At 40.7% G+C, this 57,671-nt stretch carries 55 protein-coding genes and 1 riboswitch (1 of these 56 running past the window's edge); of the genes, 14 read left to right on the forward strand and 41 right to left on the reverse strand.

Features of this window, described 5'->3' with window-relative positions:
- Nucleotides 1-588: 588 nt before the first annotated feature.
- Together QZ574_RS01665 and QZ574_RS01670 are read right to left on the reverse strand one after the other, a co-directional pair.
- Nucleotides 589-2,319, reverse strand: coding sequence for a M14 family metallopeptidase (locus QZ574_RS01665; protein ID WP_297086106.1), 1,731 nt, complete (start codon nucleotides 2,317-2,319; stop codon nucleotides 589-591).
- Nucleotides 2,320-2,321: 2 nt separating this feature from the next.
- A complete protein-coding gene (locus QZ574_RS01670; protein ID WP_297086108.1) occupies nucleotides 2,322-4,157 on the reverse strand; it encodes a M14 family metallopeptidase in 1,836 nt (611 codons plus the stop codon).
- A 322-nt stretch (nucleotides 4,158-4,479) separates the two neighbouring features.
- Here QZ574_RS01670 and QZ574_RS01675 point away from each other — a divergent pair, with 322 nt between their 5' ends.
- Nucleotides 4,480-7,206 carry a glycoside hydrolase family 78 protein gene (locus QZ574_RS01675; RefSeq protein WP_297086110.1) on the forward strand — a complete coding sequence of 909 codons (2,727 nt, stop codon included), beginning with the start codon at nucleotides 4,480-4,482 and terminating at the stop codon, nucleotides 7,204-7,206.
- A gap of 184 nt (nucleotides 7,207-7,390) precedes the next feature.
- Here the strand turns inward: QZ574_RS01675 and ettA are convergent, their stop codons facing one another.
- The 7 genes from ettA to QZ574_RS01710 all read right to left on the reverse strand — a co-directional run bounded on the left by ettA (nucleotide 7,391) and on the right by QZ574_RS01710 (nucleotide 14,605).
- The gene (gene ettA / locus QZ574_RS01680; RefSeq protein WP_297086113.1) at nucleotides 7,391-9,076 is read right to left on the reverse strand and encodes an energy-dependent translational throttle protein EttA; all 1,686 of its coding nucleotides are present in this window, start codon (nucleotides 9,074-9,076) and stop codon (nucleotides 7,391-7,393) included.
- Nucleotides 9,077-9,208: 132 nt separating this feature from the next.
- Nucleotides 9,209-9,721, reverse strand: a complete 513-nt coding sequence (locus QZ574_RS01685) for a hypothetical protein (RefSeq protein ID WP_297086115.1) — start codon at nucleotides 9,719-9,721, stop codon at nucleotides 9,209-9,211.
- Between the two features lie 77 nt (nucleotides 9,722-9,798).
- Nucleotides 9,799-10,725 carry a DUF5050 domain-containing protein gene (locus QZ574_RS01690; RefSeq protein ID WP_297086119.1) on the reverse strand — a complete coding sequence of 309 codons (927 nt, stop codon included), beginning with the start codon at nucleotides 10,723-10,725 and terminating at the stop codon, nucleotides 9,799-9,801.
- A 49-nt stretch (nucleotides 10,726-10,774) separates the two neighbouring features.
- Nucleotides 10,775-11,266 carry a DUF4405 domain-containing protein gene (locus QZ574_RS01695; protein WP_297086121.1) on the reverse strand — a complete coding sequence of 164 codons (492 nt, stop codon included), beginning with the start codon at nucleotides 11,264-11,266 and terminating at the stop codon, nucleotides 10,775-10,777.
- A gap of 51 nt (nucleotides 11,267-11,317) precedes the next feature.
- On the reverse strand, nucleotides 11,318-12,598 hold the full coding sequence (locus QZ574_RS01700) for a deoxyribodipyrimidine photo-lyase (RefSeq protein WP_297086124.1): 1,281 nt from the start codon (nucleotides 12,596-12,598) through the stop codon (nucleotides 11,318-11,320).
- Between the two features lie 26 nt (nucleotides 12,599-12,624).
- Nucleotides 12,625-14,043, reverse strand: a complete 1,419-nt coding sequence (locus QZ574_RS01705; protein ID WP_297086126.1) for an SDR family oxidoreductase — start codon at nucleotides 14,041-14,043, stop codon at nucleotides 12,625-12,627.
- Nucleotides 14,044-14,134: 91 nt separating this feature from the next.
- Nucleotides 14,135-14,605 carry a hypothetical protein gene (locus QZ574_RS01710; RefSeq protein WP_297086128.1) on the reverse strand — a complete coding sequence of 157 codons (471 nt, stop codon included), beginning with the start codon at nucleotides 14,603-14,605 and terminating at the stop codon, nucleotides 14,135-14,137.
- Nucleotides 14,606-14,875: 270 nt separating this feature from the next.
- Between QZ574_RS01710 and QZ574_RS01715 the strand changes: the two genes are divergently transcribed.
- The 4 genes from QZ574_RS01715 (at nucleotide 14,876) to QZ574_RS01730 (ending at nucleotide 18,591) form a co-directional block, all read left to right on the forward strand.
- Nucleotides 14,876-15,373, forward strand: coding sequence for a hypothetical protein (locus QZ574_RS01715; protein ID WP_297086129.1), 498 nt, complete (start codon nucleotides 14,876-14,878; stop codon nucleotides 15,371-15,373).
- Nucleotides 15,374-15,661: 288 nt separating this feature from the next.
- Nucleotides 15,662-16,753 carry a histidine kinase gene (locus QZ574_RS01720; protein ID WP_297086131.1) on the forward strand — a complete coding sequence of 364 codons (1,092 nt, stop codon included), beginning with the start codon at nucleotides 15,662-15,664 and terminating at the stop codon, nucleotides 16,751-16,753.
- 4 nt (nucleotides 16,754-16,757) lie between these two features.
- The gene (locus tag QZ574_RS01725) at nucleotides 16,758-17,762 is read left to right on the forward strand and encodes a histidine kinase (RefSeq protein ID WP_297086133.1); all 1,005 of its coding nucleotides are present in this window, start codon (nucleotides 16,758-16,760) and stop codon (nucleotides 17,760-17,762) included.
- Between the two features lie 106 nt (nucleotides 17,763-17,868).
- Nucleotides 17,869-18,591, forward strand: a complete 723-nt coding sequence (locus tag QZ574_RS01730) for a response regulator transcription factor (protein WP_297086135.1) — start codon at nucleotides 17,869-17,871, stop codon at nucleotides 18,589-18,591.
- Nucleotides 18,592-18,609: 18 nt separating this feature from the next.
- Here QZ574_RS01730 and QZ574_RS01735 read toward each other — a convergent pair whose 3' ends face one another.
- Nucleotides 18,610-19,179 (reverse strand): hypothetical protein, encoded by a 570-nt coding sequence (locus QZ574_RS01735; RefSeq protein WP_297086137.1) that lies wholly within the window; start codon nucleotides 19,177-19,179, stop codon nucleotides 18,610-18,612.
- Between the two features lie 48 nt (nucleotides 19,180-19,227).
- Here QZ574_RS01735 and QZ574_RS01740 point away from each other — a divergent pair, with 48 nt between their 5' ends.
- Entirely contained in the window at nucleotides 19,228-20,049 is an 822-nt protein-coding gene (locus QZ574_RS01740; protein ID WP_297086139.1) for an aminotransferase class IV, read from the forward strand.
- 39 nt (nucleotides 20,050-20,088) lie between these two features.
- Here the strand turns inward: QZ574_RS01740 and QZ574_RS01745 are convergent, their stop codons facing one another.
- The gene (locus tag QZ574_RS01745) at nucleotides 20,089-21,249 is read right to left on the reverse strand and encodes an iron-containing alcohol dehydrogenase (RefSeq protein WP_297086141.1); all 1,161 of its coding nucleotides are present in this window, start codon (nucleotides 21,247-21,249) and stop codon (nucleotides 20,089-20,091) included.
- A 69-nt stretch (nucleotides 21,250-21,318) separates the two neighbouring features.
- Here QZ574_RS01745 and QZ574_RS01750 point away from each other — a divergent pair, with 69 nt between their 5' ends.
- The gene (locus tag QZ574_RS01750; protein ID WP_297086143.1) at nucleotides 21,319-21,906 is read left to right on the forward strand and encodes a hypothetical protein; all 588 of its coding nucleotides are present in this window, start codon (nucleotides 21,319-21,321) and stop codon (nucleotides 21,904-21,906) included.
- Between the two features lie 148 nt (nucleotides 21,907-22,054).
- Nucleotides 22,055-22,747, forward strand: coding sequence for a head GIN domain-containing protein (locus QZ574_RS01755; protein WP_297086145.1), 693 nt, complete (start codon nucleotides 22,055-22,057; stop codon nucleotides 22,745-22,747).
- Nucleotides 22,748-22,900: 153 nt separating this feature from the next.
- On the opposite strand, the gene QZ574_RS01760 is transcribed toward QZ574_RS01755, so the two are convergent.
- Nucleotides 22,901-24,313: a S41 family peptidase gene (locus tag QZ574_RS01760; RefSeq protein ID WP_297086147.1), complete on the reverse strand. Its 1,413-nt coding sequence runs from the start codon at nucleotides 24,311-24,313 to the stop codon at nucleotides 22,901-22,903.
- Nucleotides 24,314-24,519: 206 nt separating this feature from the next.
- Nucleotides 24,520-26,592 (reverse strand): HDIG domain-containing metalloprotein, encoded by a 2,073-nt coding sequence (locus QZ574_RS01765; RefSeq protein ID WP_297086149.1) that lies wholly within the window; start codon nucleotides 26,590-26,592, stop codon nucleotides 24,520-24,522.
- 204 nt (nucleotides 26,593-26,796) lie between these two features.
- Between QZ574_RS01765 and QZ574_RS01770 the strand changes: the two genes are divergently transcribed.
- Both QZ574_RS01770 and QZ574_RS01775 read left to right on the forward strand, forming a co-directional pair.
- Nucleotides 26,797-27,582: a C40 family peptidase gene (locus QZ574_RS01770; protein ID WP_297086151.1), complete on the forward strand. Its 786-nt coding sequence runs from the start codon at nucleotides 26,797-26,799 to the stop codon at nucleotides 27,580-27,582.
- 166 nt (nucleotides 27,583-27,748) lie between these two features.
- Nucleotides 27,749-28,174, forward strand: coding sequence for an NUDIX hydrolase (locus tag QZ574_RS01775; RefSeq protein WP_297086153.1), 426 nt, complete (start codon nucleotides 27,749-27,751; stop codon nucleotides 28,172-28,174).
- Between the two features lie 57 nt (nucleotides 28,175-28,231).
- On the opposite strand, the gene QZ574_RS01780 is transcribed toward QZ574_RS01775, so the two are convergent.
- The 16 genes from QZ574_RS01780 to QZ574_RS01855 form a co-directional block, all read right to left on the reverse strand.
- Nucleotides 28,232-29,167 carry an MOSC domain-containing protein gene (locus QZ574_RS01780; RefSeq protein WP_297086155.1) on the reverse strand — a complete coding sequence of 312 codons (936 nt, stop codon included), beginning with the start codon at nucleotides 29,165-29,167 and terminating at the stop codon, nucleotides 28,232-28,234.
- 7 nt (nucleotides 29,168-29,174) lie between these two features.
- Nucleotides 29,175-29,621, reverse strand: coding sequence for a cyclic pyranopterin monophosphate synthase MoaC (gene moaC, locus QZ574_RS01785; RefSeq protein ID WP_297086157.1), 447 nt, complete (start codon nucleotides 29,619-29,621; stop codon nucleotides 29,175-29,177).
- A gap of 3 nt (nucleotides 29,622-29,624) precedes the next feature.
- A complete protein-coding gene (gene moaA / locus QZ574_RS01790; RefSeq protein ID WP_297086159.1) occupies nucleotides 29,625-30,482 on the reverse strand; it encodes a GTP 3',8-cyclase MoaA in 858 nt (285 codons plus the stop codon).
- Nucleotides 30,409-31,584 carry a molybdopterin molybdotransferase MoeA gene (locus tag QZ574_RS01795; RefSeq protein ID WP_297086162.1) on the reverse strand — a complete coding sequence of 392 codons (1,176 nt, stop codon included), beginning with the start codon at nucleotides 31,582-31,584 and terminating at the stop codon, nucleotides 30,409-30,411. The genes moaA and QZ574_RS01795 overlap by 74 nt, the downstream gene beginning before the upstream one ends.
- Complete coding sequence (locus QZ574_RS01800; protein ID WP_297086164.1) at nucleotides 31,581-32,129, reverse strand: hypothetical protein; 549 nt, start codon at nucleotides 32,127-32,129, stop codon at nucleotides 31,581-31,583. The genes QZ574_RS01795 and QZ574_RS01800 overlap by 4 nt, the downstream gene beginning before the upstream one ends.
- 44 nt (nucleotides 32,130-32,173) lie before the next feature.
- Nucleotides 32,174-32,311: riboswitch (molybdenum cofactor riboswitch) on the reverse strand.
- Nucleotides 32,312-32,416: 105 nt separating this feature from the next.
- A complete protein-coding gene (gene argB / locus QZ574_RS01805; RefSeq protein WP_297086166.1) occupies nucleotides 32,417-33,184 on the reverse strand; it encodes an acetylglutamate kinase in 768 nt (255 codons plus the stop codon).
- A gap of 63 nt (nucleotides 33,185-33,247) precedes the next feature.
- The gene (hisH, locus tag QZ574_RS01810) at nucleotides 33,248-33,847 is read right to left on the reverse strand and encodes an imidazole glycerol phosphate synthase subunit HisH (RefSeq protein WP_297086168.1); all 600 of its coding nucleotides are present in this window, start codon (nucleotides 33,845-33,847) and stop codon (nucleotides 33,248-33,250) included.
- A gap of 12 nt (nucleotides 33,848-33,859) precedes the next feature.
- Complete coding sequence (locus QZ574_RS01815) at nucleotides 33,860-34,417, reverse strand: TlpA disulfide reductase family protein (protein ID WP_297086170.1); 558 nt, start codon at nucleotides 34,415-34,417, stop codon at nucleotides 33,860-33,862.
- A 27-nt stretch (nucleotides 34,418-34,444) separates the two neighbouring features.
- Nucleotides 34,445-35,329: a formyltetrahydrofolate deformylase gene (gene purU, locus QZ574_RS01820; protein ID WP_297086172.1), complete on the reverse strand. Its 885-nt coding sequence runs from the start codon at nucleotides 35,327-35,329 to the stop codon at nucleotides 34,445-34,447.
- 39 nt (nucleotides 35,330-35,368) lie between these two features.
- Nucleotides 35,369-36,490: a bifunctional histidinol-phosphatase/imidazoleglycerol-phosphate dehydratase HisB gene (hisB, locus tag QZ574_RS01825; RefSeq protein WP_297086174.1), complete on the reverse strand. Its 1,122-nt coding sequence runs from the start codon at nucleotides 36,488-36,490 to the stop codon at nucleotides 35,369-35,371.
- 34 nt (nucleotides 36,491-36,524) lie between these two features.
- Complete coding sequence (hisC, locus tag QZ574_RS01830; protein ID WP_297086176.1) at nucleotides 36,525-37,556, reverse strand: histidinol-phosphate transaminase; 1,032 nt, start codon at nucleotides 37,554-37,556, stop codon at nucleotides 36,525-36,527.
- Entirely contained in the window at nucleotides 37,543-38,841 is a 1,299-nt protein-coding gene (gene hisD, locus QZ574_RS01835) for a histidinol dehydrogenase (protein ID WP_297086179.1), read from the reverse strand. The genes hisC and hisD overlap by 14 nt, the downstream gene beginning before the upstream one ends.
- A complete protein-coding gene (locus QZ574_RS01840; protein ID WP_297086181.1) occupies nucleotides 38,838-39,731 on the reverse strand; it encodes an EamA family transporter in 894 nt (297 codons plus the stop codon). The genes hisD and QZ574_RS01840 overlap by 4 nt, the downstream gene beginning before the upstream one ends.
- 90 nt (nucleotides 39,732-39,821) lie before the next feature.
- Nucleotides 39,822-40,682 (reverse strand): ATP phosphoribosyltransferase, encoded by an 861-nt coding sequence (gene hisG, locus QZ574_RS01845; protein WP_297086183.1) that lies wholly within the window; start codon nucleotides 40,680-40,682, stop codon nucleotides 39,822-39,824.
- 372 nt (nucleotides 40,683-41,054) lie between these two features.
- The gene (locus QZ574_RS01850) at nucleotides 41,055-41,426 is read right to left on the reverse strand and encodes a hypothetical protein (protein ID WP_297086185.1); all 372 of its coding nucleotides are present in this window, start codon (nucleotides 41,424-41,426) and stop codon (nucleotides 41,055-41,057) included.
- 140 nt (nucleotides 41,427-41,566) lie between these two features.
- Entirely contained in the window at nucleotides 41,567-42,379 is an 813-nt protein-coding gene (locus tag QZ574_RS01855) for a LytTR family DNA-binding domain-containing protein (RefSeq protein WP_297086187.1), read from the reverse strand.
- Nucleotides 42,380-42,629: 250 nt separating this feature from the next.
- Between QZ574_RS01855 and QZ574_RS01860 the strand changes: the two genes are divergently transcribed.
- Nucleotides 42,630-43,745: a 6-bladed beta-propeller gene (locus QZ574_RS01860; RefSeq protein WP_297086190.1), complete on the forward strand. Its 1,116-nt coding sequence runs from the start codon at nucleotides 42,630-42,632 to the stop codon at nucleotides 43,743-43,745.
- 20 nt (nucleotides 43,746-43,765) lie between these two features.
- Here QZ574_RS01860 and QZ574_RS01865 read toward each other — a convergent pair whose 3' ends face one another.
- Both QZ574_RS01865 and QZ574_RS01870 read right to left on the reverse strand, forming a co-directional pair.
- Nucleotides 43,766-44,386, reverse strand: a complete 621-nt coding sequence (locus tag QZ574_RS01865) for an NUDIX hydrolase (protein WP_297086192.1) — start codon at nucleotides 44,384-44,386, stop codon at nucleotides 43,766-43,768.
- A 105-nt stretch (nucleotides 44,387-44,491) separates the two neighbouring features.
- Entirely contained in the window at nucleotides 44,492-44,848 is a 357-nt protein-coding gene (locus tag QZ574_RS01870; RefSeq protein ID WP_297086195.1) for a hypothetical protein, read from the reverse strand.
- Between the two features lie 202 nt (nucleotides 44,849-45,050).
- Here QZ574_RS01870 and ssb point away from each other — a divergent pair, with 202 nt between their 5' ends.
- Complete coding sequence (ssb, locus tag QZ574_RS01875; protein WP_297086197.1) at nucleotides 45,051-45,392, forward strand: single-stranded DNA-binding protein; 342 nt, start codon at nucleotides 45,051-45,053, stop codon at nucleotides 45,390-45,392.
- Nucleotides 45,393-45,691: 299 nt separating this feature from the next.
- Complete coding sequence (locus tag QZ574_RS01880; RefSeq protein ID WP_297086199.1) at nucleotides 45,692-46,129, forward strand: hypothetical protein; 438 nt, start codon at nucleotides 45,692-45,694, stop codon at nucleotides 46,127-46,129.
- A gap of 130 nt (nucleotides 46,130-46,259) precedes the next feature.
- Here QZ574_RS01880 and QZ574_RS01885 read toward each other — a convergent pair whose 3' ends face one another.
- From QZ574_RS01885 to QZ574_RS01920, 8 genes are all read right to left on the reverse strand, one after another.
- The gene (locus QZ574_RS01885) at nucleotides 46,260-47,435 is read right to left on the reverse strand and encodes a hypothetical protein (protein ID WP_297086202.1); all 1,176 of its coding nucleotides are present in this window, start codon (nucleotides 47,433-47,435) and stop codon (nucleotides 46,260-46,262) included.
- Between the two features lie 15 nt (nucleotides 47,436-47,450).
- Nucleotides 47,451-48,107, reverse strand: coding sequence for a CAP domain-containing protein (locus QZ574_RS01890; RefSeq protein ID WP_297086204.1), 657 nt, complete (start codon nucleotides 48,105-48,107; stop codon nucleotides 47,451-47,453).
- Between the two features lie 52 nt (nucleotides 48,108-48,159).
- A complete protein-coding gene (locus QZ574_RS01895) occupies nucleotides 48,160-48,843 on the reverse strand; it encodes an ABC transporter ATP-binding protein (RefSeq protein WP_297086206.1) in 684 nt (227 codons plus the stop codon).
- Nucleotides 48,844-48,964: 121 nt separating this feature from the next.
- Complete coding sequence (locus QZ574_RS01900) at nucleotides 48,965-50,185, reverse strand: FtsX-like permease family protein (protein ID WP_297086208.1); 1,221 nt, start codon at nucleotides 50,183-50,185, stop codon at nucleotides 48,965-48,967.
- Nucleotides 50,186-50,206: 21 nt separating this feature from the next.
- Complete coding sequence (locus tag QZ574_RS01905; RefSeq protein WP_297086210.1) at nucleotides 50,207-51,427, reverse strand: FtsX-like permease family protein; 1,221 nt, start codon at nucleotides 51,425-51,427, stop codon at nucleotides 50,207-50,209.
- A 109-nt stretch (nucleotides 51,428-51,536) separates the two neighbouring features.
- On the reverse strand, nucleotides 51,537-51,914 hold the full coding sequence (locus tag QZ574_RS01910) for a four helix bundle protein (RefSeq protein ID WP_297086212.1): 378 nt from the start codon (nucleotides 51,912-51,914) through the stop codon (nucleotides 51,537-51,539).
- 86 nt (nucleotides 51,915-52,000) lie between these two features.
- The gene (locus QZ574_RS01915) at nucleotides 52,001-52,744 is read right to left on the reverse strand and encodes an outer membrane lipoprotein-sorting protein (protein ID WP_297086215.1); all 744 of its coding nucleotides are present in this window, start codon (nucleotides 52,742-52,744) and stop codon (nucleotides 52,001-52,003) included.
- Nucleotides 52,745-52,751: 7 nt separating this feature from the next.
- Nucleotides 52,752-53,342, reverse strand: a complete 591-nt coding sequence (locus tag QZ574_RS01920; protein ID WP_297086217.1) for a TetR/AcrR family transcriptional regulator — start codon at nucleotides 53,340-53,342, stop codon at nucleotides 52,752-52,754.
- Between the two features lie 443 nt (nucleotides 53,343-53,785).
- Here QZ574_RS01920 and QZ574_RS01925 point away from each other — a divergent pair, with 443 nt between their 5' ends.
- On the forward strand, nucleotides 53,786-55,558 hold the full coding sequence (locus QZ574_RS01925; RefSeq protein WP_297086219.1) for a hypothetical protein: 1,773 nt from the start codon (nucleotides 53,786-53,788) through the stop codon (nucleotides 55,556-55,558).
- A 269-nt stretch (nucleotides 55,559-55,827) separates the two neighbouring features.
- Here the strand turns inward: QZ574_RS01925 and QZ574_RS01930 are convergent, their stop codons facing one another.
- Both QZ574_RS01930 and QZ574_RS01935 read right to left on the reverse strand, forming a co-directional pair.
- On the reverse strand, nucleotides 55,828-56,400 hold the full coding sequence (locus tag QZ574_RS01930; RefSeq protein WP_297086221.1) for a DUF2179 domain-containing protein: 573 nt from the start codon (nucleotides 56,398-56,400) through the stop codon (nucleotides 55,828-55,830).
- Between the two features lie 141 nt (nucleotides 56,401-56,541).
- On the reverse strand, nucleotides 56,542-57,671 hold the 3' portion of the coding sequence (locus tag QZ574_RS01935; protein ID WP_297086223.1) for a peptide chain release factor 3. 445 nt of this gene lie beyond the right edge of the window; only the last 1,130 of its 1,575 coding nucleotides appear in the window; its start codon lies off the right edge, out of view; it ends in the stop codon at nucleotides 56,542-56,544.

Here is a 57,671-nt window from a genome sequence, read left to right on the forward strand (position 1 = left end):
TCAATCGTGCTATTTGGTAACTTTGAAAAAACACAAAGGTTATTTTTGACTTGATTCTTTGCTTCGTTTCTCATCTAAGGAGAAATGAAGGCCTGCCCGGCGAGGGTTTAAGCTTATTAATTGATTCGGCTTTCATATTTTAGCAAGCTAATTAAATGAGTTGCTCCACCTGAAATTCTAACTGATCCGGAATTACAGTTGTAACAGACCGGACAGTGCCAATTTTACAAACTTTTGTGTTGCATAAAAAAGCATCTTAAAAATGTATCAGAAACAGTTTATTACCATTTTTTCAAGTAGAATCACTCCTTGGGTTATAGGCATTTCTGAATACTTAAATCAGCTTAAAACTCAATCCAATTCAGCCTTTTATCTTCCAATAGAAACAATGAAGCTATTACATTTGTAGTGTACAAACCCATAGATGAAATAGGATAAGAGGATTAGTTAGATTCATTAAGTTGTTAATAGACTGGATTAAGAGAAAAAATCCCGGAGTGGACGCCGGGATTTTTTATTACTTCAGGTATTTAAATTCTGAAAAACAGGAGTGCTCATGGACGCGAGCACTCCTGTTGTATTTTTAAACTAAAGTTGAATTGTTTTACTGGTTGTTCCTGCTTTTTGCGAAACGTATTCCAGTTTTAATGTTCCCTTGCATTCAACAATAAATTCGTATTCGGCTGTGGCATGGCCTTGCAGGGCAAAGAACTGAATTTCGGGTTTGTGTTCTTTGTAACTCACCTGGTTGAGGCGATAGTTATTTATTTTACCACCGGCAATAACTTTTGCGCCGGTAACTTTCAGGTGATCGATAGTATAGAGCTTATCCTTAACAGCCTGGGCTGTCATGGTTGATAATCCGTTTTTGTTTTTTAAACGAACCCGAACCCTCTGCAGCTTATTTCCCAGTTCAATTGTATCAAAAACATCAATTTCAACCTCGGGTGTTTCGTTAGCCGCCAGTAAAACCACCGATGCATTGCGGTGTACCAGGTCGGGCAGCATAAAAGGATGGGGCAGGCGAGAGCTCATTTTTACCCAACCGCCAATTTCAATTTCACCATATACAGGATGATTGTAGCTTTTCCATTCTTTATACAATTCGCCCTGCACCACGTTGTCGTTAAACTTTAGCTGTTCGCGGCTACGTTCGCTTCTATCGTTTTCGGTGCTCTTCGCTGTACCGGGTTTATCGCTTTTTTCCTTGTAGGTTTCCTGCGAGCGCATAAATAATTCGCCCACAAAAGAGTAAGAGCCATGCACAAAAAACATTTGTCCGTCGGAGTCGCCATAGGTAGGGTACAGTTCATGCGAAGGCATATAAACATATCCCGGAGTAATTTTAAGGGCTTCTTTTCCCACTACATCGTAGGCCGCAATATCGGCTGCCGGTATTTGAGTTGACTTGTCGGCGGGTACACGCAGCCACATTCCGCCTGTATTATGAAATGAAAAGTTGATAATGATATTTGGGTGTTTTGCTGCAAATTCGTCAACAGCTTTAATTCCAAGCCCCGAAAGCGGGAAATTTCCGGCACCACGTTGCACATACGGTGGCATCCAGTGGTAGCCCCAGTTTCGGTTCGGATCGAGATAGCCTTCGGCGTCTTCGTTAAACCGTCCATCTCCGTCGTTATCAATTCCCTCCGAGCCAAGCAGCGTATATTCCCCTTTTTCTCCGGGTTTTACACGCACCATAATACGCGGATCTTCCGGATCGGCTTTATACTGGCCATTTTCATCTTTTATACGCATTTGGCAAATACTGCCATCGCCATCCAAATCGTCTGGAGCATCTTCATCAAATAATCCATCGCCATCGTCATCTTTTGGTACTCGCAGGCTTCTGCTCGAACTGGGCGTGTGCCCGTCTTTAAAAAAATGCGAGCGGCCATCAACATTAATCACCGGAATTATGTAATGAACATTACGATCAACGGCTTCGGTTATTTTTTTATTTTCTCCGTATTTTGTAAGCAGCATATTGGCATAATACAAACAAACTTCTCCGGCCTGAATTTCGTTGCCATGAATATTTCCATCGAGCCAAACGCCGGGTTTGTCATGCTCGTGACCGGTTTTTTTGTTGTTAATGGTAAGGGCATAAATTTTTAGTCCCTCCTCGCTTTCACCAATCGATTCAAGTTTGGTGAGTTCGGGATAGGCTTCGTGTAATACCTCTAGGGCTTTCACTACATCTTCATAGTCGTAGTAATGATCGAAACGCAGTGGCACTTCAATTTTTGGGTTATTCCCTGCAAACGAGCTTAAGGCAATTCCTAAAAGAAGAAGTAGCGTATATATTTTTTGTACCATGGTTATCCTCCAATTTTAATTTGTTTAACAACATCGGTAAAGGTTGCCGATTCTAATGTTACACTCAGTTTTTTTGATTTATTGCTTTTTATCAGCCAGGTGTATTTTTTTACCTGGTTTGCACCAATGGCACCCACCGGAGTGCGTTTCTTCCCTTCCAGAAAATCAATTTCGCCATCCAGAGTTAAAACCAGCGGTGCCGGTTGACTGTTGCGTTGTCCCATGGCAATGGGGTGAGCAAGTGCTCCGTTGTTTGCCACAAATAATTCAATCTTATAAATGCCTCCACCCATGGCCGTAATCTTTTCATTTTCAAATTTAAAAGTTGGCAGTTGTTGCGAAAGGCGCAAGAGCCATGGCAATTGGGTTTTTAATAATGAGTCGATTGCAACAGGCTTTGGAGTGGTTTCCAGGTAAGGAACATAACCACCAACCTCTACATTCTCAAAGTCTGGATGTTCAACTTTTGTCCATGGAACGAAACCTTTGCCATCAAGTTCTTTGTCAATGTAAGCCAATAAAGCCTTATCTTTTTTATTCAGCTCATCTTTTGCTTCTTGTTTTGCTTTTTTGGCCGTTTTTTCGTCAGTTTCGGTATCGTCATCAGCTGGCGCGGTTGGAATAGCAAACAAGCGCATGCTAAAAGAGGGAAGGCCCAAATGGTAGTAGGCCCACAATTCAAACGAACCATCTTTAGCCGCTTCGGGCTCCAGTGTTTCTGTTGAAAAATTGTTGGTTTTCAGGTAGTTTTTATAGTCTTCGGCATATTTTTTATAAAATACCAGGTCTTCGTCAAGCGGATTAACCACTGCACCTAAATTAAGGTATCCTGCAACCATCGAAGGAGTAACTTCGGTACCCGCCGGCACAATAGCCTCAAAAAGCGCAATGGCTTCTTTCATGGTATAGGTTTTTGTGGCATCGGCATTTAACCGGCGGGCATAGCGCGATGGTATTTTTATTTTATCAAGATTGGCATCGCCTTTACGCCCACCTTTGGGAGGCACCAGGCAAAAGTTTGAAGTTCCCAGTGTATACACCATAGAAATCTCGGGGCGATCGTAAATAAAACGCATGATTCCGTATACCTCAGGTGTTTGTCCGGCAAATAAGCCGGCGTTTTTATCCTCGTACGGAAAAAGGTGTGGGAATGCAATACCCACATTTATACCTCCGGGGCCATCCTCATTGTATTTGCCATCTTTGTCGTTGTCAAAGCCTTCCGTATAAACTTTGTAAATTCCCCGTTCTCCTTTTTTTGAATTGGCTTTCTCCAGCAAACGCACATCGTATTTCGATACCTGGTAATCGCCTTCAAGGCTTTTTACCCGCATTTGTGTAATCATGCCATCGCCGTTCAAGTCATCGGGGCCATCCTCTCCTGATAGCTCATCAGCATCGTTATTTACGTTAAAACTGTTAAGGCAACTGCCTGTTTTTAGTGCTGAAAAATAAGCTTCTGCAGCGTCAGGATTAGGCTGCGGCATAACGTACCATTTTAGCTTGTTGGTGTATTTGGTGGAATCGAGCAACATTTTTGCCAGGTAAAGCGCTCCTTCGCTTGCCAATGGCACATTTCCCTCGAAATTGGCACCCACAAAAATGGCTGGTACATCTGTAAGGTTAGCACCAATTTCTAAAATCGTAATTGGTTTTCCTCCGGGACTTTCTGCCACCCTATGTAATTTGGTAGTTGCAGAAGGAAAGTTGTTTAAAATTTGCTGAATTTCCCGGTTCGAATGGTATTTGTCAAATCCGGTGTCAGACTGTGCGTGAAGTATAGCGTTCGTTAAGCCGAATGCATAACACAGGCACAGAAAAAGCAGTCTTTTTACCATAGTAATGTGTTTCTTTAAAATGTTTCTTTGTTAATTTTTGAATTTCAGTTTAAGCGCCATTTTTATTTGATGCTTACTTAAAAAGAAATATGTTTTGCCTTTAGTGTGAAAATTACATTTTTTTATTAGAAAAGTGCTGTTTGATGACAAAAATTTATTTTTATGTTCAGTTTTGTCGACAGATTATTTTTTTTAACCATGTAATTGTAAGGGCTGTAGTGCCAAAAAATATAAATAAAGTATCATTAATGGTATTGCCATTGGCGTACAGGAAAATTACCTTTATACTTTAAATTATACTAAACTAATTAAATCAAACAAAATGATGCATGTAAAAGCTTTACGCAAAACATTCGTTTTAATCGTTTACTTAAGTTTTTTTACCCCATTTGTAAATGCCAAAACTGGTGTTGGCCACCTTCTTTGCGAATACCACAACAACCCGGTAGGCATTGATGTTGTTCAACCCCGCTTAAGTTGGCAGCTGTTTTCTGATGAGCAAAACATTACGCAAACAGCCTATGAAATCAGGGTCGCCTCCACATTAAAAGATCTTTCTTCAAGGAGTAAACAGCTTTGGAATTCGGGAAAAATCTCATCACCTCAATCGGTAAATGTGGTTTACGAAGGACCAGAGCTGGCTTCAAAACAGCGCGTGTACTGGCAGGTGCGTGTGTGGGACAATAATGATAAGTCCAGCGCCTGGAGCGAACCCGCCTATTGGGAAACCGGATTGCTGAATAAAACCGACTGGCAAGCAAAATGGATTACCCTGGAAGAGGAAATAAAAGCAAAACAGTCAACACCTGCACATTATTACCGCAAAACGTTTAAAACCTCTAAAAAAATAAAAACGGCAAGGGCCTGTGTAAGTGCTCTTGGTTTATACGAGTTATATGTAAATGGCCAAAAGGTAGGAAATCAGTTATTTACTCCCGGATGGACAAGCTATAAAAACAGGGTGCAATACCAGGTATATGATGTTAGTGAGTTGGTGGAGAACGAAAATGCACTTGGTGCTATTGTCGGCGACGGGTGGTACCGGGGATTTATAGCCTGGAGTGGTAACCGCAATCATTATGGCGAAAATATTGCACTCCTGGTTCAGCTGAACATTGAATACACCGATGGTTCTAAAGAAACAATTGTTAGCGATGAGAGCTGGAAAGCCAGCCACGGCCCCATTCGCGAATCGGATATTTACAATGGCGAACTTTACGATGCCAACTACGAAATGTCTGGCTGGAGTAAATCCGATTTTGATGATACTGCTTGGAAAGCTGCGAAATTGATCGATAACCCGGCTATTGACCTGGTAGCTTCAATGGGTAATCCGGTAACGGTAATCAACGAGCTTAAGCCGATAAAGCAATTAACCACCCCTAAAGGCGAAATGGTTTACGATATGGGGCAGAATATGGTAGGTTGGGTGCGCTTGAAAATGACAGGTAACAAAGGCGACACGGTACAACTAAAATTTGCCGAAGTGCTTGACAAGGACGGGAATTTCTACACCGATAACCTGCGTGCAGCAAAATGTACCGATACGTATGTTTTTGCAAAAAACGGAGAGCTTGTTTTCGAGCCTAAGTTTACCTTTCATGGATTTCGATATCTGCAGTTAATTGGATTAAAAGAGGCACCTGCCAATAAAAATATTACCGGAGTTGTAATTCATTCAAATATGAAACCTACGGGAACCTTTAGCTGCTCAAACGATTTAATCAACCAGCTTCAACATAATATTCAATGGGGGCAAAAAGGTAATTTCCTGGATGTGCCCACCGATTGTCCGCAGCGCGATGAGCGCCTGGGCTGGACCGGCGATGCACAAGCCTTTGCTCCAACAGCAGCTTTTAATTTTAATGTGGCTGCTTTTTACACTAAGTGGATGAAAGATGTCGCGCTCGATCAGTTGGAAAATGGCAGCGTACCACATGTTATTCCTGATGTTTTAAACGGCCAGGGGGCAGCAACTGGTTGGGCTGATGCAGTGGCCATTATTCCGTGGACGGTTTATAAAATCTACAACGATGAGCGTATTTTAGAGGAGAGCTATCCGGCCATAAAAAAGTGGGTAGCATACATGAGCGAACGGGCAGGTGACGATTTTTTGTGGATTGGAGATCAGCATTTTGGCGATTGGCTGGCTTTTGCTACTACTCGCTCGGATTATCCGGGGGCCACCACCGAAAAGGACCTGATTGCCACTGCCTATTTTTATTATACCACCCGGCTAACGGCAAAAATTGCCCGGATTATTGGTGAAAATAATGATGCGGCGCATTTCTTGAAACAAGCAGAAAACATTAAGCAAGCTTTTATAAACGAGTTTGTTACACCCAATGGTCGACTGGTATCGCACACCCAAACAGCTTATGTTTTGGCACTAACTTTTGATCTTATTCCCGATGACTTAAAAGCCAAAGCGGCTGCTTATTTAAGTGGCGATGTGGAAAAATTTAAACATCTTACTACAGGATTTCTGGGCACACCTTTGCTGTGTTTAACCCTGTCGGAGATTGGCCGCGACGACCTCGCATTTATGCTCTTAAACCGCACCCAATACCCCTCGTGGTTGTATCCGGTAACACAAGGTGCTACTACTATCTGGGAGCGTTGGGATGGACAAAAAACCGACGGTACTTTCCAGAGTGTAGGCATGAATAGTTTTAACCACTATGCCTATGGGGCAATTGGCGAGTGGTTGTATGGTTATGTTGCAGGGATAAAAGTAGACGAAAAGCATCCGGGCTACAAAAAATTTATGCTTGCACCACATCCGGGTGGGGGACTTACTTTTGCCAATGCTGAATTTGATTCGATGTATGGCCTGATAAAATCGGATTGGAAGATCAGTGACGGGCAGATGACTTATCAGGTTGAAATTCCTGCAAATACTTCTGCCGAGGTAGTTTTACCAAAAGCAAAAGTGTCGGAAATTTTGATGAATGAGGACCTCAAATCAGGCGCTAAACAAGCCGGCACAGATGTAACAGTTTCGGTAGGCTCGGGAACTTATACTTTTACTTATACGATGGGCGAGTAGTTGCTGAATATTTAATTTTCAGTTAATGGTTTTTTGTGGCTCGTTGCAGGAAATCAGCTATGATTTTCGGTGTAACTGAAAGAAAATTGCGGCAGGATTCTGATTAAGGAATTCTGCCGCAATTTTCTATACAAGGTAGTGACACCGGGGAATGATGATTGTTTGATAAGTGTTTAAACTTTTTCTATGCCTTTAGTTTTTTATACTTAAAACGTTTTGGTGTTTCGTTGCCCAAACGTTTTTTGCGGTTTTCTTCGTATTCCGAGAACGAACCTTCAAAGAAGTGAACATGCCCTTCGCCCTCGAAAGCCAAAATGTGTGTGGCAATGCGGTCGAGAAACCAGCGGTCGTGTGAGATAACCACGGCACATCCGGCAAAGTTTTCCAAACCTTCTTCCAAAGCACGCAAGGTATTTACATCAATGTCGTTGGTTGGCTCATCGAGCAGCAAGAGGTTGCCTTCCGATTTTAAGGCCAGGGCCAAATGCAAACGGTTACGCTCACCACCCGACAGTACGCCACATTTTTTTTCCTGATCGGCACCATTAAAATTAAAACGGCCTACATAAGCGCGGGCGTTTACCTGCTTATTGCCCAGCATAATTGTTTCAGTTCCGCCAGAAAGCACCTGGTAAACTGTTTTTTCCGGATCGATGGCGGCATGGCTTTGGTCGACGTAACTGGTAGCCACGGTTTCGCCAATAACAATGCTTCCGGCATCGGCTTCCAGCTGGTTCATTATTAATTTGAAAAGTGTGGTTTTACCGGCACCGTTAGGCCCAATAACTCCGATTATTCCGGCAGGAGGAAGTTTAAAACTCAGGTCTTCGAACAACAGTTTTTCGCCAAAGCCTTTTTTAACGCCATCCATTTCAACCACCTTATCACCCAGGCGTGGCCCGTTCGGGATAAAAATTTCAAGCTTTTCTTCTTTTTGTTTGGCGTCTTCGTTCAGCATTTTATCGTAGGCACTTAAACGGGCCTTGCTTTTGGCATGGCGGGCTTTTGGTGCCATGCGTACCCATTCCAGCTCGCGCTCCAGGGTTTTTCGGCGCTTGGCACTTCCTTTTTCTTCTTGCTCCAGACGTTTCGATTTTTGCTCCAGCCACGAGCTGTAGTTCCCTTTCCAAGGTATACCCTGTCCACGGTCAAGCTCCAGAATCCAACCTGCCACATTATCCAGGAAATAACGGTCGTGGGTAATGCAGATTACCGTGCCTTTGTACTGGTCGAGGTGGGCTTCCAGCCACAAAATACTTTCGGCATCCAGGTGGTTGGTAGGTTCGTCGAGCAACAGCACATCCGGCTCTTGTAAAAGCAGGCGGCATAAGGCCACACGGCGGCGTTCTCCACCCGAAAGTTCGCTGATGGGCTGGTCGTTTGGCGGGCAATTTAAGGCATCCATTGCACGCTCCAGTTTGCTGTCGAGGTTCCAGGCATCCAGTTGGTCCATGCGTTCCTGCAGCTTGGCCTGTTCGGCCATTAGCGCCTCCATTTTATCCGGATTCTCGTACACCTCGGGCAAGCCAAACTCTTCGTTAATCTGTTCGTAACGGGCCAGTACATCTACTGTTTCCTGCATGCCTTCTTTTACAATGTCGATAACCGTTTTGCTTTCGTCGAGCTGCGGCTCTTGTTCGAGCAACCCAACCGAATAACCTTCGGCAAAAACCAACTCGCCGTTAAAGGCCGTGTCTTGTCCGGCAATAATTCGAAGCAAGGTTGATTTACCCGAGCCGTTTAAGCCGATAATACCGATTTTGGCACCGAGGAAAAACGAAAGCGAAATGTCTTTAATTACTGTTTTACTGGGTGGGTAGGTTTTACTCACCTTGTACATCGAAAAAATTATCTTTTTATCGTCGCTCATTGTTTCTTTTTTTATTTGGGTGCAAAAATATAAAAAACAACGACGCTGCAACGTAAATTTGTTGCACGGAATAGGTGATTCCAAAAAGGAATTAGCAGTTCTAAATGGGGTAATAAAAAAATGTTTTATTGCTTACGCCGGAATACCCTCAGCCCCTCCAATTCCGGAAAAAATACCAAATAGCACCATTCCTATAATTAGAATTGGATACAGGCACAGAAAAACAATCATAATTATACCGAAAGTTTTGTAGTGGGCTTTTAGGTTGGTAAATGCCTTAGCCAATTGTTGCTGCTGTTTTAGGGCAACGGCGCTTTTAATGCTGTTTGAAAACCGGAACAGATAGAGAATTGGGAAAAAGTAAACAACTGCCATGATGAGGTAGAGTAGGCCTAAAAGTACAGGCGGAAAGGGGAAAATATCGGCTTCCTTATTCGGCAGAAAGGCCATAACAATGCTAACTGTTATTCCGGCAAAAACCATTAAGCCGGTGCCAATAAATCCAACAATCGACAGGAAATAACTCCACTTCCCTGCAGCGTGTAAATCGCGGTTGATGGTTTCAGTTAATTCCAATTGCTGTTTTGTTTCGTCGGTTACATATTCCTTGCTAACTTGTTCGTTGAAGGTTTCTTCTGTTTGCATTGATTTAAAATTTGATGCAATGAAGATAATAATTGTTTTATTAATAAAGACCTTGCCAACAAAAATAGCTGAAAAAACTACTTGATGTACGCATACGAAACAAAAGCAAAACGTTTGCCATCGGGCGACCACGAGGGTACATTAATGGTGCCTTGTCCGCCGGTAAAAGAACAAAGTGTTTTTATGGTTCCGGCTTGTAGGTTCAGCAATCGTAAGGCAACATTTTTCATGGGTGGGTGAGCGCTGCCCTGGTCTTCGAGGTAACTGATGAAAACCAGGTATTTCCCATCGGGCGAGGGGTGGGCAAACCAGTTGGAGTAGCTGTCGTTGGTAAGTTGTTTTTGTGCAGACCCGTCGGCATTCATTTGCCAGATCTCCATTTGGCCCGAAGCCATTGAATTGTAGTAAATAAGTTTCCCGTCGGGCGAATATTCAGGGCCATCATCAAGTCCCGGGTTTGTAGTTAATCGTTTTTCTTCGCCTCCGTCAACCGATATGGAATAAACATCGTATTCGCCATTACGTTCGGCACAATAAACGAGTGTTTTACCATCGGGCGACCAGCTGTGCCAGTACGAGGGTACTTTTGGAGTTACCGCCCGCGGGATGCCACCATCTATTGGCATAACATAAATCCGCGAGCCTTCTTTTGGGGCTTCTCCCTTAGTTGGTGCTGCCTTTGCATGGTGGCTAATAGCCAGCCATTTTCCATCGAACGAAATACCATGGTCGTTATTTATTTGGTTGGCAAAACCGGAGTTCAGCATGGTTTTTTGTTTTGTTTTTGAATCAACCCGGTAAAGCTTTCCGGCCTGGTTTATAAGCAGGTATTTATTGTCGGGGCTCCAGTTGGGTGCCTCAAAATGATCATCTTCGGTATAGAAAACGGTACGTTTGCTGGTTTCAATGTTAAAAATCTCCAGCGTTGATTTTATATTATTCATTTGTGCGGTGCTAAAAAACGGGACTAAAAACAGCCAAAACAGGAACAGTGATTTCTTCATGCTATTTAATTTATTGCTGGTTTAAAGGTACTAAAATGCATCTACATCATTATTTTTCAGTTTTCTTTCCCAGTTTTTTACGGGTCATTTTTACCAGCCACTTATAATAATTGGCCAGGTGAATAATGAAAAAGAAAATTAGTGCCAGCCCAAGTTTGTTATGCACCTCGCGTAGCAGGTCGGCAAGTTTTTCGTCTTTAACAATCACCCACGCCAGTAAGGCCGTTACAACACATGATAAAAAAATCAGCAGCAAGCCAATGTTTAAATCGTTGTTTTTACTTTTGTTTTTCTTTTTAAATGAAAACAGCGCTTTTAACCAGTATTTATGTAACCAGAGGTGCAGACCGATTAGTGGAATAACAACCAGGGCTACCAACTGGTGCAATTTTAGCCATTGGTGCCCCGAGAGCGAAAGAGTGCTTATGTTGTAATCCGTACCTCCGTGGTAGCGCAAAACGATAATTCCGGAGAAAAGAAGTAGCAAAAAGGGAAAGAAGGTTAGGATGTTAAAATAATAATTACGTGATGCTTTCGACATTTTTTTAGCGTTGTTTTTTGGCATAGCCCGCTTGTATTGTTGATTGATGCTTTAATTAATGAGTCCTTTTTTATAAACTTCCAGTGCCCGCTCGCGAGCCATTTTGTGTTCCACCATTGGTTGAGGGTAAGCGAAGCTATCCAGTTCGGGAACCCATTTTTTGATGTATTTCAACGCTTTATCAAATTTCTTCACTTGTTCAGTTGGATTAAAAACACGAAAATAGGGAGCAGCATCGCAGCCGGTTCCGGCAGCCCATTGCCAGTTGCCATTGTTTGAGGCCAGCTCGTAATCCAATAATTTTTTAGCAAACCAGGCCTCGCCCCAACGCCAGTCAATCAGTAAATGTTTACACAAAAAACCGGCAGTAATCATACGCACCCGGTTGTGCATGTAACCTGTTTGGCTTAATTGGCGCATGCCCGCATCAACAATGGGGTAGCCGGTTTCTCCCTTGCACCAGCGTTTAAATTCATCTTCATTGTTGCGCCATTGCACTCCGTTGTATTTGGTTTTAAAGTTTTCGTTTACCACCCGCGGATAATGATAAAGAATTTGCATAAAAAATTCGCGCCAGATAAGTTCGCTCAGAAAAACCGGCGATAAAGCATACACCTGTTTTACAATTTGCCGTATGCTTACTGTCCCGAATCGCAGGTGAACGCTTAGATTACTGGTGCCATTTTCTGCGGGCAAATCACGTTTTTGGGCATAATTAGCAACCACCGAAAGATCGTAAGGCTCAACTTTTACCTTCGCGACCTCGAAGCCAATCTTGTGCAATGCCGGAATATTTCCTCTTATTTTGGCAAAAGCATTTGACGTTAATGATTCTTTCACTTCCACATTGGCAGGATTAAATTTCTGAAGCCACTTGTTTTTATAGGGAGTATAAACGGTGTAGGGTGTACCATCGGGCTTTAACACCTCGTGTGGTTCAAAAATAACCTGGTCTTTGTGCGAATAGCAGGCAATTCCGCTTTTTTGCAGAAACTGTTGCACCTGTTTATCGCGATTGGTGGCGTAAGGTTCGTAGTCCCGATTAAAATGTACCTCGCCAATATTATATTCGTTTACCAGCTGTTGCCATACCTTAAGCGGATCGCCGGTTTTTACCAGCAGCCCAGAGTTCATTTTTACCAATTGCGAATTTAACAACTCCAGCTGTTGGTGAATGAAGCTTACACGTGCATCGTTTTTTTCCAGCTCATCCAGAATGTTGGTGTCAAAAATAAAAAGAACCAAAACTTTGTTGGGGCCTTTTAAGGCTTGTTGCAAAGCTGTATTGTCGTTTAACCGTAAATCTCTGCGTAACCAGGTAAGCGTAATCATTTGTTTTTTTTGCTGAATAAAGGTATTTATTCGTTAACAATTTTTCTAAGCATTCCTTTAAAAATAAGCTCATGAAAAGGCATCACCATGTACCAGTACAAACGCCCCCACAAGCCTTTTGGCCTAAAAGTAGCGGTTTGCACCAGTTGGTTATTCCGAAGTTTAAATTCGAGCCAGGCTTCACCGGGCAATTTCATTTCGGCATATAGCAACAAACGTCCTTCGTTTTTACTGGCATAAATTACCCGCCAGAAATCAATGGCATCACCTTCTTTGATTGAGTCGGAACTGGTTCGTCCTCTTCGCAAACCTACTCCTCCGGCCATTTTATCCATTAAACCACGTATTTGCCACAGCCAGTTGGCATAATACCAGCCTGTTGCTCCTCCAATTCGCCAGATTTTTTCAATAGCAAAATCAGGAGAAGCTACAGGCATTACCCGAACATCGGTATAACACCCGAACTTAGGAACATTAATAAAGTCGGAAAGTTGTCCGCTGAGCTGTCCGCTTATAAAGGAATCCTTCCAGCTTGAAACAATTTCGTTTTGTTCTATTTTTATAAATGCTTTTTTTAAACTTTCGCTGTAAGTGAGTAGTTGAATGCCAAAGTGTTGGGCAAGTGAGTTGGGTCGGGCAATTACCTCTACCCGCATACTTTCAACCAAGGATGTGGCCAGTTTATACGAGGTTGAAGTAACAAAATATAACCAATACGACGATAGGCGGGGTGTCATTACAGGTACCGTAACAATAAGCCGTTTTAACCCTCTTTCGTGTGCAAAAAGCAGAAGCATCTCTTTATAGGTGAGTATTTCTGTTCCGCCAATGTCGAAGCTTTTATTGAATACCGTAGTATCGTTTATGCATCCAATAAGAAACCGGATAACATCGGAAATGGCGATGGGTTGACAACGCGTTTTTAGCCAACGAGGAGCAACCATTACCGGAAGCTTTTCTACCAAATCACGAATGATTTCAAAAGAGGCACTGCCGGAGCCAATTATGATACCCGAACGTAGCGTGGTTAAGGCAAAATTTCCTTTGGCAAGCTCGTTTTCAACAGTAAGTCTCGATTTTAAGTGTTTCGATAAAGACTGGTCGTTTACAATGCCACTTAAATAAATGACCTGTTTTACCTTTGTTCGGTTCAAACGATTCCTAAAATTTACAGCCGACTTTTTTTCCTGTTCCTGGTAATCTGCCGAGTCCGACATGCTATGTACCAGGTAATAGGCAAGGTCAATGTTATCGGGTATATTTTCAAGGCTCGTTTCGTCAAGCAGGTCAGCCTCAAAAAGTTGTATTGCTTGTTTTACACCAGCACTAAAAGCACAGCGATGTTTATCGCGCACCACACATACTACCTCGTGGCCCTTGTTAACCAGTACAGGAAGTAAACGTTTGCCAATATAGCCGGTTGCCCCGGTTAAAAGTATGCGCATGTGGTAAAATTAAAGTTTTGGCATTAATGCCTATTATCAGAGTAACAGATTTGTGGTGCGCTTGTTCGTCATGTATTTTAATTATCAGCGCTTACAAGGCTTCCAGTTCTTCGCGGTAATCGTACTGCAAATCTTCGTGAAGCATGGAGATCACTTTTTGAATTCGTTTTACCTGGTTAAGGTACATGTTAAATACTACCCGGCTTTGTTTGTAGTTTAAGCGCGAAGCTTTCAGCTTTTTGCAGAAATAGAGCAGTAGTTCAATTTCGGTTTCTTTTTGACCCGAGTAGCGAATATACTTGTTAGTAGTTCGTAAAACTTTTCGTAGTGTTTTTTTTGCCAGGTAAAAGCTGCTTTTATTCAAACTCAGAAACTGTGAATCAATTTCTTCTTTCACCTGCCTTATATATTCGCTTTCGTTGTCGGCTTCAAACAACAGGTAACTTAATAACTCTTTGTTCTCTTTTTTATACTTTGCCAGACGGGCAACAATGTCTTGTAAAACCTCGGGGGGTAAATTCTTTAATTCCTTTTTTATGTGGCTGAGTGAAGCAGTATCCATGGTCTGCAAATTAAATTAAAACTTTCTATCTGAGCCAATTGAATACAGAAAACTTTTTGCTGATTCTTCGAAAAACACAGCACGCTTTATCTGTCAAATGCAATTTCTCAGGGGTAACTGCAAAGATGCGTGGGTAAAATTCCCTGAAGCAAGTTTGCAGAATAAAACCGGTTGTTGGTTGGTTGTTATTTACTGAATGCTGAATTAAAATACATGACGTCAGTGTGTTATCTATATTTGAATTAGTAAAACAATTAAAACTGGAATACAATGAAAACAAAACTAGTTCTTTTTAGCATTTGCATTGCAATTTTAAGCATGGGAGCCACCGCAAAAATAAAAGACGGAAAGGCAATGACCGGAAACTCGCTTACCGAATTTGGTAAATACACTATTGTAAATTCTGAGGCACCAATGGTATACGACAATAAGGTGTTGGAAACTTACGAATTAACTTACGAAAATGTGGGCACACCCGTAAGGATCGGTATTTTGTGCGAAGATGAGAAAAAGTGTAAAACATTTATTGTTCGCACCGAAGAGTTTGAAATAGAGTACGCTTGCCGTAATAATATTTTTGGGGTGAAGAAAATTGAACCTCGTTTTCAGCAACTTCCTAAAGAAGAAATGGAACTGAAGTTAGACAAGGTAAGTTATTATTCGCAGCGAGTGATTTGCCAGAACAAAAAATCGCAAGACGATTTACTCGGATTGATAGCTTGTTATTTTCCTGATCTGGTAAAAGACGAATATCAGGCAAGCTTTTAAAAACGACATTAATTACAGCGCAATTTTTTTCATAGAAGTATGAAAAGTAAATCCCCGCCAGAGGGCGGGGGTTTTTTTAAACGAATTTGGAAGGGTAATTATATAAAGTGGTGTTTACCACAAACGAAAACCCTGCGTTGCTAACGCAGGGTTTTTCAATGAACGTAACCTAAATGGCAACGTACGGTATAAAATCATCTGCAAAAGATTGCTTTTAATCGAAGTATTAAAGTGTATTCTTATCCGGCTTATTTAAATGTTGTTAACTTTATCAAATGAGCTTTTAAAATGAATAGATTGTTGTATAATAACAGTTTGGCTTTCAGGATTACAAGACATGTTTTGTTTTTCCTGATGACGGTACTGTTTTTTACAGCCATTTTATTTGCGCAGCATCAGGATAAAAGCCTTAGCACAGTTTTCCTCACAACTTTAGGTAATTCGTTTTTCTTTTTTGGCTATGCCTATATCACTATTTTCTTACTTATTCCGGAGTTTTTGCTAAAGACTAAACCGCTTTGGTTTATACTTGTTTTTCTGTTGGTTGGAATTGGTTTGTCGGCATTAAAACTGGTGTTTTCCGATTACATTTTTTACGCATCTATTGCTCCCGAAACCATCGAGCGATCGGGTGTGGTAAACCTGCGTTTTATTGTGGTAAACACAAAAGATATGACCTTTATTGTTGCCCTGTTTTGCATCGCCAAGTATGCAAAAGATTTTGTGTTGGCAGAAAAACTCAGAAAGAAACTGGAGCAGCAACATCGAAAAGCCCAAACTACCTTGCTACAATCTCAGTTCGATTCGCATTTCATGTTTAACACCATAAATAATTTGTATGCGCTTTCGTTGTTGAATCCCAGGAAAACGAACGAAGTAATTAGCCGAATGAAAACCGTACTGAATTACATAATCGAGGAGAGTTTAAAAGATTTTGTGTTGTTGAGCGATGAAGTTGCATTGGTTGAAAATTACCTTCAACTGGAAAAATTGCGTTATGGTAAACGCCTGCAGGTAAGCTACAATGCGGTTGGCCAATTAGATGATGCCCGGATTCCTCCAATGATTCTTTTTTTATTGGTTGAAAACAGCTTTAAACATGGCAGTAGTCTTGATGCGGGTACACCCTGGATAACTATTGAAGTACAAGTGAAAAATGAGCAAATATTTATTGAGATCGAAAACAGTAAACCACATACCATACTGAAAAAAGCAAAGGAAATAGAAAAAGGAAGTGGATACTCCGGGCTAAAAAAACGCCTGAATATAATTTACCAACCTAAAGGCTTCGAATTAAAAGTAAAAGACCTTGGCGATAGATTTAAAGTGAAACTAACAGTAAATAATTTACTTGAAAACACGCATACAACATACCAATAGTAGAATGTATATTTTCCATGTTATTTTCTGGATGGCCTGGATTGTATCGTTTACATTTATTCAAACATTAAACGAGGGAATAGATTCGTTAACGGTATGGCTATTATACTATTTAATTACACTGCCGGTATTTACCATTCATACCTACCTGATTGCCTACTGGCTGTTACCCAAAACTTTTTTTAAAAGACGCTACTTGCTGCTGGTCGTCGGTTTTTTGGTGTTGCTGGTTCTTTTTTCCGTTATTGAATTACTGGTATCAAATTACGTGGTTTACTATCTGTATGATAAAAGCAGAATGTTTAGCCCCGGATTTCTGAACCTGAAAAATATTGTAATTAGCGGAATTGGAAATCATTATATTATTCTGGTTTTTCTCGCAATAAAGGCAGGTATATCGTGGTATAAAGCCGAGTATCAGAAAGATGAATTGTTGCGTTCGAACCTTGAAACAGAACTCGAGATCTATCGCTACCAGCTTCAACCTAAAATTGTTTTGGCATTAATGAACCAGCTTGAAGTTTTAACCAACCGGGAATCGGCCGATGCTCCGGAAATGATTATCAAAATATCCGGCTTTCTAAACCGTTTTTTGTTTGAAGGAAAGGAGGAACTAATTCCGCTTGAGCAAGAGGTACTTTTATTGGAAGAGTTTTTAGCCATACATAAACATGCCCTGGGCGAGCGCTTAATCAGTAATTTTATTGTAAACGGCAACCTAAAATCATACGTAGTTCCGCCACTTTTGCTTTTGCCTTTTATAAATTCTGCAATAAAAGTGGCTTACGATTGTAACAAAATCTTCGAAAGTACAGTCATTATAAAAGCGGAGAGAAAATATTTGCTGTTTTCGTTTACATTTTGGAGCGAAAATTGCTTTGTAATCCCCGGCGATGAAGACAATAAAATTACCTACCAGCGGCTGCAATACAATTTCCCCGGCAAACACCGACTGGTTGAAAATATTGATGATAATTTCAGAGAGTTCAGTATAGAAATTTACAATTAAACTGTAACGCTGTAAAGCATTTAAGTACTATTAAAATAACAGATTGAAAACAGACCGAAGCAGAAACTTCGGAGAAAACAGAAAACAAAAGCTAATCCGTATTACCATGAAAACAAAGTGCCTCATTATTGATGATGAGCCTCTCGCACGTGATTTGATGCGATCTCATATCGAAAAACTCGATAACTTTGAAATTTGTGCTGAATGTGGCGATGCCATGAAAGCCCTGCAAGAATTGCATAACCATAAAATTGATTTGATGTTTATGGACATTCAGATGCCACAAATAACCGGAATCGAATTCTTACGTACCTTAAAAAATCCACCCAAAGTTATTATTACTACTGCCTATCGCGAATATGCCCTTGAAGGTTTTGAGCTGGATGTTGTCGACTTTCTGTTAAAACCAATAACTTTTGAACGTTTCTTAAAATCAGTAAATAAGTACTACCAATCCATTCAGGATGATGTGCCGCCCGGTCAACCAACACCGGTAGCACATGGCAACACCGAAGAGGCTTTTATCTATGTAAAAGAAAATAAAAAAGTACTTAAGGTTCAGTTAAACGAAATACTGTATGTGGAGGGATTGAGCGAGTATGTGCAAATTTATACCACCGACAAAAAAATAATTACCAAAAACAGTATGACCAATATGGCTGAAAAATTGCCCGAAAACAGTTTTATGCGCATCCATAAATCATTTATTGTTTCGCTGTCAAAAATAGAGGCCTTTACTTCAAGTAGTATTGAGGTACCCGGAAAGGAACTGCCTATTGGGCGCAGTTATAAAAATGCGGTTCTCGAAGTGCTTCAGCTGCAGGGGTAGTAGAATTTTTAGCCTTAACTAAAGACTTTTATCCTCAAAAAGCTGCCAGAGTTTTACGATTCCGCTTTGGCTTTTGTGTACCGATTTTACCGGAGAAAGGTCGAGGTAATCTTTTCTTATTTGATTAACATGTTGCAGGTTGCGCGTGGTATTGGTTTGTAAGGGTAATTGATGAATAGCGAGGGCCAATACCGTTTTTAAAGTTGTGGCACGTACCCGAATGGTATGCTCCGAATATTTTGCAGGATGAATGTGCACATACCGTTGAGCTAGATTGCCCGGTTTTATTAACCATTCCGAGTGGTCTGGTAAACTTATTTTTTTCCAATCCGAATTGCCCAGCCAGATTATCAAGGCTTGTTTATTATTAATTTTTAAATGTTTGAAATATTCCGAACAAAACGCGCAAACCTCGTGACAACTCAAAGCACCGAGGTAAAAGTCGCAAATATTATTTCCTATTCTCTGCAGGTATTCTTTTAGCTCATTTTTATTGGCAGCTTGCCAACGTACAATCTCATCTAATAAAAATCCGAAATGATGTTTATACGGATTAAACTGTACGGGATATGGAATTTTAACGGTCATTTAAGCTGCTTTTCAAACAATTCTATAAATTTACCACAAAAGATAAACATGGCACTTTTTCCAATTCATAAATATTTTGTTTTTAATGGTCAGTTACAACCGGTTTCATCATTTATTCCTTCTGAAAATGAAGGTGGAATTTACGAGGTGTTACGTGTTGTTAACGGTGTTCCTCTGTTTTTAAACGAGCACCTTAGCCGATTTAACTATTCGGCAGAATTGGCCGGACGCGAAATTCGTTACAGCTGCACACAAATTCAATCGTATTTGAACCAGCTAATTGCTAAAAATGAGGTGAACGAGGGGAATATTTTGCTGTCGTGCAAAACCAATCTGAAAGCTTTTTTTATTTCCCACAAATATCCGGATGCCAGGGATTATGTCAGGGGTGTGAATTGTGGTTTGCTATTTGCCGAACGGGTAAATCCCAATGCAAAAGTTTTTCAAACAGAGGTACGAAAGCGTGCCAACCAACTAATGACCGAAAATAATTTCTACGAAGTATTATTGATTGATCATTTAAATCGGGTTACGGAAGGGAGTCGGAGTAATGTTTTTTTTATTAGAAATGATGAGATTTTTACACCTCCGGGAGATAAGGTCTTGTTAGGAATTACCCGCCAAAAAACAATTAAATGCGCCGAAATATTGAACTACCGGGTAAATGAAACAGAAATTTACCTGAATGAGATATCAGATTTTGATGCGATGTTTATTACCGGAACCTCGCCCAAATTACTGCCTGTAGTGCAGGTAGAAAAAGTTGGGTATGATGTAAACAATAAATTGTTGCGAAAATTAATGAAAGTGTATGCGCAGCTAATTCAGGAGGATATTCAAGTGAGGAGGTTGGGAAACAAGCAAGGCTAATTACTTGTTCCCCTATTTTCTTCTTAGGCTACCAGCTTATTACAAGCGATCCATTAAAATTTCTTCAATCTCCTGGTAGTCCATATCGCGTTTTTCGCCAATCGCGGCATTACTTTCTTTAAAGCGCTGAACTATTTTGTCTATCGTGTCTTTTGGTACATCATAATCGGGCAAACGGCAGGCAATACCAACCGATTCAAAAAACTCAACAGTTTTGGCAATGCTGGCATCAATTCTTTCGTCAATATTTCCTTCTTTAACTCCCCAAATACGTTCGCCGTATTGCACAATTTTTTCCTTTTTATTGCTGCGTTTAATTTTCATTAATCCGGGCAAAACAATTGCCAGCGTTCGGGCGTGGTCTATACCATGAAATGCGGTAAGTTCGTGGCCAATCTGGTGTGTCGACCAATCCTGTGGCACACCAACAGCAATTATTCCGTTTAAAGCCATTGTTGCGCTCCACATAAAGTTTGCAGCTGCTTCGTAGTCGGTTCTATTGGCCAAAACTTTTGGCCCTTCTTCTATTAGTGTGGTTAAAATGCTCTCGGCCATGCGGTCTTGCAGTGGCGAATTAACGTCGTAAGTCAGGTACTGTTCAAAAACATGCACAAAGGCATCAACAATACCGTTGGCAACCTGGCGATCGGGCAAAGTAAAAACACATTGCGGATCGAGAACTGAAAATTGCGGCATTACCAAAGGCGAACCAAATGCCTTTTTTTCCTGTGTTTCCACTCGGGTAATTACGGCATTGCCATTCATTTCGGAACCGGTAGCCGGCAAAGTTAAAACAGCACCAAGTGGCAGGGCCTTTTTAACTACTACTTTACCGGCAAGCGCAAGAATATCCCACGGATCGCCATTTTCATACAAAGCTGCACTGGCAATAAATTTTGTGGCGTCCAATACCGAACCCCCACCAACAGCAAGTAAAAAGTCGATTTTATTTTCCTTTACTACTTCAACTGCTTTCATGCAGGTTTCGTAGTGTGGATTCGCCTCAATGCCACCAAACTCAATAAGATTGTAACCAGCCAGGGCTGCTTTTACCTGGTCGTAAACTCCGGTGCGTTTTATGCTTCCACCGCCGTAGGTCATTAAAATATTTGCCTCACGCGGAACTTCTCCGCCAAGTTTTGAAATCGTGTCTTTCCCGAAAAGAATCTTTACCGGGTTTTTATACTCAAAATTGTACATGAATTTTATTTTTGATTATTTAATTTAAACGAATAGTTTTTGAATCTGTTCAAAGTACAAAAATATAAAATGTGGCATAAACGATCTGTAAAACCAGAGCTTGATTTTAAAAAGAACATTCCGGATTGCTCGGACGAACAGTTAATTGAAATTTTGAAGCTACGCAAGCATTATCAGCCTGAAGCGGCCAAACTTGCCGTTCAGGAGGCTATTCGACGTAAAATAATATATTCGGAGCAAGACTTAATGGCTGAAGAATTTAGGTGCGAAGAGCTTCATTTTTCATTTTTTCCGCGCATAAAACGACAGGAGAACCGAGTTAAAATACGAAGAAGCATAGCACGGAGCCTTGTTTTATGCGGAGTATTACCATTGGTTTTTGGTTTTATGGAAATAAAAGCTGAAAAGCTGCCCGAAGGATTGTTGATTTTACTTTTTGGGGTGTTTTGGATGATTAGTTCGGCACAATTGGTAAAAGCCTATCATCAACTATTTGTTAAAAGTCTTATGATTGGTGCCGTTACGGCATTAGTCTTTATCAGCTACCATATTCTTTCGATGAGTAGTTTTAGTTTAATGGATATTTTTTTGCTTCTTGCCATCACCGGTTTTATTTTTTATGGTTTACTATTTTTGCAAAAAATGCATCAAAAATAGTTCTCTAAAAAGCTATCTGTTCCAATATTCTCTCTAATCTAAATCAGGTAAAAACACCATTTATCTACTAAATTCAAGCATTCATCGAAATAATGAAACAGCATAGCCGGGTATCGTTTATTTTTGGTTGTATTAAAAATAAAAAGCTATGAAAACGGCACTTCTGCTCACATTATCAATTCTGTTTACTCTTCAGTTAACTGCTCAGGATGATTCGAATTGGGACTCAAAGGCGTATTCGGTTCGCAATTTCACCTCTATATACATGGAAGGTGGTTACAAAGTATTTTTAACACAAGGCGATGTGTGCAAATTAACGATAAGAACTACTGATGATGATGTACTCGATTACCTTAGGGTTGAAAACAGGGGAGATGAATTGCAATTGATTATGGATCGGGATTTTATTAACTATGAACGTATTCGGCTGTACATAACTTTTGTTGATTTAGAGGGTATTAAAGCGCAGGGAGGTTTGAATTTGCGCACCGATGGCTACCTTGATTTAAACGATTTATTGGTGCATGTTGAAGGGGGAGCAAAGCTGAATCTTGATTTAAAAGCAAATGATGTTGTAATAATCGGAGAAGGTGGTGTATTGGTAAACCTTGACGGGATTGCTGATCGCCTGAGTGTAAAACTGTCGGGGGCAGGGCATGTGGATGCCGAAGAACTGCGCGTTAAGGATGCCAGTTTTAGAATTGAAGGAGTGGGAACAGGCTCGGTACATGCCGAGGAAACCCTGTATGCAAAAATTGAAGGTGTTGGTAAGGTAAGGTATACCGGAAACCCAAAAGTTACCCGCGATATTGAAGGGCTGGGAAGCGTAAAACGCGATTAAAATATTCTACTCATACCTCAATTCTTAATGAGGTACATTTTTTCTTAGGTTTGGTTTAGGTTTTAGTAGAAGGCTACCATAGGGTGGCCTTTTATTTTGCAAAAAAAATGGGCATTTCACCTGAAACACCCATTGTTGTATATGATTTATAAGTTATTCGGTAGCTGTAACAAATTTATCAAGTGGCAGTTGTCGCTTGTTCCTATCGAAACGAGAAAAACCCCGGTCGAAAAGCTCATAGCTGAAATTTACTTTTTTCGCACTTTTTATTGCCACAACGGGGCTTCCGGTAATGTGCTCAATAGCAGCTTTAAAAAGGGGGTCTGTTTTATCGCCAAGGGGCACTGCATTCAGTAAATTGTCATCGGCCGGAATATCCGGAGCAAAGCCATCCTTAAAGTCGGTAACCCCGGCGTAATTTGCATAGCGCAAAACAATAGGTTGTAGTCCCCAGTTGCTTATTTCCTCAGCATCACTATCACTTAAATAGGTTGAAGGGAGAAGGGTTTGCGAAGCGGTATATTTCCCGTAGGTAGTGTCGCCAACGGTAATTACCTCCGACATGTATGGTTTTAAACCGGTAATGGTAAGTTCTGATGCGGAAGCAGTATACGGACCGGTTAAAAAATAAACCTTGTTTAAGCCCATTTTAGTAGGAACCTGGTTGTTAAAATAAACTTCAAGCTGGCTCATTATCTGTCGGTCGGTGAAATGTTTTTGCCATTGTTCATTCCAAAACAGGCGTACCAGTATATCATTATTATTAACAACATCTAACGGTGCAATACACGAGGCAAGGTATTGTGCCGAAGTAATAATGCCGCCCGGATTATAGCGTAGGTCAACCACTAAGTCGGTTACCTGTTGACTGATAAAATTTGCAAAGACATTGCCAAGGTCGCTGTCGAAATTTGGTATAAACTGGGCGTAAAAAAGGTACCCAATTCGTCGTCCATCATGTTCTACAATATTGCTTGTTAAAACAGGATTTAGTGTTAATTCACCTGAAGTCATGTTAATTATTGTATCGGCCACTATGTCGGTATCGGTAGAAACACCCACTGTAAAATCGGCCTCATCAGCGTATAATAAATCCAGGTAATTGTTTTCGGATATTTCTTCGCCGTTAACCAGTAATACAATATCTCCCCGTTCAAAGCCCGCTGCTGCTGCCGGTGTTTCAGGGTAAACGTATTCAACAATGGCCACCAGTTTACTAATGTTGGTAATGTTGTAAAATGCCAGCGACCATCCAAAGGATTTCTCTCTTCCTTCGAAACTGTTAAGTAAAGCATCAATATCATCGGTTATATACGACCATTTATCGTCCGTATATAAAAGCTTTTCAAAGTAGGCCTTAGAATCGGTTTCGTAATTGTAATCAATATCAGGCAGTTCGTCGTTCCAGAAATACTTGTCGTCCATGGCAAGTTTTATAAAACGGTTTACCTTTTTTGTGTATTCCGAAGCTTCCGGTCCATCGGGTGTAGGATCGTTTTCTGAACATCCGTAACAAAGGATTAGAACGAGAAGAGTCAGTGTTGTTATTTTAATTATTTCTTTCATCTGCTTTTAATTATCAGGTTTTTAGCATTTTTTTCGTTACCAAAATTTATACCGCAATTTCTTGCCATGCATAAACTTGCGCCATTATTTTGTGTGTTACTATAATTAAATCAGTTCAATTTTGCAGTATTGACCTATTTTTATTGCGTCCGTTTAAGTTCTTTTCTACTTACAGTTAACGTATTAACTTCAATTTTCGTTTAAACCTACTGCTTTTTTTTGTTTTTCTCATCCGGGTATTCAATTCGAATGTGGTAAATATTTATCAATTTCTCCAGCAGTGTACTTTTTATGGTATTGATATCGCGGAAAGTAAGGTCGGACTCATCCAGTTGTTTATCCTCAATTTTCTTATCAATCATACTATCAATTAATGCCTTTAAGTTTTCGTGCGTTTTTTCTTTCATGCTGCGCGATGCTGCTTCAATTCCATCCACCAGCATAACTACTACAGCTTCTTTCGATTTTGGCAGCGGACCGGGGTAAGCAAAGGCATTTGCATCAATGTTTTTATCCGGGTTTTCTTCCTGGTGTTTCAGGTAAAAATATTTGGCTTTTGTTGTTCCGTGATGCGTGGCTATAAACTCTATAATAGGGGCAGGTAATTTATGTTTTTGAGCCATTCTAACACCGTTTTTTACATGGTCGATAATAACTTCAGCACTTTTTAAGTGGCTAATTCTATCGTGAGGATTCATGCCAACGGCCTGGTTTTCGATAAAGAAATTGGGTCTTCCTATTTTGCCAATGTCGTGGTATAGCGCACCAGCCCGCACTAAAAACGGGTTGCCGCCAATTCGTAAAATAACCTCTTCGGCAAGGTTGGCAATTTGCATCGAGTGTTGAAAAGTACCCGGAGCCTGTTCCGCAAGTTTTCGCAGCAGGGGCTGGTTGCTGTCTGATATTTCAATGAGGGTTACATCAGACACAAAGCCAAATAATTTTTCGAAAATATAAACCAGCGGGTATACCAGCAAAATCAGGACACTGCTAATGGCAAACCATTTTAAGGTGGTATAATTATACGAAAGGAAGGTGCCTTCGTGAATAAGGTTAAGTGCTGTAAAAACAAAGGCATAGGTTAAAAATACCCAAAGCGCCGCCAGTACCAGGTGTACCCGTCTATGCATTTTGTTGAGGCTGAAAACAGCAATAATACCTGCCGATACCTGGATTAGAATAAACTCGTAATTGTTGGGGGCATAAAATCCGATAAGCAGGGTTGTAATTATTAGAGTGAAAATCGCTGTTCTTGAATCAAAAAAAGTACGAATCATTATAGGAAATACTGCCAGTGGAACCATGTATATGTGCAGGTTGGGGAAGGTGTTTATGAAGTTGGAAAGTAATACTACACCAATCATTAGCAGTAACATAAAACTTAGTTTGTTTAGGTATTGAATAATGTCGCGCCGGTAAAGAATAAGAAAAACAAACAAAAGGCTAAGTAAAACGGTGATTAAAAGTATTTTTCCAGCTGCTACCATGTAGCGGTTTACATCGCTGCCTCGTTCTTTCTCGTAGCTTGCCTTTAACGATTCAAGTAGCTGGTATTTTGTTGCATCAACAATTTCGCCTTCCAGTACAATACGTTCGCCAAGTTTTACCATGCCGCGGGTTGCCGAAAGGTTTTGTGTGGCCTCATCAATTTCTTTCTGGCTGGTTTCGCTGTCGTAAATTAAATTGGCAGAAATGTAGCGGTCGAGTACCAGGTTATTAAGCCAATCGTATTGATTACCGGCATCAACAATATTTTTACGAGTGTTCAGCAGACTATTATAGGCTGATTTTTCGGAGTTAAGCTTTTTAATGTCTGTTTTTTGAACCAGGTTGCCAACACGTTTATTTATTTCTGATTTTTCATTCAGTTCGGTGTAGGTGTCAACTGAAAATTGCAATATTCCATTGGTGTATAAATCGGATATGGCAGATGCCAGCGTTTCGTAAATATTGTTTTTTATGCTGTTTGTGGTGTCGGTGTCTAAACCCATATCCTGGCGTAGCAGCGCTAAACTTTCGTGTTTTTGCAAAGTGTCGTTGGTGAAATACGGAACAAGCGCCTGCAGCTGTTCTGCTTTTTCGTCTTCCAGTTCTTTGGCCGTTTTTAAAATAGCAAAGTCAAACGGAGCCACTAAATTCTCGTGTCGCCATGGGAAGCCCTTTTGGTATTCGTATTTAAACTTTGGTTCTCCGGGTAAAATAAAATACAATGCAACAGCCGTTGCCACAAATAACAAAACCTGCAGAATGAGTTTGGTGTAGCTTTTTAATTTTTTCAAAAATTTATTCATACTCCGAATATCGAAATTAAAGTTTAAATTACAATCAACCTTTTTAGCTTGTTTTCAACTTCACTATTAATATTTCGTTGACAAATTAGCGTTGCCGAAAAGTTTGTCAAGCCCAATTTTTCTTAGTTTTGTGTTTATACGCTTCAAACAGAATAAATTTCTGTTTTACAAAATAAAATTAAGAAAATATTGATGAACTACGGCATTTCCAATTTAAGTATTATTCCGGTAAGGCTCGAGCCGTCTGAAAAAAGCGAAATGGTTACCCAAATTCTTTTTGGCGAGCATTTTGAAATGCGTGAACAGATGGTAGGCTGGACTAACGTGAAACTGGCCTACGATGGTTACGAAGGTTGGGTAGATACAAAAATGATTACGCCAATTAATGGCCGTACTTTAAGTAAAATTGAGAATAGTGCTACAGCCGTAACATCTGATATTATTACCATAGTGCCGGTTAACGAAGAGCAAAACCTGATGCTGGTTGCCGGAAGTACCTTGCCGGTTTGGCGTCCGTATTTAAAACAGTTTTCGGTAACACAGGAAACCTATTTGTCAACAGGTGAAATAATTTATGGTGAACTTAAAAATCCGCGGGAAATAGCTATACAGCAAGCATTAAAATATTTTAATGCGCCTTATTTGTGGGGCGGACGCACACCCTTTGGAGTAGATTGCAGCGGGTTTACGCAGATTATTTATAAAATGATTGGCATAAAATTACCACGCGATGCCAGCCAACAGGTTAAAATTGGTACGGCTATGAGTTTTGTTGATGAGGCAGAACCCGGAGACCTTGCTTTTTTTGACGATGAAGAAGGCAATATTGTTCACGTTGGGATTATCTGGAAACGAAATAAAATAATTCATGCATCGGGGCAGGTGCGTATCGATAATGTCGATCAGTTTGGAATTTTTAACATCGATACGCAACGTTATACCCATAAAATGCGTGTAATGAAAAAAATAATAGTGTAAAATGGAACATGTCGAATTCATCATTTATGTTGCCCTTTTTGTTGCTGCTGTTTTTTTGGTAATAAAACATTGGAAAACCGGCCGCAAAGAGTAAGGTGTTATGACGAATTCAGTTCGGAACCTGGCCTGTGTAGCTAGGAACTAATTCAATCCTTAAAAAATCATCATGTACACTTATACTTATCCGCGTGCAGCGCTTACGGTTGACGCCATTGTTTTTGTAAAAAAACAAAACTCTGTTTCGGTTTTATTAATTGAACGAGGTCGCGAGCCATTCAAAAATAAGTGGGCTCTTCCGGGAGGTTTTATTGATATGGATGAAACCCTTGAGGCCTCGTGTATTCGTGAGTTAAAGGAAGAAACCGGCCTTGAGCTTGATGCAATGAAACAGTTTCGTGCGTACGATGCCATTAATCGCGATCCCCGACACCGAACTATCTCAGTGGTGTTTGCCGCGCAATTAAGCAAGGAGCAAGCTGTGGTTGGTAGCGACGATGCTGCGCAAGCCAGGTGGTTTTCCATAAATGAATTACCGGAGCTTGCCTTTGATCATGCTCAAATACTTGCCGATTATTTTGCCGCTGAATTTTAGGGAACAATTTCCCACTTAATCATTCATCAATTCGTAAGGGATTCTGCCAGAATTTGCTTAGTGACCATCAATCCCGTGAAGCATCAGAAAAGAATGCATCAGTATTTTATGAATCTCAGTGAGGTATTCGTTTACCGCTCTGGTGCTTCCTGGTAGCGAAAATACCAGGGTTTTATTTTTTACCCCGGCAACCGACCGGCTGAGCAAAGCATTGGGTTTTTCTGCACCATATTTCAGCCTGATGTGGTCCATAATTCCCGGAATTTCCAAATCAATAAACTCCGAAATTGCAGCTGGAGCAATATCCCTTGGCCCAATACCTGTGCTTCCTGTGGTGTAAATAATATCGAAGTTCTGCTGCATGGCCTTTTCCAGTTCTACAGTCAACAAGTCGGCTTCATCAGGAATTACTGTTCTGTGGGTTTCACAAGCGTATTTTTCCGCCACGAACCAGTCTTTACTCAGTTTCTCAATCAGCGGTCCGCTTTTGTCTTTGTAAACTCCCTGAAAAGCTCTGTCGCTAAGCGTAATTACTTTTACCCTGAAGATTTTTGGCAGGTACTCCAATTCGTCATTTTCGGTAAGTTTTCCCGGGCTTATTACCCTGCAAAAAATACCTTCTTTGGGCATTACGCATTTTCCGGCCAGTTTAAAAATCTCGCAATTATCACCGTGGCATTTTTTTCCAATCTGGGTTACTTCCAGTTCCACATTGTTGTTTTTAAAACGGTCGAAAGGTTTGGTTTGGTGTACCGGAAAACCTTCAGTGGTTATATTTTCAGCAAATTCACCAAAATTTATTTTCCTACCCAATTCTCCTTCAAAACTACTAATGCTTTCGGCTGCCAAAAGGCTAACCTGCCTGTGCCATTTTCCGGCATGTGCATCGTGCTCAATACCTTCGGGGGTAAGGGTGATTTCTTTTTTCGGGATTTTTATGGTTCCCTTTTTTTCTGAGCTGTTAAGTGATTTTATTTTGCAGGTATTTTTCATGCTGAATTTAGATTTTTTCTTTAAAGTCGAGTTTTATATTGTTGATACACATTGTTTTATCCACGGCCTTGCACATATCGTAAATGGTAAGTAAAGCCATGTTGACGGCGGTTAGGGCTTCCATTTCCACCCCTGTTTGCCCAATGCATTTTGTCATACTTTTTACCTCAACGCCGTGTTCCTTAACTTCGGCTTTCACCTCAACTTTAGTAAGTTGCAGGGGATGGCAAAGCGGAATAAGGCGCGATGTTTCTTTGGCTGCCTGTATTCCTGCAATTTCGGCTATGGTAAGCACATCGCCTTTTTTTATCAGGCTATTTTTTATAAGCCCGATAGTTGCAGGCTGCAATTGAATAAAACCTGATGCTTTAGCTGTTCTAACCTGTTGCGGTTTATGGCCAACATCAACCATATTGGCTTTTCCTTCACTGTTTATGTGCGATAACTGGTTCATATTTTATCCTCCAATATTTGAAAAATCGTGCGATTCGGTTCCTATTCCTTTTTCAGGTTTGTTTTGTAGTGCCTGTTTGTAGGCTTCTTTAATGCCCAGCTTGCGGATGTTGTAGCGTAATCCGGCATGCAGGCAGGGCACAATATCGCCATCGGCTGTAAGCCGCAGTCGGTTACAAATTTGGCAAATTCCACCTGCACCGCCTTCAACGGCGTAAAACTCGCCGGTGCGTAAATCCATTTGCCTGATAAAGCGCAGTTTTAGTCCTTTCTTTGTGCAAAAGGCACGTATGGCCTCTTCATCTTCTTCATTTTCTCCAGGTATGCGTACAACGTTTATTTTTACCGGAATAAGCTCTGCTTCCAGCGCTGCATCAATGCCTTTTAAAACATCCTGTAAATTTCCAATACGGGTTATTTTTCTAAATTTTTCGGGGTTTAAAGTGTCGAGGCTGATGTTTACACGTTTTAGCCCCGCTGCTTTAAGTTGTTTGGCGTAACGCGGTAACAACACGCCATTGGTGGTCATGCCTATATCTTCAATTTCGGGAATAGCGGCCAGTTTCTTTATCAGAACGGGTAGGTCTTTACGCACCAGTGGTTCGCCCCCGGTTATTCTTATTTTGCGAATACCCAGTTCTGTTCCGGCTTTTACCACATCGTAAATCTCATTAAACGATAGTATGTCATCATGTTTTTTTAACGGTAAACCTTCAGCAGGCATGCAATATTCGCACCTGAAGTTACAGCGGTCGGTAACCGAAATGCGCAGGTAATTTATATGTCGGTTAAAGCGGTCGTACATAGCCAAATTCTCCCGAATTAATTGTTGATATGCCCAATGGTATTTCAAGCAGCGCATTGGCCATGGTTAGGGCATTAATGTGTGCCGATCCGTGAAATGGTATTTCCTGAATTTTTCCTTCGCCATTAATTAACACCGGCACAATGGCCAGGCGATCGGCTTTTTTGCGCCTGTAATCAAAATTCAGTTGTGCTTTTATGCGCATGGGGGCATATTCTGCTCCCAAAAGTTTGTAGATTACCGGTTTGGCAATCAATTCGAATTGTACCAGCGATGAAACCGGGTTTCCGGAAAGGCCAAAAACATATTTGCCGTTTTTTTCGGAGCAGGTCATTGGGTTGCCCGGTTTTATTCCGGTGTATTTCCAAAAAATATTAAAATTTTGTTTTTGTAATATTTCGGGAATAAAATCAAAATCACCAACCGAAGCGCCACCTGTTAATATCACAAAGTCGCTCGTTTCGAGGGCATTGTTAAATTGTTCTGTAATAATGTCATAATCATCTTTAAGTTGAAGCGACGCTACCACATTCAGGTTCATTTTTTTTAACTGCGCAATTACCTGGCTGGAATTACTGTTGCGGATTTGCCCCGGGTTGGGTTTTTGTTCCGGTGCAACCAGCTCGCTTCCGGTAGCAATTACCGTTACGCGGGGTTGTTTTGAAACCACCACCTCGGAATAACCGGCTCCGGCCAGTACGGCCATCAGAGAAATGTTTATTATTGTGCCTTTGGATAATAGTTGCTCTCCTTTTTTATAATCTTCGCCCTGGTAACAAATATTTTTCTTTGTTTTCTGATTGTTGCAGCGTACCTTGTTTTTTCCAATATTCACTGTATCTTCCACCATAAAAACACAATCGCATTCGGCAGGAACGGCAGCTCCGGTCATTATTTTTACGCATTGGTTTTTTCCCACCTTATTTGTAGCCATTTTACCAGCATTTATTACCTCAAGCACCTCCAGATTATTGGCAATATCCTCGTATCGGCAGGCATAGCCATCCATGGCCGATTTGTTAAAAGGAGGCATGTGCATATCGGCAATTACATCTTCCTGCAAAATTCGGTTATAAACATCCTCCAAGGCTACTTTTTCGGTTAAGTAACAAGGGGTAAGCTGTTTTATTTTATCCTGAATAATTTCAAACTGATTCATGAGGCAAGTGTAAATTTATTGTTGTTGAAACGTATTCTGTCGATATCAAAATCAATGCTTTCGCCATCGTTATTAATAATAATTGGCTTAAAATTCAGGTGTTCCGGTTTTTTAATTTCAGCACCCGGAGTGGTAATAAAAAAGAACAGTCCGGGCTGAATAATTGTATGTAAACCACCCGATTCGCAAACGATGGCAGCAGTATTTAAATATTTTTTTATCGCGCTAAAAGCCTTGGGAAGATACTCGGGTGGAGCCATTATGAAAAAAACCGCCTGGGCTCCGGCCTGTAGCATTAAGGAACTGTCCTTACCGCTAATCTGGCTCTCGCTCAATATCACAAAGTTGTCATCATAAATGAGTACATCTTTTTTATTATACGAGTGAAAATGAGCCGAAATTTTTAATCCGGTAACCTCGGTTTGTTTGGCCAATGTATTTATAGCCCGACAGGCAAAATATGTTTTCCCAACATTTCTGCCATTGCCTGCTATTAACAACATTTGCGGTAATTCAATTCTGGTATGCTTTTGTTCTGCAATCATTAAAAACAATTAGGGGAAAGGGGTAGAGAGCTTCTCCTTCGGTAGCAGGAACTACTCGTTCTCCTTTCCAATTTATCTCAAATCTTCGAGATGCGGGAGGACGACCTGTTTCCGGGTAATCCCATCGGCCAAATTACCGTGGATTGAACTTTAGGTAAGATGGCTCGGAGCCAATTATGCTTGCAAATATAGCAAAGAATCTAGCTATTTAAATGTGTTATATATCACTTAAGTGAGGGGGAATATTTGTTTGAACGGCAAATTGTTTTTAAAAAGTTATCTATTCCTCAAACCAGTCGTGTTCCCCGGCCGGTAGCAATATTTTCAGGATTGGTAATTAGTATTTCCTGAACGCCTTTGGCCTTTGCCCGAAAACCGTTGTCGAGTTTCGGAATCATTCCCTCGCTAATTACACCTTCAGTTTTGTATTGGTTGAATAGTTGATGATCGAGGTCGTAAATTACCGACGTTTCATCGTTGGGATCGAGTAAAACGCCTCGTTTTTCGAAGCAGTAAAACAAGTATACCTTAAAATAGTTGGCCAGTTCAATGGCCATTTCCGAGGCAATGGTATCGGCGTTGGTATTTAACAGCAGGCCTTTACCATCGTGAGTTAGGGGGGCTATCACCGGAATTACATTTTCGTTAATCAGCATACGAAGTTCTGACGCATTAACATCGTCAACATCGCCAACAAAACCATAGTCGATGGTTTCAACCGGGCGTTTGTGTGCTTTAATTAGTCCCAGGTCGGCACCGGTAAGTCCAACAGCGTTCATGTCGCGGGCCTGCAACCCGGCAACAATCTTTTTATTAACCAGTCCGCCATACACCATGGTTACCACTTCCAGCATATCGGCATCCGTAATTCGGCGTCCGTCAACCATTTTGGTTTCAATCCCCAGCCGTTTAGCTATTTCTGTCGCTGTTCGGCCACCTCCGTGTACCAGCAGCTTGTTGCCCGAGATTCGTTTGAACTGATCCAAAAGAGCATTTAACGATTCAGGTTCTTCTACTACTTTACCACCTACTTTAATAATTGTCAGCCTGTCCATGATTATTTTTATTTATCGTACCGGAAAAAATGATTGAATCAATACAAAGTTACGGTAGTATGTTTACAGTTTCAGAAAGTTCTCCAAGATTTTTGCACCTATGGTTCCACTTTTTTCAGGGTGGAATTGGGTAGCGTAGAAATTATCGCGGTGTAAGGCTGCGCTAAAAGGCAAAATATAGTCGCAGGTAGCGATGGTATGTGCACTTTTCTCGGCATAATACGAGTGCACAAAATACACGTATTCGTTTTCGATATCGTGGGTAAATAAATCGCTTTTTAAATCTTTTATGGCGTTCCAGCCCATGTGCGGAACTTTTGTTATAAATTCTTCGCCGGGTTTTGGAATAAAACGTTTTACTTTTTCGTCAAAAATTCCAAGGCATTGGGTGTTGTTTTCTTCAGAATGTGCGCACATTAGCTGCAAACCCAGGCAAATACCCAGCACCGGTTGTTTTAACGAAACAATCAGATCATCAAGTTTATTTTCGCGCAGGTAGGCCATGGTAGTACTGGCTTCGCCAACACCCGGGAAAATAACCTTGTCGGCCCTTCTTATTTTGTCATGATCGGCAGTAATTTCTGCGTTAACACCCAGTCTGTTTAGCGCGTTGTTTACCGACTCGATGTTTCCGGCGTTGTATTTTATAATTACAATATTCATAATTTTTCAAGCTTATTGCTGCTGTTTTTCAACTAAAAAATCAATCACCTCAACCATTTCCCGAAACTCATCTTCTTTGAAAAGGCGTGTGAGGTATACAATTTTTCCTGTTTTATCGATGATAACATTACGGGTAACACCGGCACCTTTGGCGGCAAAAGTGTAAAAAATCTCTGCGCCCGGATCGAGAGCCAGGGGGTAAGTTGTTTGCATGGTTTCCTGGAATGCTTTCACTTTTTCCAGGGGTTCGTCCATGTCAATTCCAATCAAGGCAAAGTCTTTGTTATTTTTATGTTTATGCCAAATCTCTTTTTCAATATGAGGCATTTCTTTTCGGCATACCGAGCACCAGCTGGCGGTAAACTGAAGCATAACTACTTTTCCTTTTAAATCGGCGGTTGAAACTTTCTTGCCGTTGGTAAGTTCCATGGTAATATCGGGCATTTGCTGGCCAATTTCTACAATGTAGCCGTAGTCAGCAGGAATTTTTTGTTGAGGCAATTCCGATATTTGGGCAATTCCGGATAGCACCGCAAGTAGAAGAAAAAACAGGGAAAGTATTTTTTTCATTTTCGTATTATTTCAAACAGCTTTGGATTAATTAAACACAACAGTTCTGTTTTTGTAGACTAAAATTTTACGTTGCAGGTGTTTGTACACCGCTTGCGAAAGCACAATTTTTTCGAGGTCGCGACCTTTTCTAACCAGTTTTTGTACCGTGTCGATATGGCTGCACCGGGTAACATCCTGCTCAATTATTGGTCCGGCATCCAGTTCAGAAGTAACATAGTGGCTTGTTGCTCCAATAATTTTAACTCCCCTTTCGTGCGCAGCGTGGTAGGGTTTGGCACCTGCAAATGCGGGTAAAAACGAATGATGAATATTGATAATTTTATTGGGTAGGGCTTTTACAAAATCTTCCGACAGAATTTGCATGTACCTGGCCAACACCACAAAGTCTATTTTGTGTTCCTTCATCAATTTTAATTCAGCAGCTTCTTGCCGGGCTTTATTTTCCTGGTTAATGGGAAAATAATGAAAGTCGATGCCAAAACGTTCGGCCACCGGTTTTAATGTTTCGTGGTTACTAATGATAAGCGGAATTTCAACATCCCATTCGCCGGCCGTGTAGCGCGCCAAAATATCGAATAAACAATGTGGCATTTTCGAAACATACAGGGCCATACGTGGCACAGCATTCGAGAAATAAATTTTCCAGTTCATTTGTAACGGGCTTCCAATCAGCGTGTCGAAATATTCGCCAATTTTATCTGCCGGAATGGCAAAATCTTCCAATTCCCATTCCACACGCATATAAAATATTTTCTCTTGTCGGTCTACATGCTGATCGAGGTAGATAATATTTCCTTTGTTTTTATTCAGAAACTCGGTTACAGTGGCCAGAATTCCTTGTTTATCGGGGCAGTGAATCAGCAAAATAGCTGTGTCCTTTTTTTCTCGAAGTGGCTTTATTGTTTTCATAATTTATTACTGCAGCGTTTGCTAATTTTTTTGTGAAACTTATAGTTTTCCTTTTGTTGAAGGCAACTCAAAGTTAAATACATCGCGACGGATAGCCATTTTTATTGATTTTGCCACAACCTTAAAGATTGCTTCAATTTTATGGTGTTCGTTGTTCCCTTCAGCTTTAATATTCAGGTTGCAGCTGGCCGCATCTGAAAAAGATTTAAAGAAATGCATGAACATTTCGGTAGGCATATCGCCCACCATTTCGCGTTTAAAATCGGCTTCCCATACCAGCCATGGGCGACCACCAAAATCAATGGCTGCCATTGCCAGGCATTCATCCATCGGCAGGCAAAAACCATAACGTTCCATCCCCAACTTATTGCCCACCGCGGTTTTAAACGCTTCTCCAAGAGCCAATGCGGTATCTTCAATGGTATGGTGTTCGTCAACTTCCAGGTCGCCATTTACTTTTATATTTAAATCAACGCCAGAATGACGTCCGATTTGTTCAAGCATGTGATCGAAAAAGCCCAGACCGGTTGAAATATTACACACACCAGATCCATCCAGATTTAGCCACACATTGATGTCGGTTTCTTTTGTTGTACGGGTTATCCTTGCTGTACGCACCGGAGAGGCAACGCAGGCGTAAATATCATCCCAGTCGTCAGAAATTAAGGCGCAGGTGGTTGTAAGGTCTTGTTTTTCTATTTCTTCGGCCAAGTCGCCATTGTTAATAAAAATGCCTTTGGCTCCCAGGTTTTTGGCCAACAAAATATCGGTTAACCTATCGCCAATTACAAAACTGTTAGCCAAATCATAATCGCCTTCCAGGTATTTTGTAAGCATGGCTGTACCTGGTTTACGTGTTGGCAGGTTTTCGTGAGGGAAACTACGGTCGATACATATTTCATCAAAAGTTACGCCTTCATTTTCAAAAGCTTTCAGAATAAAATTATGCACCGGCCAAAAGGTATCTTCCGGAAATGAAGCCGTTCCTAAACCATCCTGATTGGTGACCATAACCAGTTCGTAGTCGAGGTTTTTTCTGATGTTGTGCATATTTCTGAAAACCTTTGGCAAGAAACTAAGCTTTTCAAATGCGTCAATTTGTTCGTCGGCTGTTTCGTGGTTTAAGGTTCCATCGCGGTCTATAAATAGTACTTTTTTCATGTTCTGTTTGCTTGAATCCATGCTCAATCTGGATTTAAATTAATTTTTTTAATGCTCCAAGCAGCGCTTCATTTTCTTCAGAATTACCAATTGTAATTCGTAAACTGTTGGCGCACAAATGAACTGTTGAACGATTACGCACGATTATACCTTCTTCAACCAGGTAATTATAAATACCCGGAGCATCGTGCATTTTTACCAATAAAAAATTGGCATCAGAAGGGTAAACCTTAACTACAAAAGGAAAATCAACAAGGAGCTTCTCCATTTTTTCGCGTTCGGCAATCAGTAGTTTTACCCATTTCTGTACGCTAACCTTCTTGTCGAGCAGTTCCATCGCCTTCTCTTGTGTAAGAATGTTCAGGTTGTACGGATATTTTATTTTGTTTAAAACGTCGATAATAGCTGTGCCGGCAAAAGCCATTCCCAAACGAATACCTGCCATTCCCCAGGCTTTTGAGAAGGTTTGCAAAATAACCAGGTTGGGGTAGTGTTCCAACTCGGGCAGCAAGGTTTTGCCGGGGGCAAAATCAATGTATGCTTCATCAACCACAACAATTCCTTCAAAATTATTGGCCAGTTCAAGCATGGCTTCTTTTCTCAGGCTGTTGCCGGTGGGGTTATTGGGCGAGCACAGAAAAACAAGCTTGGTGTTTTTATCGCAAGCACCAAGCAGGTCGTTAATGTTTAATTCAAAACTATCGGTAAGCGAAACTTTTCGCAACTCAACCCCCGAAATATCAGCAGCAACCTGGTACATTCCGTAGGTTGGGTCTATCGTTACAATATTATCTGTTCCTGGCTCGCAAAAGGCACGAATCAGCAAATCAATCGGTTCGTCGCTTCCGTTTCCTAAAAAAATATGTTGTGCATCCGTTTTTTTCAGAACCGCAATTTTTTCTTTTACCATTTTCTGTAAAGGATCGGGGTAGCGGTTATAGGGTTCGTTAAACGGATTTTCGTTGGCATCGAGAAAAACCATAGCATCGCCGGTGTATTCGTCGCGGGCAGAGGAGTAGGGTTTTAAGTTTTGTATATTTTTTCGCAGAAGCTTATTTAGTTCCATTTTGATTGATGTATTTTAAACGTAAAGTTACAGCATTTTTATGCGCCTCAAGCTCTTCGGCAGCAGCCATTTTTTCAATAGCCGGACCGATATGTTGCAATCCGGTTGAAGAAATTTCCTGGAAAGTAATTTTCTTCAGAAAACTATCGATGTTAACCCCACTGTAGGCTTTTGCCCAGCCGTTGGTTGGCAGGGTGTGGTTGGTGCCCGAGGCATAATCGCCGGCACTCTCGGGGGTCATTTCGCCCAGAAAAACAGAACCGGCATTTACCACCTGGTCGGCCAGTTTAGTGTAGTCTTTTGTGCTGATGATAAGGTGTTCCGGTGCATATTCATTAATCAGGTCGACCTGCTCCTTTTCATCTGAAATTACCAATAAGATGCTGTTTGATAGTGCTTTTTCGGCCATTTCCTTACGAGGGAGTTGTGCCAACTGGCTTTTTACCTGTGCCAATACCTGCTTAACGGTATTTTCGTTGTTGGCAACAAGTACCACCTGGCTATCTGCTCCGTGTTCAGCTTGCGACAAGAGATCGGATGCTACAAACGCTGCGTTGGATGTTTCGTCGGCAACAACCAACACCTCCGACGGGCCTGCGGGCATGTCTATTGAAACATCGTTCATACTCACCAGTTGTTTGGCGGCCATAACATATTGGTTGCCCGGACCAAAAATCTTATCGGTTTTTGGCACCGTTGCTGTGCCAAATGCCATAGCACCAATGGCTTGCACGCCACCAAGTTTGTAAAACCGGGTAACACCAGCAACTTTGGCAGCATATAAGATTGCGGGGTGAATATTGCCATTTTTATCGGGTGGCGAACAAAGTACAATTTCTTTGCAACCGGCAATTTGGGCGGGCAATGCCAACATTAACACACTCGAAAAAAGCGGAGCCGTTCCTCCGGGTATGTATAAACCTACTTTTTCGATGGCTACCGGTTTTTGCCAGCAAATTACTCCCGGAGCCGTTTCAAACTTCCTGATTTCTGGCATTTGAGCTGCATGAAATGCTTTTATATTGTTGGCTGCCAGTGCGATGGCTTCTTTTAGCTCCTCGCTTATTTGTTGCTCTGCAGCCGCTATTTCCTGTTCCGAAACCACAAAAGAACCGAGCTGAACCCCATCAAAACGTTCGGTAAGTTCACGTAGTTTTGCATCCCCAAGTTCCCTTATTTCATTTAAAAGTTGAGTAACACGCTGGTGTAGGTCTGAAACATCAAACAGGGGGCGTTTCAGAATATTGGCCCAGGTACTTCTTTCCGGATTGATATATGTTTTCATGAACTTGTCTTTTTTGTTTTAAGTCGTAATGCCAGAATGTTGCCCGAAAATAGTAAAAGTATTCCCAAAACCGCGTAAACATCCCACCTGTAGCCCTCGAAAAACGTTGAAATTAACAAAGCAATGGCTGGTGTAATTAAGGCAATGTATACCGAGCGATCGGGGCCAATTTCGCCAAGTAGCTTTAAATAAGTTGAAAAAGCAACAATGGAGCCGAATATGGCGAGGTAAAGCAGTGAGATACCATAGCTTGCGGTAGCCTCGAAAACCAGTGGTTTTTTTAGTAGCAGAACTAGCAGAAACATTGCCAGCCCACCATATAGCATACCAAAAGCATTGGCCGGTAAAACAGGAATTCCTTTTTTCTGTTTGTAAGCCGAAATAATGTTGCCCAATGAGGCAAAGGTTAAGCCTCCCAAACACAAGAGTAGAACGGTCCAATCGCCTGTCCCCAGGTTAAACGAACTAAGTTCATTTTTAAACAACAGGGCAGTTCCGCCAACACCCAAAATTGCTGCCAACAACACATCGCGTTTAATTTTTCCTTTCAATAAAATGGCATTAAAAAAAATATTGAAAAAGATAATAAGCGAAAAAATAACAGCCACCACACCACTGGTTAAGATAGTTTCGGCCTGGTAAACAAACCAGTAATTAATGCCAAACAGGCAGAGGCCCAAAAGTAACATCAAACCGTGTTCGCGCAGACTAAATTTCATTTTCCTTCCGCTTGCAAAACAATAGGCGAGCAATAAAATGCCTGCCAGCATAAACCGATAGGCTACCGAAAGCAAGGGGTCGACTGTGCCCAGCTGAAACTTTATGGCATACCAGGTTGAGCCCCAGATTAAGGATGGAATGGCGAATAATATAAATTGACGTGTTGTCACTTTTTTGTGGCGTTTGAAAGTTTAAATATATACGTTAAGCGGCATATATCCGCTTAACGCATGCTTTAAACTCTGGTATTTCGACTTCTTTTAGAAAATCATTTTTTCAATAGGAACAACTAAAATACCTTCTGCTCCGGCTTTTTTCAATCGTCCGATAACTTCCCAAAAATCGTCCTCTTCGATTACCGAATGCATGGAACTCCAGCCTTCTTTTGCCAGCGGAACCAATGTTGGTGCTTTCATTCCGGGAAGCAAGGAGGTAATTTCTTCAATTTTGTCGTTCGGAACGTTCAATAAAATGTATTTTTTTCCTTCGGCACGCTGTACCGATTCAATTCTGAAAATCAGCTCGTCAAGAATTTCTTGCTTTTCGCCCGAAAGGTTTGGGTTTGCAATAAGTACGGCTTCCGATTTCATTACCACTTCAACCTCTTTTAAGCGATTGCTCACCAGTGTTGAACCAGAACTTACGATATCGAAAATGGCATCGGCTAAACCAATTCCCGGAGCTATTTCTACTGAACCGGTAATTACATGAATTTCGGCATTGATATTGTTCTCATCCAAAAACTTTTTCAGGATAACAGGGTAGGAGGTGGCAATTTTTTTTCCGTTGAAGAATTCAACACCCGGATAATCGATTGATTTTGGAATGGCCAGCGATAAACGGCATTTTGAGAAACCTAACCGTTTTGCAATTACCACGTTTTCATCTTTTTCTGCCATTTCGTTTTCTCCAACTACGCCAATATCGGCAACACCGTCGGCAACAGTTTGCGGAATGTCATCGTCGCGTAAAAACAAAGCATCCATCGGAAAGTTTTTAGCTTCGGATACCAATTTGCGTTTACCTACGCTTAATCCTATTCCGGCTTCGTTAATCAGGTTCATTGTGTCTTCGTTCAACCTGCCTTTTGTCTGAATTGCAATCTTAATTTTGTTTTCCATTTTTTCAATTATAATGTTGTTAACTAATATTTCGTTTTGTTTACCCCCTGGAGTCGATGGCTTTGGAGAAGCACCGAGCAAAGCGGGAAGTATTAACCATTAACAGAACTCATTTAAAAGCAAAAAAGGCTTACCATACCGGCAAGCCTTTTAAATAAAATATCGTTGAGTTTAAACAAAACAATTACAGCCTACCCGATGGTTGGATTTTCCAATGATGGCCGTGATGTAATGCTAAAACTGTCATTTCTGTAATTTTGATGCAATTATAATTATAATATTGAATTTGACAAGTACTTGTGGTGTTAATTTAAAATTAAGGTTAATTAGACACCCATTTTCAGATACTTTTCAAATGCTTTTAAAGGACTCTTATTTGACTTTGGACGCCGTTATTGGCATTTCACCATCAGGTGTATCTACCATTCCTTTCATGTTTTTGCCTTTTACTTCTGCTTTTATGCTCACGTAGTTGTAATCGACATATAAGCCACATTTAAAAATGCCATCGTTGTAAGTCACTTCTTTTAGGTCGATTTTATAGCCATCCTCCAATTTGGTGTGCCCCAATAGTTTTCCTTCTTTTTCTTCAATAACAAGCGTACCCATATTATAACCGTATGGAGCGCTTGGTACTTCATATTTCCATTCTCCAACAATTTCTTTAGTGGCCGGTTTTTCAACTGCGCTTACAGTGTTAACTGCCAGGAATACTACTAAAACAAAGAGCATTAAATTTTTCATTGTGTTAAAATTTTATTGATTAATGTAATTCAAGCTGTGTTAAATTTCACTTTAACAGTTGGTTGCAAATATTGATTGCTGCATTTGTTTTTGCAAATTTATGGGACGAATTAGCCTATTTTGGGATGAAAAAAACCGACTCAGGATAAAACCTTTAATAGCAGGGATGAATATTTTTCAGAAACAGGAATGGTTTTGTCGGTAGCCCGGATCTGAAGACTAAGTTTTTTGTTGTTTTTCTTTAAGAATTCAACGTTTTGCGTATTAACTATAAACGATCGGTGACAACGAAGTATGGTATTTGATTTTAATTCTCGCTCCACGTTTTTCATTGTATTTCGCAATAAATGTCGTTGTTTCTTTTTGTCAAGTAAAAAATGAACAGCAACGTAATTGTCAGTCGATTCAATGTAAAGCAGGTCTTTGTGAAGTACCGAAAATTTCATGTTTCCTTTTTCGTCAGTAAAAGTTAAAAGGCGATTTTCGTTGGGGGTTGCCAGCTTGTTTTTAAGGTGCCTTATTTCTTCGCTGTGTTTTTTGTAATAAATAAGCAACAGCGCAAAAGAGTAGGGAATAAAAATTCCGAGCACGGTGTATTTTAACGAAAAAAGAAAATCGTTAACAAAATTGCCAACAGGATTTCCGTAAAGAAAAATATAAACAAGGCTTATTAAAATAACTTCAAGCAGCAGCCATAGTAAATAACTTTTTAAACTAAAGGTACTTTTACTGAATAACTTACGTAAAGGGAATTGGGTAAATAGCAACACCAACGACGAAATTATACCATAGCTCGACAGCCTGAAAAACTGAATAACAGTGGAATCGGAATACCAGCGGCCAATATTCCAGGGTTTAAAAACATTAATGAAAAAGATACTGAAAACCAGAATAATCAGAACGAGTAGAAACCGATCTTTTTTCCGATCGAGTAACTCAAAACGATTATTCAAGAATGAAAGGTTCAAAGTGTAGTTAATTGTTTGTCAATATTAAATGATTGTTTCAATATTTCAAAAAAACAATAAAAATATTCTGCAGATGCAAATTACAAAATTTTATTTCTTGCTTTGTTAACCCGCAAGGCATGGTTTTTGACAATAGCGTGTTTTACCGCATTTTTGCTCTTATTAAAATTGGGTTTGGGAGTTTGATTCTCGCCTTAAGCGTTTGGTTTGCGGTAATTATTTTAAAATGAAGTGCATGAAACAGAAAATTCTTATCCCGTTTATTTTATTGCTTGTTTTTTTGGGTTCCTGTGTTGAAAAGCCAATTGAAAAAGATGGCTTACCAACTATTGCTTTAAATAAATCACAAGATATTTTACCTATTTCGAGTTTTGTGGAAAATCTTGACTACCTGGAGCTAAAAGTTAGTGAGGTTGGTAAGGAGTTGGGGGATATCGAAAATATTAAAGAGCTGAACGGACATTTGGTAATTCAGCAACGCAGAGCCCGGGAAATAAGCTTTTTAAGTTTTAATTCAAAAGGAGATTATATAAATACCCTGGTGAGTAATAAACAAGGCAAGGGGAAAATTAAACGGCCTTTAGATATTATTGATTACAAAAAAGGTTATGCAGTACTGGCCGATGATGGTATTTATTTAATCGGTAGGGATGGTGAATTTAAAAGCAAAATTGTTTCGGCCCAAATGCCCGGAAGCCGCTTCTTTTATGACCGAAACCAGTTTTATGTCATTAACGAAATACCGGGAAATGGCACATATTCAGTATTCGCAGAGGATGAAAAAGTCGCTAAAATTGAGTTTCCGGAGCCACGTTTACGCGAATTGGGAAAGTCGAATCTGGTTGCTGCAGATGCAAAAAATATTCGGCTGGCGTCGGCTTACAGCGATACGGTATTTGCTTATGCACATTCCGGTTTTAAATCGCTATACCACATTGCCAGTAATGAGTTTCCATCGTTTGCCTCAATCTGGCGAAATATTAATACTAATGACGCGGTTAAAACCTTAAAACATATTCATAATACCCCTCATGCCAAAATAAAAAGCTACCTCGAAAATGAGAATTTTATATTTCTTACCTATTGGCTGGGGTCGCACCAAACAACAGCCGTAATTAATAAAACCGATTGGCAAACCACCTATTTTGCTCAGGCCGTAAATAATATTGACGGAGGAATTTGGGATAACCCCAATTATTTATCAGCTGATAACCAGCTGTATATTCCTATAACGGCTTACAAAGTTATTGGGCACAAAATCTCTGATAAACGCCACCAAGAGTTTGAAACCATTCAGCAAAGAATAACTGTTTCCGGTAATCCGCTTATTATGCGTTGCCGTTTAAAATAACCCGAAATGTAGGGTGCCGATTAATCAAAATATGGTTCGCTGCGTTCTCCTCTAAAGTATTCAAACATCATTTTTATTTGAGCTTCGTTGTTGCGTGGTAACGATAACTCCGGTAGGTTTTCTTCAGCAAACCAGCCTACATCGCAGGTTTCCGATCCGGTAGAAATGTTATTGTTTTGTTTTTCGCAAAGCAAAAATATTTTGTAAACATATTCAAAAGCCGGAGGCATGCCTTGTTTTTGCTTGTCCATAACAGCCAAAAGTTTTTGGGCTTTTACCTTTAATCCGGCTTCTTCCATACATTCTTTCTCGGCAACTTCGGCCGGACTGTAGGCAATGTCGCACCATCCACCCGGCATAGCCCAACAGTTGTCTACTTTTTCCTGAATGAGTAAAATTTCCTGGTGCTCGTTAAACACAACTGCCCTAACATCAACTTTCGGTGTCCGATAGCCGTTTTTTTCCTCAATAACAGGTACAATTTCTTTTACCGGAATGTGGGTGAGTTTTTCAAGTAGTTCAAGACTAATGTCGCGTATTTCCTGGTAGCGCTCCATATCATAAGGAATAGTATTGTATTCAAGTCCAATTTCTGCCAAAGCATGCAGTCGTTTTATTTTCTCGAAATAGTAGGATGACATAGTGAATGTTAATTCGTTTTAATAAAATATGAGTAAGTGAAGATATAATTTTAGGGGATTAAGTACTAAAATCAGCGCCGCCCAAAAGAGCAATTAAACAATTAGCTAATTTTCCGCATTTTTTACCAGCAGATACTTGTTGTTTTCTAATTCAGCATAACCCTGGTCGTATACAAAATAATAAATGCGGTTGTTTTTGGTAATATAGGTATTGGTGTAAAAATTAAAATTGAATCCATTTTTTTCGAGAATGCTTTTAAAGGTTGTTGTTTTTTCTTCGGGATTTAACTGCTCTAAAATACTGTGATTGTTTTTTAATATGCGGTTGATTTTACGCATATAGTTTGTTGTCCGACTTGCCTTTTTATTGTTGTAGGCATTCCGGCAACTGTCGTTGCAAAACTTCTGGTCGGCACGTCCTTTTAAGGTTTCTCCACATTCGAGGCAGGTTCTTTTTTCCATTTTTATATTTTTTGTTTGAGTTGTTAAAGTGCTAATATACAAAATTATATCCGTTTGTAAACGTTTGCAAACGTTTATTGTCGACTACAAACGTTTAAAAACCGGTTAGGCAAAACGGGCTCCTTTACCTTTGAAGTAACAATTGCGTTAAAGGGCTCGCAAAAGACACAGCCCTACATTATTAACTAAAAAAATAAATATCATGAATGCATTAAGAAACAGCGTACGATTGTTAGGAAATTTGGGCGAAGCGCCTACAGTTAGAACTCTTGAAAGTGGAAAAAAAGTGGCAAATTTTAGTTTGGCTACCAACGAAATTTACCGCGATAGCCGGGGCGAAAAACAAACCGAAACTACCTGGCACCGTTTGGTGGCCTGGGGAAAAAATGCCGAAGTTGCTGAAAAATACCTGAAAAAGGGTTCGGAAATTACTGTTGAAGGAAAACTGGCTAACCGCCAGTGGGAAGATAAAAACGGTGAGAAACATTACTCAACTGAAATTGTAATTAATTCGATGTTGATGTTGGATAAGGCCTCGAATTAACGGCCGATAGCGTTAATCCACAAAAAAAACAGTAGTATCGATTTGTTATGATACTACTGTTTTTTTTTGAGCTGGATTAATCTCTTTTAACACCGGCAATTTATATTGAGGTGTTGGATTTGCAAAACTGCTTTACTTGCCCCCAACAGTTCCGCAAAACTTGTTTGAAAACATGTGTATTGATTACCAAAATAGGAAATTGTGGTTTATTTTTATCATTAGTCTGGCAAGCACTTAAGGGAAGCCAAAAACAGACTTTTAAGTGTCCAGTCGGATTTGACACTCATTAAACCAAAGTTATGGCTATTCAACAAAAAGATAGAATTTACCTCGATGGCGAGTTGTTTGAGCTGTTCTCAACCCCTTTAGACGCCTTTTTCGAGGCACATCATGAAATTCCTTCATTCCGAGGGAAAATGCCGGAATGCAGAAGAGGGTATATGGCCTCCTGGCGCATCAGAAATAACGTGCTTTACTTAACGGGTTTTCAACAGCTTAACCCAACAGTAGTTATTAATCCACGAGATGTACTTTCCCGCCCTAAAATGGTAGCTGACTGGTACAACGGAACTCTTCGGATTCCCATTGATACTGCTGATTCTAATGCCAAAGGTAGCAACGATCCTCAAGAAACGGAGCTTCATATTTATATAAAGAGGGGCGTTGTTTACACCCATGAAATTGTGCAGAAGAAGCATGTGCCTTCAAATAACTCCAAAAAGAATAACGTTTTATAAGTGAGCATTCCAGGTTTTCTGAATAAATCAGAGCTTATTAAGCTCCCAACTGTGTATGGTTTTTAGGTGCTAAAAGATAAATCAGCCCATTTTTTCCTGTCAACTGTTTTTCTAAAATGATTCAATTTTTTTAAAATGCCCATTTTACACGTGCATAAATGGCTTGTCCATATTCGCCATATTCGGTTCCGGATCGCCCGAAAAAGAACTGCCCGTTAAGCATGATTTCCCAATTGTCGGCCAGGGAATAAGAAAAATCGGGGCCAATAAACGACGAGCCGTCGCAGGGATTTAGCATGGCTGATAGATTGACGAAAAACAAGGGTGTTAACGGATAGCTAACCTGGCTGAAAAGCTGGTAGCGCCCCATTGATAGCATTTTTGCTGAAATATTTGGGGTGAAAAAACTGCGGCCACCGGCATCGCCTGTTGTTCCGTAGCTGTTAAACAGAGTTCCAAGATGCAGGTATAAGCTATTGGCAAAGGTGTAGTCGCCCGAAACGGAAGCCACAAAGGTTTCAAAATTTGTTTCATCATCCTTATCACGTGGTTTAAACCAGGTGGCTTCTCCTCTAAAACCGGCTCCTTTAATATTTCCGGCCCAGCCTCCGCCTAAAACATAATCTTTTCCTACCCAGCCGCTTAAAAACTGCACATCATAATTAAATTTCGAAAACCGGTACATTCCGGCTATTGCCGATTCGTTGCTGTTTCTGCCAATTTTATAAACCAGTTCGGCTGATGAGGTTACACTTGTATAATATTGCACGCGAATTCCATCGGTACCCGGACGTTCTTCGTAATCAAAATCAAAATAAGAAAAGGTGTTAAAAACATCGTTGGGGTTCCAAACCAGGTTAGTGCCCCAGTTTATGCGCTGACGGCCCAGGCGTACTTGCCATTTCCCGCTGGTGTAATCGAGCCAGGCCCTGTCGAGCATGGTATGAAAAAACCAGCTGTCGGCCGAAATTAGTACCGTTCCTAAGTCCAGAAAGCCGTTATCGTTGTCAATCATTTCTTCATAATCCGGAAATTCACGAATCATTTGGCCCATATAAATGCGGTTACGGGCCTCCAGGGCAAAGGTTAATTTTTCAGTGGCAAAGTATCTGAAATTTAAACGGTTGTGAAGTTGGTTCAACATTAAATAATCGAGTGTTTTTGTTTCTGATACCGCAACAGGCTCCACAGGTTTATAGTACATGCCCAGGTTTTTTAAGTAACCGTAAAACGAGACATCAGATTGTGCCGAAAGCAGCAAGCTCGATACAAAAAAGGTTAGTATGAGGCTTAATTTTTTAGCCATGTGTACTGTTTTGCTTTAGTTATTGCTCATGCCGCCTGCAAAATCCATTACGCACATGGTGTTATATTTTGGGTGCGAACCACAGGCAACCCCAATGCTTTTAAAATCGGGGTGTAACAGGTTGGTTCGGTGTCCGCGGCTTTTAACGCCATCATCAATTAAAAGAAAAACAACAATTTGTTGTGCCGATGTATTTCCGTAGGCAATGTTTTCTGCAATCCGAACCTGCCATTTGCCATATCGTTCAATACGGTCTTTCAGGTTGGAGCGATCCTTGCCGGTGTGACCTGTCTTTCCGGTTTTTGATTGGTCGGTTTGGTGGTCGTTTGCAGCTTTTGTTAAACGAGCGTCAGGGTACAAAGGTGGAGTGCTACTTGCTTTTTTTAACACACGTACACATTCATGCAGGGCGCTTACGCCTTCTTGCGTCATAATCGATTTATCGCCGGGGTAGTGTAAAATTTTACGCTCGTAATGTTTTGCCAGGGGAGCAATATACTTCTCTGCATATTCCGGCGGGTTGGAACGAAACAGGTTGATTTCGTAAATTACTTCTTTCTCTAATGCCGACAAATAACTGGCATTGGCCGCCGTATTGTGTTTGCTGTTTTTGCTTTTTTCGTTGGCAGTAGTGCTTAGGTTAAAAAGACATAAGATTATTAAAATCAACACTTTCATACTTTTATCGTTCTTTGTGTAACTTCTTTACTATAATTTATACTACTTACTTTTTTTCATCGCTTATTATTTTTCCATCCTCGATGGTAATTACCCGACGCGCTTTGTTTACCACCCTTTGGTCGTGTGTTGAAAATATAAACGTAATTTTTTCTTCTTTATTTAGCTGCTCCATAATATCAAGCAGGTTTTCGGTGGAATGCGAATCGAGATTAGCTGTAGGCTCGTCGGCCAAAACAAATTTGGGTTTCGATGCCAAAGCTCGCGCTACGGCTACCCGTTGTTGCTGTCCTCCCGATAGTTTCGAGGGGCGCCGGTCCATCATTTCTCCCAGCCCAACAGCCTTTAGCAATTCGCTGGTGCGGGCATCGCGTTCGCTCTTTTTACTGCCTTGCAGGTGCATAATAAATTCTACATTTTCTTTGGCAGTAAGCACAGGAATTAGGTTGTAGGCCTGAAAAACGAAACCGATATTGTTCATCCTGAAGTCAGTTAGTTTGCGTGATGAAAGCTCATTAATTTTAATCCCGTTAATTTCAACCCAACCTTCAGTAGCATCGTCGAGACCGCCTATGATGTTTAACAGCGTCGTTTTTCCTGAGCCCGATGGTCCAACAATGGCCGTAAATTCGCCTTCTTCAAAACTGATGTTGATGCCATTAACAGCATGAACCGAAACCGAACTACTGTTGTAAATTTTGTGCAGGTTTTTTATTTCTATGATCTTCATAATAATGTTTTAATGTTTTAATGCTTACTGTTTTTATGGGTTTTATTTTTTTAGTTTATCGCTATATCTTGCCGATATTTCTCTTTTCTTTTTTGTATTTAATCATCCATGCTTTTACGCATTAATCAGTCCGTGTGGCTTCGGCCGGATTTAGTTTTAAGGCTTTTCGTGCCGGGTAAATGGCCGAAATTAAGCCTGTTATTACTACCAGTGTAACTAATACGCCTAACGAATGTGTCGGGAACTCCGTTGCAATCTCGGTAGCTACACCGTATTGTTCCAGGCCCTGTGCAAAGGCCGATAAATTGATTGGGTTTTTCTCAAAAATCCGGGATACAACAATGCCTAGCAAGATTCCCAACAGGCCTCCGGTAAGTGTTAGCATCAGCGATTCAAAAATAATCATGCCAAAGATTTTGCGCTTATTCATACCAATGGCCATTAGCATGCCAATTTCTTTTACACGCTCTAAAACAGCCATAAGCATGGTGTTGATTATGCCAAAACACAGGGCAATTAAAATGATAAGAATAAAAATGTACATGTACTGGTCCATTGAGTCGGTTAGAATGGACATTTCCGGACTCAGTTCTTTCCAGGTGTGCACATCCAGACCTTCTGCAGTTTGCTGAATAGTTGGTTTAAGACGTGAGGCATAACCATTGTTTTTAAGCAAAACGGCAATTTCGTGCACTGCCCGCGCTTCAATGGCCATTTGTTTTTGCAGATCGTTAATATGCACAAACATGTGCATTTCGTCGAATCCGGTATTTACCGTTTTGTAAATTCCGGAAACCCGGTAGCCTTTTGATGAAAGATCGCCATTAAAATCAACCAGTTGCACATTTATTTTTGTCCCAACTTTCAATCGTAATTTTTCAGCAAGTTTATGGCCAACCAATATTGGTGGCATTCGGCTTGTTTTTTCCAGGTAGGTTCCATCAACCAGGTGTTCCCAAATATCGGTAACCTGCTTTTCTTTTTCCGGATTAATACCCAGCATTTTAGCACCTCCGGTGCCATGCGCGGCCATAATAAAACTTTCGGCAATTAAGCGGGGGGCCGCTGCCTGAACAGAGTCGAGGGCAGCAATGCGTTCGGCCAGCGTGAAACCATCGGAAATAAATAAAGACGTTTCGTTATTATCTAAAAAATGCGGGGCATGCACTTGCAGGTGCGAGAGCTCCGATTTTGTTGCCGAATCAATACGTGTTTTGTACATCCCGTTCATAAACGCCATCATAAATATTCCGGCAAACAGCCCAAGGGCAATGGCGGCAATCATTACCAGGCTCCGGGTTTTACTTCGCCAAACGTTACGCCATGCTATTGATATTATCATTTTGTTCATTTTTTATTGGTATTAACTGCGCATTGCAGTTGTAATTTTTAAGCGGCTCACATTTGTTATCGGGAAAACAGCGATGAGGCTGCTAATGATAAAAACAACAATCATCTGGTTGTAAAACAACGAAGGTTTCATGGAGAAGAACATGTAGGGTTCCATTCCGTAAATTGCCATGGCGTCGGCCATATCGCCCGATAGGGGCAATGGGTTGTAGTAAAAATACAAGCAAAAAAACCAACTGATGATTAATCCAATTGAGCAACCTATTAATCCAATAAACAGGGTCTCAATAAGAACTAACAGGGCGATTTTTCGTTTTTGCATACCCACGGCATGGGTAACACCAAATTCGCGCTGGCGCTCTTTCACCATCATTATTACCACGCTAAACATGCCAAAAGCAATTACCAGGTACAAAATGCCGAGCATAATAATTCCACCTCCACGGTCGCTTTGAATTACCTGCTCCAGTTCGGGACTCATCTCTGTCCAGGTCATTACCGTGTTGTTTTTCGGCAAGATTTTATCAATAGCCTTTTTTATATGGTGCACACTGTAGTGGTCATTAGTCATTACCACAAGCGAGGTGGATAAACCGTATGCCGAATAAAAGTCGCGGGCCGTTTCGATGTCGAGGTAAACCAGGCGTTTGTTAAATTCAACATTCGGGTGTTTTATAATGCCTTTTATGGGGAATAAACCACTGGCACTGATTCCGTGGTAGCCCTGTGAAATCATTACCAAAGTGTCGCCAACACCCAAATTAAGGTATTTTGCCAGTCCGCTGCCGATAACTACTTCTGCATCGCCTGACTGCAAAAAATCGCCGGCTTCAATTTTTTTCGAAAGTTGGGTAATCCGGTCTTCGGCTTCGGGTTCAATGCCCATCACCATGGCGGGTTTGCTTTTTAGGTGGTTGGCAGCCAGCGAAAAGGATTCCAAACGGTTAGCTACCAGACTTACATCTGTAATTTTGCTGATTTTATTTTGTAGTTCGTCGGCAACTTTAAAGCTGTTTTCCAGGTTTCGTTCGTTCCAGTAAGCCGTGTCCTGAACCTGTAAATACCCGGTGTAAAATTTTACCGAATTATCAATCATGCTATCGTACGAGCCTTCCTGCATCGAGCGCATCCACGAAGCCAGCAATACACTAAATACAACAGATGATATGGCAATGATGGTTCGGCGCTTATTTCGCCAAAGATTACGCCACGCTAGTTTTATGTTTGTTCTCATGAGCAATGCTTTATTTATTTAATGCTAAAATGCTTGAATGTGTTAATGCTAAGATTAATAAATACTTTAATTTCGAAGTTGTAGTTTAACCTGACTTGTATAGCTATTCTTAACCATTTATATTTTTGTATGTAGTGTCTTTTGCTTTGGTCATGATTTTAGAAATTTCAATAGCTTCATTTAGCAAACGATCTAGCTCATGTTGATTTTCAGATAGCTGTGCATCATTAATAACTTCAAGCCAGTAAGCTGATTCGTCAGACTCCTCGACAACAATACACATTTTGCTATAAAACTCTGATTTGGAACGTCCGCGGCAGGCTGCCCGGTAATTGGCACCAGTTGACGTGGCTGATTTAATTAGCTGGTAAGCAATGACAGAGCTGGCTTTGGTATTCTTTAATGTTTCACAGAAAAGAATTACATCAACGGCAAACTTTTTTGTACGGTGTTTTAGTGCTTCAATAAATTTATCTTTTGTATTCATCGTTTTAAGTTATGTTTCGATTGGTACCTTAATCATTTAATCATTTAATCATTATAGCATTTAGGCATTAAATCATTTAATCATCGTCACCGTATTCTCTTCATATTTTGTTGCGAAAAGAAGCTTTCTTTTAAATCAACGTTAAACTCGATTTTATCAAAAATCATAATGGTTTTATGCCCCTCTTCGTCGGCCGGAATCATTTCCAGTCGGGTTGGCATTTCGCGGTCGTCCATCATTTTTACCTCGGTTAAAATTTCGGTATTTACCAGGTAGCCGTCTTCGTCGTAAAATTCAGCTTTTAGCCAGTGTAATTCCTTTTTCGATATCCACATGATAACCTTTCCCCAGACCACAGGCGCATCGTCGTGGGGGATGAGTTCAATTTTGTAGCATTGGTATCCGTCAATTTCTTCCTCGCCCAGCAGTTTGTTGGAATAGTCTTTTGCCATCTGCGATTCTTTCACCAGGTCGTCGTTGGTAAAATCCGAGCCCATCCACGATTGCATCATCATCGATGGCGGAATTTTTATCATGCGCTCGATATTGGGAACCCAGTTCCACATTTCCTTGTTGCGTTTTAAAAAAACCTGGCCTTTTTCTTTTGCCGGAGCAGTAATGTAAATCAGCGAATAGTCGTTGCCCAGCGTCCAGTTTTTCATCGAAACTGTTCGGCTCCAGCCCGGCCGTTCAATAATCATGGTTATTTCGCCCCGGCTCGATTCTCCTCTGAATTTCTCGTCGGCTTCTTTAATTATAGCTGTCATGTCCTGGGCAAAAACAATCGCACTTAACACACTTAATAGTATACTTACCTGTAGTTTTTTCATGGCTAACCTATTGCTTGTTAATTATTTTAAAGCAGGCATCAATAACAGCCTGTTCCATTTTTTCTACCGGAAAAACATCGGGGGCAGCTACGGCGTATAAAAAGGCTCCTTCAAGCATTGCTGCTATGGCTATCAGGTCGGCTTCCGGATTTTTGCTGCCCCGGGCTTCAATAAACCCGTAAAACATCTCGAAAACAGGCTTTGCTTTTTCCGCATAGGTTTCGGCAAACACCTTTGAGATTTGAGGCTGCAGTAGCAGAGAAAAGAAAAGTTTCCAGTGCTGCAGATTTTCGCCTAAGAGTTTAAAATTTTGCCGGATAAAAAAGATAAATTCTTCTTCAGAAAGAACACCATCGTGGTTAAGATCCAGGTTGTTGTAGATTTCCTCAAAACCATGCTGCATCAACTCATCGAGAATTGCTTTTTTGCTTGAAAAATAGTTGTAGGTGAGACCTTTCGATATTTTTGCTTTAGCGGCTATCTGACTAATAGAGGTGGCGTGGTAACCATTTTCGGCAAATAGCTCCAATGCTGTTCCCATAATCAGGTGCTTTTTCTGTTTTCTCAGTTCGTCAAATTGTTCCGGACTTCTTGGCATCTTTTTAAATTTTTCAGTAAATGGTTTTAAAACCCTATAGCTTCAAATGTATTTTTTTTGAATTTTTTATTAGTCACTTTAGATATGAGTACAGAGATGTGAGTATGGAGAGTTTCTTTCTTCTCATTTTATCTTACTTCTCATTACTCGTATCTCATATCTATGTTCTTTATATTGATTGAACGTTCGGTCAAAGTTAAAATGTCTGTTTTAAAATTCCAAAAAAACAGAACAATAATTGACCGATTGGTCAATGTATGTGTTGAATTTTAGACGCAACAGTTCGAATGAAAAGCGAGTAATTGATAATAAAAGTGAAATTATATGGACAAAAGCGGCATTGCACCAATAGTTGCAAGCAAATGAGAAATAACTTGCTTTCTTTGCGCCCAATTGTTTTAACACAACAGGGGAGTTTCCCCCTTGTCAATATAATTTAAATAATGAAGATATTTGAAGGACATTCATTCCATATTCCGGTTTTAGGGGTAGGTTATTCAATGGATACCCCGGCTAATGTGGCGCCTTACGGCATTTCGTCGGTTATTTCGTTGGTTGACGATGCCTTAATGGAGAAATTGCGCGAGTTTTATTGTAAAAAGTTCGATTTGCCCTTTACCGCCATTTCGAAAAAAGTGGAGGATTGCCGGGCTAAACGTATTACCTCGTACCTGAATACGATGGAAACAGTGGTGAATAAAAAGGTAGAGTTGGTAAAAGCTTCGTTGTCGGGTGTTGGTGGCGAACTGGAAAAATATTACGATATGCTACCCGAAGCGGCAGAATTAAAAAAGAAATTCAACAAGCTTGGCTTTAAGAAATCGCTGACGGATGAGTTAAAAAACTGGGTAAACGATAAGTTGCCGGTGGGGTCGATAGATGTAAATATTATGACCAAGCTCGACCAGGTGAATAAAAAAGACGGGAAGGAATTGCCCATTGAATATAACGATGCGCATGCGGCTTTGCGGGGTTTTGCCAATAGTAACCTAAGCTCTTCGCTGGTGCTATCGGCCGGTATGAGCCCACGTTTATACAGCTACATCGAGAATTTTAAAGACTTTTTTCCGGATGTAAGTGGGCAGATTAAAAAGAAAATCATTTTAAAAGTTAGCGATTTTCGTTCGGCACTGGTACAGGGAAAAATGTTGGCTGCCAAAGGCCTGTGGGTTTCAGAGTACCGTATCGAATCGGGGGTAAATTGTGGCGGACACGCTTTTCCTACCAATGGCGTATTGTTTGGGCCTATACTCGATGAGTTTCGCTTAAACCGCAAAAAACTGTTTGATACCTGTATTGATTTGTATAAAAGTGCGCTGCAAAAGAAAGCGTTGGTGCAACCGCAAAACGAGCCCGAACTAAAAATTACGGCGCAGGGTGGGGTAGGCAACTTTGAAGAACACCAGCTGCTGCTTGACTATTACAATATGGACAGTGTGGGCTGGGGGTCACTGTTTATGTTGGTTCCCGAGGTCATTAGTATCGATACCGAAACCATGAACCTGCTGGCAAAAGGCAAGGAAAAGGATTATTACTACAGTGGATTATCGCCCCTGGGCGTACCGTTTAACAGCATTAAAGGCGCATCGATGAGTAAGCTGCGTTTGGCAATGGCTGCCGAAGGAAAAGCCGGAATGCCTTGTACCAAAGGGTTTTTGCGTTACAATACCGAATACACCGAAAAACCAATTTGTACCTCGTCGCGCCAATACCAAAGTAAAAAACTGGCCGAACTGGAGGAGTTGAACCTGCCCGAAAAGGAATACAAAAAAGCTTTTGATAAAATTACCGAACCCGAATGTTTATGTGTAGGTCTGGGCATCTCAACGCTGCAATCAAAAGAAATTGAGGTACAACCCACTGATAAAGTTACGGTGTGCCCGGGGCCGAACCTGGCCTATTTCTCCAAAATATCGAGCCTGAAAGAAATGGTGGATCATATTTACGGGCGCATTAATCTTCTGGATAAGGGCTACCGCCCACATCTATTTTTAAAAGAGCTAAATATGTACCTCGATATTTTTAAAGAACAAGTAGAAAACTTCCAGAAGAATATCGACGATAATAAAGCGAAACGTAACCTGGTAAAATTTAAACAGAACCTGGTAGACGGAATCGACTACTACAAAATACTTTTTGCCGAAAAGAAAAAAGATGTGGTGGAAGAACTGGAGAACTTATTGAAAAAATATCCGGTGCTGGAGAAAGAATTGTAAGCATTATTATTATGAAAATAGAAACGGGCTTCGTATTTACGTAGTCCGTTTTTTTATGGTTTAAACCTTGAAGGTTTAGTTATATAACCCCCAAAAAAAAACTCCCACCGAGGCGGGAGTACAGGAATTTTTTCCTTCGGCATATAGCCTTATTGTGATAAGATGTAAAATTGAAAAGATATTCAACTTGCCATATTGGAGAGCGAAAGCAGAATTGGTTGTGGTTTGATGTAAAATTGAAAAGCTATTCACTGGGCAGGCCTTGGTTTTTATTTTCCTTTCCGCAGGCGCGAAGCGGCAGCCCGGATAGGGAAAACGCCTTCGTTTACAAACTTTACGTCTTCAACAGAGTAAAATGCTTTGGGGTTCGAATTTTTTACAATCTTTTCAACTTTCTTAATTTCTTTCCGATTGATAATGCTGTAAATAATGCTTACGTTCTCGCTGCCACCACGGGCTTCGTGGTGGGTAATTCCATACCCGGCTTCCTTTAGGTTGGCAATCAGATTTTCGGCATTCATGCGGGTAATAATCTGTATTTTAACAATACCAACGGCCAGTTTTTCTTCAATAAGTAGGCCCACATAGTTTCCGCAGGCAAAGCCACCGGCATAAGCCACATAGCAGGTCCAGTTATCGAGGTTTTGGAAAATGCGCGAGATGGCTAACAGCCAGATAAACACTTCGAAAAACCCCAGCACCGGCGCCCATATTTTATGGCCTTTTGAAACCATTACTATACGAATGGTGCCAAACGAAACGTCGATTACCCGCGAGATAAAAATGAGTGCGGGAAGAATGCCGTAGGTAAAAATTCCGCTGTCGTAAAAACTTGTATCCATTAAAGTAAATGTAAGATTTAATTTATCATTTCGGTGCAGGATTAGCTGCAAGCCTGCTTTTCAAAGTTATCGATTTCTTACTTTGTTCGAAATGAAAGTAGCCCTTATTTCACCTTTCACCAGTTAACTTTGCCTTTCTGCTTAAAACTCCGAAGTAAAATGGAACTTAATGTCTTTAAATTCATCTTGTGCCATTTGAAGGATAAACGATGAATCGGCCATAAACACATCGCGGCCCAGTTTATCTTTGGCCATTTTTTGGTGTTTCCGTTTTTTAAATTCCGTTAATACCTTTTGGTCGTTGCACTGTATCCAGCAGGCTTTGTGCATCGACAAAGGCTCGAAACGGCACTTGGCACCGTATTCGTGCTCGAGGCGGTACTGAATAACTTCAAATTGTAATTGCCCAACGGTTCCAATAATTTTTCGTCCGTTAAAAGCACTGGTAAACAACTGCGCCACACCTTCGTCCATTAGCTGGTCTATCCCTTTGGCCAGCTGTTTGGCTTTCATGGGGTCGGCATTTTCCACGTAGCGGAACATTTCGGGCGAGAAACTCGGTAAGCCTTTAAAGTGGATTTCTTCGCCATCGGTAATGGTATCGCCAATAATATAGTTTCCGGTATCGGGTACTCCAATTATATCGCCGGGGTAGGCATATTCAACAATTTCTTTTTGCGAAGCCATAAAAGCTGTGGGGCTCGAAATTCGGAATGATTTTCCCAGGCGCACATTTTTGTACATTTTATTGCGTTCAAATTCGCCGGAGCAGATTTTTACAAAGGCAATACGGCTGCGGTGATTCGGGTCGATATTGGCATGAATTTTAAAGACAAAACCCGTAAATCCTTTTTCTTCCGGTTTAATTTCGCGTTCTTCTGAAAAGCTGGGTTGAGGAGTTGGGGCAATTTCCACAAACGAATCAAGCAGCTCCTGAACGCCAAAGTTATACAGTGCACTACCAAAAAATACCGGAGCCAGCTCTCCCGCCAGGTAGTCTTCGCTCTTAAATTCAGGATAAATACCTTCAACCAGTTCCAGTTCTTCGCGCAATACATCGGCATCTTCGCCAATGTGGTCTTCCAAAGCCGGATCAGTAACATCTTCAAATTTTATGCGTTCTTCAATTTCCTGAATATCGGGTTTAAAGAGTTTCAGGCTGCGGTTAAAAATATTGTACACGCCTTTAAAATCGGGGCCATTGTTGATGGGCCAACTTAAGGGGCGCACTTTAATTTTTAGCTGGTCTTCAATTTCGTCCATTAGTGTAA

This window comes from uncultured Draconibacterium sp., from assembly GCF_913063105.1.
GTDB lineage: Bacteria > Bacteroidota > Bacteroidia > Bacteroidales > Prolixibacteraceae > Draconibacterium.

Coding starts and splice junctions, on each gene's coding strand:
- hisH (WP_297086168.1), bottom strand. CDS start 33,847: ATGAATATTGTAATTATAAAATACAACGCCGGAAACATCGAGTCGGTA.
- QZ574_RS01860 (WP_297086190.1), top strand. CDS start 42,630: ATGAAACAGAAAATTCTTATCCCGTTTATTTTATTGCTTGTTTTTTTG.
- QZ574_RS01685 (WP_297086115.1), bottom strand. CDS start 9,721: ATGCAAACAGAAGAAACCTTCAACGAACAAGTTAGCAAGGAATATGTA.
- hisG (WP_297086183.1), bottom strand. CDS start 40,682: ATGGAAAACAAAATTAAGATTGCAATTCAGACAAAAGGCAGGTTGAAC.
- QZ574_RS01880 (WP_297086199.1), top strand. CDS start 45,692: ATGGCTATTCAACAAAAAGATAGAATTTACCTCGATGGCGAGTTGTTT.
- QZ574_RS01750 (WP_297086143.1), top strand. CDS start 21,319: ATGTGGCATAAACGATCTGTAAAACCAGAGCTTGATTTTAAAAAGAAC.
- argB (WP_297086166.1), bottom strand. CDS start 33,184: ATGGACAGGCTGACAATTATTAAAGTAGGTGGTAAAGTAGTAGAAGAA.
- QZ574_RS01740 (WP_297086139.1), top strand. CDS start 19,228: ATGGCACTTTTTCCAATTCATAAATATTTTGTTTTTAATGGTCAGTTA.
- QZ574_RS01700 (WP_297086124.1), bottom strand. CDS start 12,598: ATGATTACGCTTACCTGGTTACGCAGAGATTTACGGTTAAACGACAAT.
- ssb (WP_297086197.1), top strand. CDS start 45,051: ATGAATGCATTAAGAAACAGCGTACGATTGTTAGGAAATTTGGGCGAA.
- hisD (WP_297086179.1), bottom strand. CDS start 38,841: ATGAAAACATATATCAATCCGGAAAGAAGTACCTGGGCCAATATTCTG.
- QZ574_RS01720 (WP_297086131.1), top strand. CDS start 15,662: ATGAATAGATTGTTGTATAATAACAGTTTGGCTTTCAGGATTACAAGA.
- QZ574_RS01670 (WP_297086108.1), bottom strand. CDS start 4,157: ATGGTAAAAAGACTGCTTTTTCTGTGCCTGTGTTATGCATTCGGCTTA.
- moaA (WP_297086159.1), bottom strand. CDS start 30,482: ATGCGCTGCTTGAAATACCATTGGGCATATCAACAATTAATTCGGGAG.
- QZ574_RS01755 (WP_297086145.1), top strand. CDS start 22,055: ATGAAAACGGCACTTCTGCTCACATTATCAATTCTGTTTACTCTTCAG.
- QZ574_RS01705 (WP_297086126.1), bottom strand. CDS start 14,043: ATGCGCATACTTTTAACCGGGGCAACCGGCTATATTGGCAAACGTTTA.
- QZ574_RS01745 (WP_297086141.1), bottom strand. CDS start 21,249: ATGTACAATTTTGAGTATAAAAACCCGGTAAAGATTCTTTTCGGGAAA.
- QZ574_RS01925 (WP_297086219.1), top strand. CDS start 53,786: ATGAAGATATTTGAAGGACATTCATTCCATATTCCGGTTTTAGGGGTA.
- QZ574_RS01850 (WP_297086185.1), bottom strand. CDS start 41,426: ATGAAAAATTTAATGCTCTTTGTTTTAGTAGTATTCCTGGCAGTTAAC.
- ettA (WP_297086113.1), bottom strand. CDS start 9,076: ATGAGCGACGATAAAAAGATAATTTTTTCGATGTACAAGGTGAGTAAA.
- QZ574_RS01735 (WP_297086137.1), bottom strand. CDS start 19,179: ATGACCGTTAAAATTCCATATCCCGTACAGTTTAATCCGTATAAACAT.
- purU (WP_297086172.1), bottom strand. CDS start 35,329: ATGAAAACAATAAAGCCACTTCGAGAAAAAAAGGACACAGCTATTTTG.
- QZ574_RS01710 (WP_297086128.1), bottom strand. CDS start 14,605: ATGGATACTGCTTCACTCAGCCACATAAAAAAGGAATTAAAGAATTTA.
- QZ574_RS01865 (WP_297086192.1), bottom strand. CDS start 44,386: ATGTCATCCTACTATTTCGAGAAAATAAAACGACTGCATGCTTTGGCA.
- QZ574_RS01665 (WP_297086106.1), bottom strand. CDS start 2,319: ATGGTACAAAAAATATATACGCTACTTCTTCTTTTAGGAATTGCCTTA.
- QZ574_RS01725 (WP_297086133.1), top strand. CDS start 16,758: ATGTATATTTTCCATGTTATTTTCTGGATGGCCTGGATTGTATCGTTT.
- QZ574_RS01895 (WP_297086206.1), bottom strand. CDS start 48,843: ATGAAGATCATAGAAATAAAAAACCTGCACAAAATTTACAACAGTAGT.
- QZ574_RS01775 (WP_297086153.1), top strand. CDS start 27,749: ATGTACACTTATACTTATCCGCGTGCAGCGCTTACGGTTGACGCCATT.
- hisB (WP_297086174.1), bottom strand. CDS start 36,490: ATGAAAAAAGTACTATTTATAGACCGCGATGGAACCTTAAACCACGAA.
- QZ574_RS01920 (WP_297086217.1), bottom strand. CDS start 53,342: ATGCCAAGAAGTCCGGAACAATTTGACGAACTGAGAAAACAGAAAAAG.
- QZ574_RS01730 (WP_297086135.1), top strand. CDS start 17,869: ATGAAAACAAAGTGCCTCATTATTGATGATGAGCCTCTCGCACGTGAT.
- QZ574_RS01870 (WP_297086195.1), bottom strand. CDS start 44,848: ATGGAAAAAAGAACCTGCCTCGAATGTGGAGAAACCTTAAAAGGACGT.
- QZ574_RS01780 (WP_297086155.1), bottom strand. CDS start 29,167: ATGAAAAATACCTGCAAAATAAAATCACTTAACAGCTCAGAAAAAAAG.
- QZ574_RS01675 (WP_297086110.1), top strand. CDS start 4,480: ATGATGCATGTAAAAGCTTTACGCAAAACATTCGTTTTAATCGTTTAC.
- QZ574_RS01885 (WP_297086202.1), bottom strand. CDS start 47,435: ATGGCTAAAAAATTAAGCCTCATACTAACCTTTTTTGTATCGAGCTTG.
- QZ574_RS01770 (WP_297086151.1), top strand. CDS start 26,797: ATGAACTACGGCATTTCCAATTTAAGTATTATTCCGGTAAGGCTCGAG.
- QZ574_RS01905 (WP_297086210.1), bottom strand. CDS start 51,427: ATGAGAACAAACATAAAACTAGCGTGGCGTAATCTTTGGCGAAATAAG.
- QZ574_RS01900 (WP_297086208.1), bottom strand. CDS start 50,185: ATGATAATATCAATAGCATGGCGTAACGTTTGGCGAAGTAAAACCCGG.
- QZ574_RS01795 (WP_297086162.1), bottom strand. CDS start 31,584: ATGAATCAGTTTGAAATTATTCAGGATAAAATAAAACAGCTTACCCCT.
- QZ574_RS01930 (WP_297086221.1), bottom strand. CDS start 56,400: ATGGATACAAGTTTTTACGACAGCGGAATTTTTACCTACGGCATTCTT.
- QZ574_RS01695 (WP_297086121.1), bottom strand. CDS start 11,266: ATGTCGAAAGCATCACGTAATTATTATTTTAACATCCTAACCTTCTTT.
- QZ574_RS01715 (WP_297086129.1), top strand. CDS start 14,876: ATGAAAACAAAACTAGTTCTTTTTAGCATTTGCATTGCAATTTTAAGC.
- moaC (WP_297086157.1), bottom strand. CDS start 29,621: ATGAACCAGTTATCGCACATAAACAGTGAAGGAAAAGCCAATATGGTT.
- QZ574_RS01760 (WP_297086147.1), bottom strand. CDS start 24,313: ATGAAAGAAATAATTAAAATAACAACACTGACTCTTCTCGTTCTAATC.
- QZ574_RS01910 (WP_297086212.1), bottom strand. CDS start 51,914: ATGAATACAAAAGATAAATTTATTGAAGCACTAAAACACCGTACAAAA.
- QZ574_RS01915 (WP_297086215.1), bottom strand. CDS start 52,744: ATGAAAAAACTACAGGTAAGTATACTATTAAGTGTGTTAAGTGCGATT.
- QZ574_RS01690 (WP_297086119.1), bottom strand. CDS start 10,725: ATGAAGAAATCACTGTTCCTGTTTTGGCTGTTTTTAGTCCCGTTTTTT.
- QZ574_RS01815 (WP_297086170.1), bottom strand. CDS start 34,417: ATGAAAAAAATACTTTCCCTGTTTTTTCTTCTACTTGCGGTGCTATCC.
- hisC (WP_297086176.1), bottom strand. CDS start 37,556: ATGGAACTAAATAAGCTTCTGCGAAAAAATATACAAAACTTAAAACCC.
- QZ574_RS01800 (WP_297086164.1), bottom strand. CDS start 32,129: ATGATTGCAGAACAAAAGCATACCAGAATTGAATTACCGCAAATGTTG.